The following is a 56,288-nucleotide window of genomic DNA, read 5'->3' on the forward strand; positions in this document are numbered from 1 at the left end:
ATCGGTGATCATCCTGCTCGGCGGGGTGATCGCGATGTTCCTGCTGCCGATCTCCGAATATCCGGAAGTCGTGCCGCCGTCCGTGATCGTGAAGGCGCAGTACCCGGGTGCGAACCCGAAGGTGATCGCCGAGACGGTCGCGTCGCCGCTCGAAGAGCAGATCAACGGTGTCGAGGACATGCTCTACATGCAGTCGCAGGCGAACAGCGACGGCAACATGACGATCACCGTCACGTTCAAGCTCGGCACCGATCCGGACAAGGCCACGCAGCTCGTGCAGAACCGCGTGAACCAGGCGCTGCCGCGCCTGCCGGAAGACGTGCAGCGGCTCGGCATCACGACGGTGAAGAGCTCGCCGACGCTGACGATGGTGGTCCACCTGATCTCGCCGGACAACCGCTACGACATGACCTACCTGCGCAACTACGCGCTGATCAACGTGAAGGATCGCCTGTCGCGGATCCAGGGCGTCGGCCAGGTGCAGCTGTGGGGTTCGGGCGACTACGCGATGCGCGTGTGGCTCGATCCGCAGAAGGTCGCGCAGCGCGGGTTGTCGGCCGAGGACGTCGTGCAGGCGATCCGCGAGCAGAACGTGCAGGTCGCGGCCGGCGTGATCGGCGCGTCGCCGTCGCTGCCGGGCACGCCGCTGCAGTTGTCGGTGAACGCGCGCGGCCGCCTGCAGACGGAAGACGAGTTCGGCGACATCGTCGTGAAGACGACGCCGGACGGCGGCGTCACGCACCTGCGCGACATCGCGCGAATCCAGCTCGACGCATCCGAATACGGGCTGCGCTCGCTGCTCGACAACAAGCCGGCCGTCGCGATGGCGATCAACCAGTCGCCGGGCGCGAACTCGCTGCAGATCTCGGACGAAGTGCGCAAGACGATGGCCGAGCTGAAGCAGGACATGCCGGCGGGCGTCGACTACAAGATCGTCTATGACCCGACGCAGTTCGTGCGTTCGTCGATCAAGGCCGTCGTGCACACGCTGCTCGAAGCGATCGCGCTGGTCGTGATCGTCGTGATCGTGTTCCTGCAGACCTGGCGCGCGTCGCTGATTCCGCTGATCGCGGTGCCGGTGTCGATCATCGGCACGTTCTCGCTGCTGCTCGCGTTCGGGTATTCGATCAACGCGTTGTCATTGTTCGGGATGGTGCTCGCGATCGGGATCGTGGTCGACGATGCGATCGTGGTGGTCGAGAACGTCGAGCGGAACATCGAGAGCGGGATGAACGCACGGGCGGCGACCTACAAGGCGATGCAGGAAGTGAGCGGGCCGATCATCGCGATCGCGCTGACGCTCGTCGCCGTGTTCGTGCCGCTCGCGTTCATGTCGGGCCTGACCGGCCAGTTCTACAAGCAGTTCGCGATGACCATCGCGATCTCGACGGTGATCTCGGCGTTCAACTCGCTGACGCTGTCGCCGGCGCTGTCCGCGATCCTGCTGAAGGGTCACGGCGACAAGGAAGACTGGCTCACGCGCGTGATGAACCGCGTGCTCGGCGGCTTCTTCCGCGGCTTCAACAAGGTGTTCCATCGCGGCGCGGAGAACTACGGCCGCGGCGTGCGCGGCGTGCTGTCGCGCAAGACGCTGATGCTCGGCGTGTACCTCGTGCTGGTGGGGGCGACCGTGCTCGTGTCGAAGGTCGTGCCGGGCGGTTTCGTGCCCGCGCAGGACAAGGAATACCTGATCGCGTTCGCGCAGTTGCCGAACGGTGCGTCGCTCGACCGCACCGAGAAGGTGATCCGCGACATGGGGTCGATCGCGCTGAAGCAGCCGGGCGTCGAGAGCGCGGTCGCGTTCCCGGGGCTGTCGGTGAACGGCTTCACGAACAGCTCGAGCGCGGGCATCGTGTTCGTCACGCTGAAGCCGTTCTCGGAACGGCACGGCAAGGCGCTGTCGGCCGGCGCGATCGCGGGGGCGCTGAACCAGAAGTACGGCGCGATGAAGGACTCGTTCGTCGCGGTGTTCCCGCCGCCGCCGGTGCTCGGCCTCGGTACGCTGGGCGGGTTCAAGATGCAGGTGGAGGATCGCGGCGCGGTCGGCTATGCGCGGCTCGCGGATGCGACCAACGACTTCATCAAGCGCGCGCAGCAGGCGCCGGAACTCGGCCCGTTGTTCACGAGCTACCAGATCAACGTGCCGCAGCTCAACGTCGATCTCGATCGCGTGAAGGCGAAGCAGTTGGGCGTGCCGGTGACCGACGTGTTCAATACGATGCAGGTGTATCTCGGCTCGCTGTACGTGAACGACTTCAACCGCTTCGGTCGTGTGTACCAGGTACGTGTGCAGGCCGATGCACCGTTCCGCCAGCGTGCGGACGACATCCTGCAGTTGAAGACCCGCAACGACCGTGGCGAGATGGTGCCGCTGTCGTCGCTCGTCACGGTGACGCCGACGTTCGGCCCGGAAATGGTCGTGCGCTACAACGGCTACACGGCGGCCGACATCAACGGCGGCCCGGCGCCGGGCTTCTCGTCGGGGCAGGCGCAGGCCGCGATCGAGCGCATCGCGCATGAAACGCTGCCGCGCGGCGTGCGGTTCGAATGGACCGACCTCACGTACCAGCAGATTCTTGCCGGCGATTCGGCGATGTACGTGTTCCCGATCAGCGTGCTGCTCGTGTTCCTCGTGCTCGCCGCGTTGTATGAAAGCCTGACGCTGCCGCTCGCGGTGATCCTGATCGTGCCGATGAGCATTCTGTCGGCGCTGACGGGCGTGTGGCTCACGCAGGGCGACAACAACATCTTCACGCAGATCGGCTTGATGGTGCTGGTGGGGCTGTCGGCGAAGAACGCGATCCTGATCGTCGAGTTCGCGCGTGAACTCGAACACGACGGCAGGACGCCGCTCGAGGCCGCGATCGAGGCGAGCCGGCTGCGGCTGCGCCCGATCCTGATGACGTCGATCGCCTTCATCATGGGGGTGGTGCCGCTCGTCACGTCGACGGGCGCCGGTTCGGAAATGCGCCATGCGATGGGTGTCGCCGTGTTCTTCGGGATGCTCGGCGTGACGCTGTTCGGGCTGATGCTGACGCCGGTGTTCTACGTCGTGCTGCGCACGCTCGCGGGCGGCAAGATCCACGTCGCCGGGAAGGACTCGGCGGGTTACGGTGTGCCGTCCCAGCACGTGCCGGCTTCGGATGCTTGAGGACAGGAAGATGAATAACTTGCACAACACGAATGGCCTGATGCGCTTCGCGAAGGTGGCGGCCGCGAGCACCCTGCTCGCGACGCTGCTCGCCGCGTGCGCGGTGGGGCCCGACTACAAGCGCCCGGATGCGCCGACGCCTGCCGCGTTCAAGGAAGCGCCGACGCTTGCCGCCGGCGAGCAGGCCGGCACGTGGAAGACGGCCGAGCCGGCGGACAGCGCGCATCGCGGCGAATGGTGGAAGGTGTTCGGCGACCCGGTGCTCGATTCGCTCGAGACGCAGGCGCTCGCCGCAAACCAGAACCTGAAGGCCGCAGCCGCGCGGGTCGAGGAAGCGCGCGCGGCGACGCGTTCGGCGCGCTCGCAATGGTTCCCGCAGGTCGGCGCCGGTTTCGGGCCGACGCGCGAGGGGCTGTCGTCGGCGTCGCAGTTCCAGCCGCAGGGCACGGGCCCGACCAACGCGACGCTGTGGCGCGCGCAGGGCACGGTGTCGTATGAAGCCGACCTGTTCGGCCGCGTCGGCCGCAACGTCGAGGCGTCGCGTGCCGACCAGGCGCAGAGCGAAGCGCTGTTCCGTTCGGTGCAGCTCGCGCTGCAGGCGGACGTCGCGCAGAACTACTTCGAACTGCGTCAGCTCGATTCCGACCAGGACCTGTACCGGCGCACGGTGGAGCTGCGCGAGCAGGCACTGAAGCTCGTGCAGCGTCGCTTCAACGAAGGCGACATCAGCGAGCTCGACGTGTCGCGCGCGAAGAACGAGCTGGCCACCGCGCAGGCCGATGCGGTCGGCGTCGCGCGGCGGCGCGCGGCGTCCGAGCATGCGCTCGCGATCCTGCTCGGCAAGGCGCCTGCGGATTTCGCGTTCAAGGAAACGCCGATCGTGCCGGTCGCGGTGAAGGTGCCTCCGGGCCTGCCGTCCGCGCTGCTCGAACGGCGCCCGGACGTGTCGGCGGCCGAGCGCGCGATGGCGGCCGCGAACGCGCGGATCGGCCTCGCGAAGTCGGCGTACTTCCCGAAGCTCGATATCACGGGTGCGTTCGGGTATGAAGCGTCGACGCTCGGCAACCTGTTCCTGTGGTCGAGCCGCACGTTCCTGCTCGGGCCATTCGCCGGCACCGCGCTGACGCTGCCGCTGTTCGACGGCGGGCGGCGTGCGGCCGGCGTGCAGCAGGCACGCGCGCAGTACGACGAGCAGGTCGCTAACTACCGGCAGCAGGTGCTCGTCGCGTTCCGCGAGGTCGAGGACAATCTCGCCGACCTGCGCCTGCTCGACGACCAGATCCGCGCGCAGGATGCGGCCGTCAACGCGTCGCGGCGCGCGGCGACGTTGTCGCGCACGCAGTATCAGGAAGGGGAGGTCGCGTATCTCGACGTGATTGACAGCGAGCGCTCGGTGCTGCAGTCGCAATTGCAGTCGAACCAGTTGACCGGCGCGCAGGCCGTGTCGACCGTGAACCTGATCCGCGCGCTGGGCGGCGGATGGGGGCCGGCTCCGACGGCGGTGGGCGATGCGGCGCCCGTCAAGGCGGAGGTGGCGGCGCGGTGATACACCGGCCCGAGACGGGTCGACTTAACGGGTAGTCGATCGAAGAACCCCGATCCGTGGCGACGTGGATCGGGGTTTTCTATTGGCGGTCAGTCAGGGCGGTCAGGCCGGTTGCTCCGGCTTCACGTCCGTGCGTTCGGCGATCACCACCGCGTAGCGGCCGACCGCATCGGCGATGCGCTGCGCCAGTTCGGGATCGCGCACCGCGCGCGCGAGCGTGACGCCGCCCGACAGCAGCGCAAGCAACGCGATGGCCCGATCGTCATCGGGTGGGTTATCCATCCCGGCCGACACTTCGTCGACGATCTGCCGCAGTGCCTGCTCATACGCGTCGCGCGTCTCGTCACCGGCACGCATCACTTCCGGGGACAGGCTCGGCAGCGCACAGCTTTCACCGAGTTCGCAGGTGCGTCGCGGGCCGAGGTAGAACGACACGAACGGGCGCCGCCAGCGCGCGCCATGCTCGGCCTTGAACGTCGCGACGCCTTGCCGGAGCTGGGCGAGGCCATCGAGGACGACCTGCCGGAACGCTTCGCCCTTCGTTTTGAAATGGCCATAGAACGCGCCGTTGGTGACGCCCGCCGCCTTCGTCAGCGGACCGATGCCGGAGCCGCCATACCCCTCCTCGCGGAACAGCCGGCTCGCGGCATCGAGGATGCGCGTACGGGTTTCGTGCTTGTGCTCGACGGAATAACGCATGACAGGCTCGCTTCAGAGCGATCACTCTTTATCTTGCATAGAGAGCGATCAGTGTCTAATGTATAGAGAGTGACTGATATTTATATCACGTCACCTGACCGATGACCTGACCAGGAGAAAGTGCGATGCCGATTACGCTGACCGTATCCGAAGGGGTTTTCACGCCGGACGACGAGGGGCCGGTGTTTGCCGAGTTGACCGATGCGCTGCTGGACGTCGAGGGGCTGACCGGGAATGCGTTCCTGGCGCCGAACGTGGTGGGCACGCTCAACGTGCTGCCGCGAAACCGGACGTTCGTGCATGGGTGCGCGGAGCCTGCCGCGTTCGTCGAGCTGAAGTTGCCTGCCGTGGCGCTCGCGGCGCCCGAGCGGCAGCGGCAATTCGTCGAACGGGCGACCGCGATCGTGCTGCGCCGGGCAGGTGGGCGGCTGACGGCCGCGCAAGTGTGGGTGAATGTGGTTCATGCGGTCGACGGTGGATGGGGCATTGCCGGACGACGCTACGACAACGTGTCGCTCGTCGATTCGATCCAGAGCGCGGCGGCGGCGGCCACGCTCTGATCGCAACTAACGGTCAAGCCGTCCGGCGTTGATCGACGGCGTGGCGGCGTTCGCCGCCACGCCGGTCATTTTTCGTCACCCGCCACCCGCAGCGCGCGAACCAGTTCGCTCGCCGCCTTGCCGAGCCCCGAATGCTTCGGCCGGCGCAGGTACACCGGTAGCGGCAGCCCGTTGCGGATGTTCGCGAACACGAGCGGCGCGAGCTCGCCGTCGGCGACGTATCGGCCGATCATGGATTCAGGCAGGTTCGCCCAGCCATGCCCGGCCTTCACGAGCGCGATTGCGGTAGCCATGTCGGTCACCTTCCACGTGCGGTTGCCGATCACCGGCCGCACGTCGGTGAGCGGCCGCTCGGGATCGGCGATCACGATCTGCCTGAAGCCCGACAACCGCTCGATTGCTTCCGGTTGCGCGCATTCGGCGATCGCCGGATGGCTCGGCGCGGCGACCGCGACGAGCGTCTCGGTCCACAGCGCGTGGATCTGCTCCTGCGGATGCAGGTCGAGCCCGCCATACGCGACACAGAGATCGACGGCGCCGCGATGCAGCGCATCGATGATCACGTCCTGCGGCGCCGTGACGATGCTGATCGCGAGCGCCGGGTATTTCGCGGCGACGGCCGTCAGCGCGCGGGCGACGGGCGCGCCGTCGAGTTCGGCGGCGAGGCCGAGCCGCAACGTATCCTCGACGCCTTCCGACAGGTGCTGCGCATGCGCGCGCAGCGCGTGCAGCCGCTCGGCGATCGAGCGCGCGTCGGGCAGCAGCGCCGCCATCGCGGCGGTCGGCGTCGGTTCGCGCGTGCCGCGGTCGAACAGCACGAGGTCGAGCTCGGCCTCGAGGTTCGCGATCGCCATGCTGATCGCCGACGGCGTGCGGCCGAGCGCCCGCGCGGCCGCGGAAAACGAGCCTTTGTCGATGACGGTCAGCAGCATGTCGATGTGGTCGCTGGTCAGCATGCACTGGCCTCCTGTCAGAAAAATTGAAAGGACCTGACTTTGGCGGACGCGCTACCCGCTGATAGTCTCGCCACCTTGTTCGATAGAAGGTGGATGGTGATGCAAGGGTGGAAGAGACGCATAGTCTACGTCGTGATGTTCGAGGTGCTCGGCATCCTGATCGCATCGTCGGTGCTCGGCATGCTGAGCGGCGCCAGCGTGGCGGCGAGCGGCCTGCTGGGCGTGATGATTTCGACGACGGGCGTCACCGTCAATTTCCTGTACAACCTCGCGTTCGAGGCGTGGGAGCGCAGGAGCGCGGCGACGACGCGCACGGTCGGGCGCCGTGTGGTGCATGCGATCGGCTTCCAGATCGCGCTCGTGACGTTCCTGATCCCGCTGATCGCGTGGTGGCTCGACGTGTCGCTGCTGCAGGCGTTCCTGTACGACGCGGTGCTGATCGTGTTCTTCCCGATCTTCACGTTCACGTACAACTGGGCGTTCGACAGCGTGTTCGGGCTGCCCGATGCGGTCACGCGCAAGGCGGAGCCGGACCCGGCCGTGTGGTAAGCCATGCTGAAGGAATCGCGCAGGCAGATTGACGGGACGAACGCGCCGGTGACGCACGGCGGTTGATGAAGCGGCGATGCGGCGCGTATCCGCATCGTCGTTGAACAGCGAAGAGAACGGGCGGCGCGGAAACCGCCCGGGCGCACTTACGCGGCGACGAACTCGTGCACGAAGCGGTTGAACACGGCGGGGCTTGCCGCGTTCATCCCGTGCGACGCGCCGGCGACGGTCTGCCGTTGCGCGTTGCCGATCCACTGCGACAGCGTGTCGACGTTGTTGCGGAACATCTTCGGGCTGCGCTGGCCGTCGATCAGCAGCGTGCGGCATGCGATGTCGCCGGCGGTGTGCTGCGAGTACGCGGGCAGGGGGTCGCGCAACTGCTTCGGCAGCGTGCTCGCGTTGTCGATCGCCATCGTGCGGAAGCGCGACGTGCTCTTCTTCCATGCGCCCGGCAGGCTCACGGAATCGACGAACATCTCGAGGCCCGATTCGATGTCGCCTTGCCCGATCAGGTTCACGGCCTGCGTGCGCAGCGCGATCGCGGCGGCCGGCAGCGCGGTTTCGCGCACGCCCGGCTGTTGCAGCGGGCCGCCCGGATCGGCGAGCGTCAGCGATTCGACGAGATGCGGATGCTGGCGCGCGACGTTGAACGCGACACTGCCGCCGCGCGAATGGCCGACCAGGTGCACGGGGCCGAGGTCGAGCGCGTCGATGAATTCGGCGAGCTCGTCGACGTGGTTCTGCCAGCTGAACTCGTCCTGGATGCCCGCTTCGACGGCCGGCCAGTAATGGCTGAGGCTCGGCGCGATGCAGCGGTAGTGGGCCGACAGCGACGCGAGCTGCGGATCCCAGTAGCGGTAGTCGCACAGCGAGCCGTGCACGAACACCATCGGCGCGCCGCTGCCCCGCTCGACATACGGCAGGCTGATGCCTGACGAAAGCGTCGCAAATTGCAGGTCGGGGTTCGCGAGCACGGACGGCTCGATTCGCATGTTCATGACTGAAAGACTCAAAGGTGCGTCAACACGACGCAACTATGCATCACGGCGACCTGCAAGGAAAACGCATAATTTTCATCGTGACGATCAATTTTATTGATGGCTCGGCCGGAAACCCTTGTCGGAATGGGATGGGTGTCGATGCTTTCAATCATCTGACGATTGGTCGCGGCGCCGGAAAGGCCAAAAAGGGGCGTGCGGCGGCCTGCGCAGCAGCGCATTGCACTTTTAGAAAACGGGAAGAACGCGAGCCGCGACAGCGGCCCGCCCCGTCAGCGCACCGCCAGCGCGGGCGCGGTCTGAAGCACGACCGGGAGGTCGTTGTCGGTCGCGAACTGCATCGCGAAATCGAATGCGTCCGCACACACGGTGCGCAATTCGTCCGACACGAACAGGCATTTGACGTTGCCGTCGACGACGGGCATCGCGAGCCGCGACAGCGCGCACGGATAGCCGGGCCGCCGTTCGCCGACGAACAGCGTGATGACGCCCGCGAGGCGTTCGGGCCAGTCGCTCGGGCGAAAGGTTTTCTGCGCGTGCGTGACGCCGCGGATCAGGTGGCCCGTGACGCGGCCGTGTTCGGTGATGTCGATGCGATCCATGCTGGAGTGCGTGTCCTCGTTCTCGTCATTCGCCGCCATCGGCCGCCGCGTCGCCGCGCGCGGGAATCCGCAGGTTGCGCAGCTTGTGATAGAGCGTTTTCTTCGGCATGCCAAGCGCTTCGCTTGCCTCCGCGACGTTGCCGTTGTGACGCTGCAGCATGTCCTCGATCAGCATCCGCTCGAAATACGCGAGCTGTTCCGCGAGCGTGCCGCCCGCGGCCGGCGTGCCGCCGGACGACAGCAGGCTGTCGCCGGTCAGCCCGAGCACGAAGCGGTCGGCCACGTTCTGCAGCTCGCGCACGTTGCCGGGCCACGCATGCGTCATCAGTTCGGACACCTGCGCAGCCGTGACGACCGGCGCCGGCTGCCCGAAGCGGCGTGCGGCCGCGAGCACGAAATGCTCGAACAGCAGCGGGACGTCCTCGCGCCGCTCGCGCAGCGGCGGCAGTTCGATCTGCGCGACGTTGAGGCGATACAGCAAGTCCGCGCGAAAGCGGCCGTCGGCCGCGAGCTCGGCAAGATCGGCCTTCGACGCGGCGACCACGCGGCAGTCGACCGGAATCAGCTCGTTCGCGCCGAGCCGCTCGACCACGCGCTCCTGCAGCACGCGCAGCATCTTGACCTGCAGTGGAATCGGCATCGTCTCGATCTCGTCGAGGAACAGCGTGCCGCCGTCCGCCCATTCGATCTTGCCGATGCGTTTCTTGATCGCGCCGGTGAACGCGCCGGCTTCGTGTCCGAACAGTTCGCTCTCGAAGACCTGTTCCGGCAGGCCGCCGCAGTTCAGCGCGACGAAATGCGCGTCGCGCCGGCCGCCGAAGTCGTGCAGGCTGCGCGCGATCAGCTCCTTGCCGGTGCCGGTTTCGCCGGTGATCAGCACCGACACCGACGTATCGGCGAGGCGCAGGATCTTCTTGCGCACGTCGGCCATCGCGGGCGATTTGCCGAGCACGAACGCCTCGATGCCCTGCCAGTTGTTCAGCGCCGCGCGCAGCCCCTGCACTTCCAGCGTCAGACGGCGCTTCTCGACCGCGCGCGCGACGCGCCCCGCGATCACGTCCGACGAAAACGGCTTCTCGATGAAGTCGTACGCGCCGACCTGCATCGCGCCGACGGCCGTCGAGATGTCGGCATGGCCGCTGATCAGCACGACCGGAATCTGCGCGTCGATGGCCATCACGCGATCGAGCAGCTGCAGCCCGTCGATGCCCGGCATCCGCACGTCCGACACGATCACGACCGGCGCGCCGGGCGCGACGTGATGCAGCGCGTCGGCGGCCGACGCGAATGCGTCCACTGCGAAGCCGGCAAGCGCTACCGCCTGCTCGACGCCGATCCGGACGTTTTCATCGTCCTCGACGACCAGCACCCGAATCTCATCTTCCATGCTCTGTCCTTTGCAGCGTGGCCGCCGCGAATTCGATACTGAACTGCGCGCCGCCTTCGTCGCGGTTCGTCGCGGCGATCTTCGCGCCGAACGCCTCGACGATGCGCGACGTGATCGCGAGGCCGAGCCCGAGGCCCTGACCGCGCGGCTTGGTCGTGACGAACGGCTCGAACAGGTGCGGCAGCACGTCGGGCGCGATGCCCGCGCCGCTGTCGGCGACCGTGAAGCGCACGCGGCCGGCTTCGTCCGGTCTGGCGGCCTCGATGACGATGCGGCGCACGGGTGCGTCGTGCACCGCGTCGAGCGCGTTGCCGAGCAGGTTCACGATCACCTGCTGCAACTGGCTCGATTCGGCCGACACGGCGGTGCCCGGCGCGATGTTCACGTCGAGCTGCACGCCTTCGTCGCGGATCCGCGCATCGTAGATCAGCCGCGCATGCGCGACGGCCTCGTTCAGCGACACCGCGACGCGCTCGACGTCCGGCTTGCGCGCGAAGGTCTTCAGCTCGCCGGTGAGCACCGCCATGCTGTCGACGAGCTTGCCGATCCGTTCGAGATTGGCGAGCGCCGGCGCGGGCTGGCCGCGCTCGAAGAACGTGCGCGCGTTGTCGCACAGCGTGCGGATCGCGACGAGCGGCTGGTTCAGCTCGTGCGTGAGGCCGGCGGCCATCTGCCCGAGCACCGCGAGCTTGCCCGCATGCACGACTTCCTGCTGCGATGCGCGCAGCCGCTGCTCGGTGCGCTCGCGCTCGACGATCTCGCGCTGCATCCGTTCGTTCGCGGCCGTCAGCGCGGCCGTGCGCTGCGCGACGGTCAGCTCGAGCTGGTCGTTCGCGCGCCGCAGCGCGTCCTGCGCGTTCAGCCGCGCGACGATGGCCCGACGGCGCTGGATCGCATAGCCGGCGAGCAGCGCGGCGATCAGGAACGCACCGGTGACGAATACGAAGGCCGTCTGCTGCTGGCGCCGCGCGCCCGCGATGTCGAGCAGCACCATCAGCGAATCGCCGGCCTGCGGCGCGGGGCGCGACATCACGAGATAGCGCGTGGTGCGGCCGCTGTGGCGTGTATCGGGGAAGGTGCCGAACCACGCGGCCGCGCTGCGGTCGCCGATGTGGCGGTACGGCAGCGCGTCGACCGTGCGGCCCGCGTATTGCCGCGACGCCTGGATGTCGCGCTGCTGCTGCGCGGTGATCGGGCGCAGCGCGGTGAATTTCCAGGCGGGTTCGGTCGAGATCACGACCACGCCGTTGCTGTCGACGACCATCGCGGCGACCCCCGGTGCGCGCCACGCCGACTCGAGCGGATCGACGCTGATCTTCACGGCGGCCACGCCGATCGGCACGCCGTTGTCCCGCACCGCGCTGGCGAAGTAGACGCCCGGCACGCCGGTGTTGGTGCCGATGCCGAAGAAGCGGCCGCTGCCGCGCGCGAGTGCGTCCTTGAAATACGGCCGGTACGACACGTTGGTGCCGACGAAGCTGAGCGTCTCGTTCCAGTTGCTGGCGGCGATCACGTCGCCCTGCAGGTCGATCACGTCGACCGCGCCGCTGCCCGCGTCGCGGTTCACGGCTTCGAGGTAGGTATCGACCGTGTGTACGAGTTCGGGAGCCTCATGCGGCGCGGCTTTCAGCATCGTGCGCACGCCGTCCTGCCGCGCGACCAGGCCGGGCAGGATCTCGAAGCGGCCGAGTTCGCTCTTCAGGCTCGACGCATACAGGTCGAGCCGGTGCGCGCCGGTTTCCTCGAGCGCGTCGATCGCGCGTTCCCACGCGAAATCGACGGCCGCGGCCGCCACGCACCCATACAGCACGCCGGCCGATGCCCAGCCCCACCACGGGATTCCCTTGAAGCTTTTCTGCACGTTCGCCCTCATCGAAACCCGCATCCGTCCGCCCGGCGTGACGCCCGAAGCGACGCCCCGAACGACGCGCGCCGCGCGCCGGCTGGGCCGGCGGCGGCGCGTGCAAAGCAGCCTGCGCGACGGTGCGCGCGGCGGCGCGTCATCCGAAGTGGGCGACCAGGATCAGCGTGACCGTGACGACGATCGCGCCGCCGATCCGCGTTGCGATCTGCGCGAACGGCATCAGCTGCATCCGGTTCGCGGCGGTCAGGATCGCGACGTCGCCGGTGCCGCCTTGGCCGCTGTGGCAGGCGTTCACGATTGCGGTGTCGATAGGGTACATCTTCATCAGGCGGCCGACCACGAAACCGGTGCCCATCAGCGTCGCGACGGTCGACACGATGGTGACGACGTTGACGATCGTGAACGCGGCGGTCAGCTTGTCCCACGGGGTCATCGCGACGCCGATCGCGAACAGCAGCGGATACGTGACGGCGGTCGAGAAGAACTTGTAGACGACGAACGCGCCTTCCTGCAGCGGCGGCGACACCGCACGCGCGAGCTTCACGAGCACCGCGAGGAACAGCATCGCGACCGGCGCGGGCAGGCCGAACAGCTTGTGCGCCATCAGGCCGACCAGGTACAGCGTGATGGCCGTGATACCGGCGCCCGCGATGTGCGAGACGTCGACGTGGCCGCGGATTTCCTCGTTTTCGGGCGTCATGTCGCCCGATTCGCCGACCTGCAGGCGGCCGTTGCCGGTCAGGTGCGGGAAGCGCTTGCCGAGCATGTCGAGCGCGCCCGACAGGATGATCGCGGTCAGGCTGCCGAGCATCACCGGCGGCAGCACCATCGCGAACATCTCGCCTTGCGGCAGGTGCATCAGTTCCGAATAGCCGATCGACAGCGGAATCGCGCCTTCGCCGACGCCGCCCGCCATGATCGGCACGACGATGTACAGCAGCGTGTGGCGCGCGCCGAGGCCGAGCGCGGTGCCGACCGCCGTGCCGACGATCGCGGCCGCGACCGAGCCGGCCGCGAGCGGGATGAAGATCTTCACGAAGCCCTGGATCAGCACGCGGCGATCCATGCTCAGGATGCTGCCGACGATGATCGACGCGATGAACAGGTACAGGAAGTTGGTCGACTTCGTGAACTCGACGGTGAGGTTCAGCACCGGCTTCGGCAGCACGTGGTAGTACGTGAGCGCCGACGGCACGAAGGTCGCGAAGATCGCGGCCGCGCCGATGTTGCGCAAGAGCGGCAGGCGCTTGCCCAGTTCCGCGCAGGTGAAGCCGAAGAACGCGAGCACCGCGATCGCCATCGAGATCTCGCCGGGCACCTTGCCGGTCACCGAGAAGCCGACGATCAGCGCGAGCAGGATGAAATAGACGGGCAGCGGAATGATGCCGATGCGGATTTCCATCAGTTTCCACCAGCCTTCCGGCCAGAAGCGCGCGCGCGGGGTGGCGACGGCGTCGGAAACCGGCTCCGGATGGGACGGGGTATGGATAGAGGTCTGCAAGACGTGTCTCCTGATGTTGGTATGCCTGCATGGCTTCGCGGCATCGTGTGCCGTCTATTACGCAACCCCCGTGCCAGAAATCCGGGCCGCCGGAATATTTTTAATGCATTGATTTATAAGGGGTTTGTTTCGTCTGCGGAAAGAGCAGCCCGACCGGCTGGCCGAGATTTCGGAATTCGTCCGGCGCCGAGGCCGAGATTTCGGCCTGACGGCCGGCCGGGTGCCCGGTCGGGCCGCCGATCCCGCATGGCCGCCCGCCATATCGCCGCGCGCGATTTTCTTCGCACAATCGCTTCGTAGACCGCCCCCGCACCGCTCTCTATCATCGGCTGATCTTTTCCGATGCGATTGACCTGTCCGGAGAACGCCCGTGCGTTCGCCGCGGCGTCGCTCATCCATCGATACCGTCTTTGGACAGGAGAGTGGTTTCATGCTGCATGCCGTTTTTTCCGCCCGCTTTTCCGCCGGCCGCGTCGCGCGCCTGCTGGCTGCCGCCGTGCTTGGCGTCGCATTGCTCAATGGCGCGCACGCCGACACCGCGCCGCTGAAGGTCGGCATCTCGACCAGCCCGCAGATCGAAGCGCTGAAAGTTGCCGCGAAGGAAGCGAAGGCGCAGGGGCTCGACGTGAAGATCGTCGAATTCACCGACTGGAATACGCCGAACGCGGCGCTCGCGAACAAGGACATCGACGTCAACTACTTCCAGCACATCCCGTTTCTGGAGAACGCGAACAAGCAGGGCGGCTACAACTTCGTGTCGATCGCGCCCGGCACGATCATGAAGATCGGCCTCTATTCGAAGAAGGTGAAAAGCTTCAGCGAGCTGAAGGACGGCGCGAAAGTCGCGATCGCGAACGATCCGGTGAACGGCGGGCGCGGGCTGTTGCTGCTGCAGCGCGCGGGGCTCATCACGCTGAAGCCGGGCGCCGACTACCGCGCGACGACGCACGACATCGTCGCGAACCCGAAGCACCTGAAGATCATCCCGCTCGAAGCGTCGCAGCTCGCGCGCTCGCTCGACGACGTCGATCTCGCGCAGGGCTACCCGAGCTTCATCAAGCTCGCGGGCACGACCGACCCGAACAGCGCGCTACTGTTCGACGGCACCGAAAACAAGATCTTCGCGATCCAGTGGGTCGTGCGGCCGGACAGCGTGAACGATCCGCGCATCCGCAAGTTCATCTCGATCTACCAGCACTCGCCGGCCGTGCGCAAGGCGCTCGACAACGCGTTCGGCTCGCTGTACGCGATCGCGTGGTGACGGAGGCGGGCATGACGACGGCGAACCGCAAGAAAATCCTGCTCAACGCGTTCAACATGAACTGCGTCGGGCACATCAACCACGGTCTGTGGACGCATCCGCGCGACCGCTCCGCGCACTACACCGATCTCGACTACTGGGCCGACCTCGCGAAGACGCTCGAACGCGGCAAGTTCGACGGGATCTTCCTCGCGGACATCGTCGGCGTGTACGACGTGTTCGGCGGCGGCCCCGATGCCGCGCTGCGCGAATCGGTGCAGGTGCCCGTCAACGATCCGCTGCTGCTGGTGCCCGCGATGGCGCAGGTCACGCGGCACCTCGGCTTCGGCGTGACCGCGAACCTCACCTACGAGCCGCCTTACCTGTTCGCGCGCCGCATGTCGACGCTCGATCACCTGACGAAAGGGCGCGTGGGCTGGAACATCGTTACCGGCTATCTCGACAGCGCCGCGCGCGGCATGGGCCTCGCGCAGCAGATCGGCCACGACGACCGCTACGAGCGCGCGGACGACTACATGGACGTCGTCTACAAGCTGTGGGAACAGAGCTGGGACGACGATGCGGTGATCCGCGACGCGCAGGCGCGCGTGTTCGCGCAGCCGGGCAAGGTGCGGCGCGTGAAGCACGACGGGCCGTTCTATTCGATCGACGCGATTCATCTGAGCGAGCCGTCGTTGCAACGCACGCCGGTGCTGTACCAGGCCGGTTCGTCCGCACGCGGCGTCGAGTTCGCCGGCCGTCACGCGGAATGCGTGTTCGTGAACGGGCAAAGCAAGGCCGCCGCGCGCGCGGCGACACTCGACATTCGCGCGGCCGCTGCACGGCAGGGCCGCGACCCGGCGTCGATCAAGATCTTTGCCGGCGTGAGCGTCGTGACGGCGGAAACCGAAGTTCTGGCGCGCGAGAAATTCGACGAATATCGGCGCTACGCGAGCGCCGAAGCCGGTCTCGCGCATTTCGCGAGCTCGACCGGCATCGACTTCGCGAAGTATGGCCTCGACGAACCGATCTCGTACGTGAAGACCGATTCGATCCAGTCGGCCGTCGACGCGATCTCGCGCAAGAGCACGACCGGCACGTGGACCGTGCGCCGCATGCTCGAACAGATGTCGCTCGGCAGCCGCTATGCGCCGATCGTCGGCTCGCCGTCGCAGGTCGCGGACGAGCTGCAGTCGTGGATCGACGAGACCGGCATCGACGGCTTCAACCTGACGCGCACCGTGATGCCCGAGTCGTTCGAGGATTTCGTCGACTGGGTCGTGCCCGAGCTGCAGAACCGCGGCGTCTACAAGGAAGACTACGATCCCGCGCCGACGCTGCGCGAGAAGCTGTTCGGCGCAGGCCCGCGCCTGCCCGCGTGGCACACGGGCGCACAGCACCGGCCGGGCGCCGCCGTGCGCGCCGAATCCGCGCATCCCGCGCATGTCTGAACGTGACGGAGCGAAGCGATGACGCAATTGTTCGATACGCTGGGTTTCATTGAGACGTCGGCAGTGCGTGCGGGAGCCGAGGCAACGGCACATGACGAAGCGGCCGCGTCGGCCGAATCGACCCGCGCCGGCGCCGCCGTATCGCTGGAGCAGGTCGGCAAGGTGTTCGCGACGCCGCGCGGCCAGGCTGCCGCGTTGCGCGACGTGACGCTCGACGTGCGGCGCGGCGAGGTCTTCGGGATCATCGGCCGCAGCGGCGCCGGCAAGTCGACGCTGCTGCGGCTCGTGAACGGGCTCGAGCGGCCGAGCTCGGGCCGCGTGCGCGTGCAGGGCGTCGATGTCGGCGCGCTCGACGAGGATGGCCTCGTCGCGCTGCGGCGCCGCACCGGCATGGTGTTCCAGCATTTCAACCTGCTGTCCGCGAAGACGGTGTTCGAGAACGTCGCGCTGCCGCTGAAGATCGCCGGCGTGCCGAAGGCCGAGCGCGTGCGCAAGGTCGAGGCGCTGCTCGAACTCGTCGGGCTCGCCGCGAAGCGCGACGCGTATCCGGCCAGCCTGTCGGGCGGGCAGAAGCAGCGCGTCGGCATTGCCCGCGCGCTCGTGCACGATCCGGAGGTGCTGCTGTGCGACGAGGCGACGTCGGCGCTCGATCCCGAGACGACGCAGTCGATCCTCGCGCTGCTCGCCGACATCAATCGTCGCCTCGGGCTGACGATCGTGCTGATCACGCACGAGATGGAAGTGATCCGCGCGGTGTGCGACACGGTCGCGGTGATCGAACAGGGCGAAGTCGTCGAAACGGGCCCCGTGTGGCGCGTGTTCGGCGATCCGCGCCACGGCGCGACGCGCGCGCTGCTCAGCACGCTCGTGCATGACCTGCCGGCCGAACTGGCCGCGCGCGTGCAGCCGTTGCCGGAACAAGCGGCGTTGCCTGAAGGCGCGCAGGTCGTGCTCGACGTCCGCTATACGGGCGAGAGCGGCGGCGAGCCGGATGTCGGTGCGCTTGCGGTGGCGCTCGGCGGCTCGGTGCGGTTCCTGCACGGCGGGATCGAGCGCATCCAGGGGCATGCACAGGGGCGGCTCGTGATCGCGGCGGCACTGCGTGCGGACGACGCCGGCCAGCCGCCGGCCCGCGGCGGCGCGGTGGCCGCGCTGCTCGAACGCGCGCGTCGCCACGCGAACCACGCGGAGGTGCTCGGCTATGTTTGACCTCTGGTGGCCCGAACTGCTCGACGCGATCCGCGACACGTTGTCGATGGTCGCAGCGTCGGCCGTGATTGCCGCGCTGATCGGCATCCCGCTCGCGGTGATCCTCGTGACGACCGCGCCCGGCGGCATCTACGAGCGGCGCGGCGTGAATGCGGTGCTCGGCGCGCTCGTCAACGTGTTCCGCTCGACGCCGTTCATCATCCTGCTCGTCGCGCTGCTGCCGTTCACGCGCGTGCTGATCGGCACGACGATCGGCGTCTGGGCGGCCGTCGTGCCGCTGTCGATCGCCGCGATCCCGTTCTTCGCGCGGATCGCCGAGGTGAGCCTGCGCGAAGTCGACCGCGGGCTGATCGAGGCCGCGCTCGCGATGGGCGCGAAGCGCCGCCACATCGTCTGGCACGTGCTGCTGCCCGAAGCGCTGCCCGGCATGCTCGGCGGCTTCACCATTACCGTCGTCGCGCTGATCGGCTCGACGGCGATGGCGGGCGCCGTCGGCGCGGGCGGCCTCGGCGATCTCGCGATCCGCTATGGCTACCAGCGTTTCGACACCACCGTCATGGCGACCGTGATCGTGATCCTGATCGCGCTCGTCTCGGCCGTGCAAATCACGGGCGACCGCCTGGTCCGACGTGTGACCCGGCGTACCTGAGCGACGCCACAAGCGTCCGCTCGCTTCATTCATGATCCTGAGAGAAAGAACCTATGACCTTGCCCATCGGCGCGCCGCGCGAATGGAACGGACAATTCGAGGAAGCGCTGTTTCTCGACGTGGCGCGACGCCATCGTGCTGACTTCCCGGCGAAGCTCGCCACGCCGCCGCGCGAGCCGCGCAACGACGACGAACTGGCCGCCGTCGCCGACTACTACACGAAGATGGCGTCGCACGACCTGTTCATCGTGCAGGTCGTCGCGAAGGCGATCGACACGCTGTTCCGCGACGATCCGCATTTCCAGCTGATCCTGTCGCGCCAGCTCGGCGACGACGGCGCGCACGCGGTGATCGGCCGCGAACGCGTGACCGAACTGACGGGGCGTGATCCGCTGCCGGAAGTCGACCGGCTCGTCGCCGCGCACTGGGCGCGCATCGGCGACATCGCGGTGCGCGACATCGCCGGCTTTCTCGCGTTCGAATGGCACTACGAGCTGCACATCCTCGCGAAGCTGTGGATCCAGCGCAAGACCGGCCGCATCGGCGATTCCGCGATGCGCGAGCACGGCGAGAACCGGATCCGGCCGGACGAGGAATGGCATCGCGTGCAGATCGTCCAGTGGTGGTTCGACACGTTGAAGGCGCTGCCGGCAGCCGAACGCGATGCGCTGATCGATCGCGTGATCGCGGCCGACGAGGAAACGCAGGCGCGGCTCGACGGTTACCTGCACGACGAGTACGCGCACACCGCGCACGTGTTCGGCGCGGATATCGCCGAATACCGCGCGATCTACGATGACTGGCGGCGCGAGATCCTGTCGCGGCTGACCGGCCGCCAGCTCGACGCGCTCGTCCCGCTGTCGGGTGAAGCGGTTGCGCAGGAAGCCGTCGCATGAACGATCCACGCGGCCCGGCGACCTTCGCGCCCGATACCGATGCCCCGGCCTTCGACCACGCCGCGCTGGCGCGCGCGATCGACGCGTTGCGCACCACGGCCGCCGCGCGCGACCGCGCGGGCGGTCATGCGGCACAGGAGAAGCAGTGGCTCGCCGATGCGGGCTTGCTGACGCTCGCGGTGCCGCGTGCGTTCGGCGGGCAGGAAGCCGCGTGGCCCGGGATCTACGATGCGATCCGGCAGATCGCGCGCGTCGACAGTGCGCTCGCGCATCTCGTCGGGTTCCAGTGCCTGCAGGTGGTGAGCGTCGACGTGTGGGGCAACGCCGCGCAGCGCGAACGCTACCTGCGTGGCACGGTCGAGCAGCAATGGTGGTGGGGCAATGCGGTCAATCCGCTCGACACGCGGCTCGTGGCCACGGCGACGCCTGACGGCGGCTACCGGCTCGATGGCGTGAAGGGCTTCTGTTCGGGCACGCGCGGCTCGCAGCGGATGACGGTGTCCGCGCACGATCCGGACACCGGCCGCACCGTGTTCGGCGTGGTGCCGACCGATCGCGCGGGGATCACGGTCAACGAAGACTGGGACCCGATCGGCCAGCGCCAGACCGACAGCGGCAGCGTGCGCTTCGACGGCGTGACGCTTGCGGCGGACGAGGTGCTGCACCGCTCCGAGACGCCGCCGACCCCGCGCGCGACGCTGCGCACGCTCGTGTCGCAGCTCGTGCTGACCAACCTGTTCGTCGGGCTCGCGGAAGGCGCGCTGGCGGAAGCGCGCGACTACGTGCTGAAGCATGGCCGCCCGTGGATCCAGTCGGAGGTCGCGCAGGCGAGCGACGATCCGTACACGCTACAGCGCTTCGGCGACATGCGTGTGCGGGCGATCGCCGCGGCGGCGCTGGCCGATCGCGCGGCCGCCGCGTTGCAGGACGCGTGGGCGCGGCAGGATGCGCTGACGGCGGACGAGCGCGCCGAGGTGGCGCTCGCGGTATCGGAGGCGAAGATCGTCGCGCAGCGCGCGGCGCTCGAGAACGGCGAGGCGCTGTTCGACGCCTGCGGCGCACGCGCGACGGCCGCGTCGCTCGGCCTCGACCGCTTCTGGCGGAACGCGCGCACGCATACGCTGCACGATCCGCTCGACTACCGGTTGCGGGATGTGGGCCGGTTCGCGTTGACGGGCGAGTTGCCGCAGGCGTCGCTCTATACATGACGGCGTGATGCCGGAGCGGCGCGGTCCGCTTCGGACAAAACCTAACCGGCATGCTGGACGTTTGAAATGATATGTTATATCGTTGCGATACTATATATCACTCGATGATCGTCCACTCTCCTCCCGGAATCGCCCGATGAGCCCCGCACTCTCCCCGTCCACGCGGCTTCCCGTGACCGTCCTGTCCGGCTTCCTCGGCGCCGGCAAGACGACGCTGCTCAACCACATCCTGAACAATCGCGAGGGCCGGCGCGTCGCGGTCATCGTCAATGACATGTCCGAGGTCAACATCGACGCCGCGCTCGTGCGCGACGGCGGCGCGGGGCTGTCGCGCACCGACGAGAAGCTGGTCGAGATGAGCAACGGCTGCATCTGCTGCACGCTGCGCGAGGATCTGCTGATCGAGGTCGACCGGCTCGCGCGCGAAGGGCGGTTCGACCAGCTCGTGATCGAATCGACCGGCATCTCGGAGCCGCTGCCGGTGGCCGAGACGTTCACGTTCGAAGGCGAGGATGGCCGCAGCCTCGGCGAAGTCGCGCGGCTCGACACGATGGTGACGGTGGTCGATGCGTTCAATTTCCTGCGCGACTACGCGTCGCGCGACAGCCTGCAGGCGCGCGGCGAATCGATGGGCGAGGAAGATGCGCGCACGGTCGTCGATCTGCTGATCGACCAGATCGAGTTCTGCGACGTGATCGTGATCAACAAGATCGACCTGATCGACGCCAGCGCGCGCGAGCGGCTCGTCGCGTTGCTGCGCGGCTTGAACCCGCGCGCACGGATCGAGATCGCCGAATTCGGCAAGGTGCCGCTCGAGCGCGTGCTCGACACCGGCCTGTTCGACTTCGAAGCCGCATCGCGCGCGCCGGGCTGGCTGCAGGAGATGCGCGGCACGCACACGCCCGAGACCGACGAGTACGGCATCCGCAGCTTCGTCTATCGCGCGCGTCGGCCGTTCCATCCGCAGCGTTTCTTCGATCTCGTCGAAAACGAATGGCCGGGTGTCGTCCGTTCGAAGGGATTCTTCTGGCTCGCCACCCACCCGACCGTCGCCGGTTCGTGGTCGCAGGCCGGTGCGGTCGCGCGGCACGGGCCGGCCGGCTACTGGTGGGCGGCCATGCCGCCCGAGCGCTGGCCGCAGGACGCGGAAGCCGTCGCGCAGATCCGCGCGCGCTGGGACGAGCACGTCGGCGATGCGCGGCAGGAACTCGTGCTGATCGGCATGGACATGGACGAGCCCGCGCTGCGCGCGCGCTTCGACGCGTGTCTGCTGACCGATGCCGAGATGGCCACCGGCCCCGAACACTGGACCACGTGGGACAACCCGTTCCGCGACTGGCCCTGACCTGAACGCGCTTCCTGCATCGATCCGGATGGAGAAGGCGCTCCACCGGATTCCGAGCATGAACGCACCGCTTCCCGATATTTCCCTGACCGATGCCGCGTCGGGCGGCCGCCCGCTCGAATGGGTCGGCATGCAGGGCATCGACCTGCCCGTTGCAGTGGCCGAACCCGGCTGCCGGCGCGACGTGCATGCGCGCGCCGACGTGCAGGTCGATCTCCCCGCGCCGCACGTGAAGGGCATCCACATGTCGCGGCTGTACCGGCTGCTCGACGGGCTCGATGATGGCGCGGCGCTGTCGCCGGCCGGCCTTCAGCGTGTGCTGCACGCGATGGTCGACAGCCATCGGGACTGCGACACGCGCAGCGCGCGGCTCCGGTTGCGCTTCGACTTGCTGGCGCGCCGCGCCGCGCTGGTGACGGACGGGCTGGCCGGATGGAAGGCCTATCCGGTCCGGCTCGACGCGACGCTGACCGGCTCCCGGTTCGCGCTGCGCGCGCAGGTGACGGTCGTCTATTCGTCGACGTGCCCGTGCTCGGCCGCGCTGTCGCGGCACTGGGTCGAGCAGGCGTTCCTGGCGGCATTCGGTCGCGACGATCGCGTGGAGCCGGCGGCGGTCGCCGCGTGGCTGAAGCGGCACGCGACGGCGGCCACGCCGCACAGCCAGCGCAGCGAAGCCGTCGTCAGCGTGGCGCTGCCCGCCGATGGCGCGACGCTGGGGCTGATCGACCTGATCGATCGCATCGAGCACGCGCTCGGCACGCCGGTGCAGACGGCCGTCAAGCGCGCGGACGAGCAGGCCTTCGCGGTGCTGAACGGCGGCAACCTGATGTTCGTCGAGGACGCCGCGCGCCGGGTCCAGGCCGCGGTGGACGGCCACCATGCGACCCCGCACGTGCACGTGCGCCATCTGGAAAGCCTGCATCCGCACGATGCGGTGGCCTGGGCCGCGCCGGTGCGCGAAGGCGCCGACGCATGCTGATCCGCAAGCTGTTCCGCTTCGAGAACGCGCACGTCGTGCGCGGCTGCAGCACGCGGCGCTGCTCGCATTCGATCCACGGCCATTCGTACCGCGTCGAGCTGCTGCTGGAAGCGCACGCGCTGGATCACGGGCAGATGATCTACGACTTCGGGCTGCTCAAGGGCGACGTGCGCGAGCTGATCGACGCGTTCGATCACGCCGTGACGCTGTGGTCGGATGACGACCCGTGTTATGTCGAGAGCATGCGCCGGCATTCCGAGCGCTGGGTGCTGCTGCCCGTGTCGCCGAGCGCCGAGCAGTTCTCGCGCGTGTTCTTTCGCCTCGTCGATGCGGCGCTGTCCGGCACCCGCATGACGAACGGCGAAGCCGACGTGCGGCTGCATTCGATCATCGTTCACGAGACCGAGACCGGTTACGCGCAGTGCTTTCGCGACGATGCGTTCAACCCGCGCATGGGCCGCATCGACCTGGACGACATCGTGTTCGCGCCGGCCATCGCCGCACAGTGGCGCGATCCGGGCTTGTTCGAGCGGATCAAGCGCGGCCGCCCCCTTTCAACGCAGGAATCCTGATGATCAGAAAGAACCCGCGCGGCGACCTGCCGCAGATTCATCCGAGCGCCTTCGTCGATCCGACCGCCATTCTGTGCGGGCTCGTGATCGTCGAGGAGAACGTGTTCATCGGCCCGTACGCGGTGATCCGCGCCGACGAAACGGATGCCGGCGGCCGGATTGCGCCGATCGTGATCGGTGCGCATTCGAACATCCAGGACGGCGTGGTGATCCATTCGAAGTCGGGCGCGAGCGTCACCATCGGCCAGCACACGTCGATCGCGCATCGCGCGATCGTCCACGGGCCGTGCAAGGTCGGCAACGGCGTGTTCGTCGGCTTCAACAGCGTACTGTTCAACTGCACGATCGACGACGGCTGCGTGGTGCGCTACAACGCGGTCGTCGACGGCTGCCATCTGCCGCTGGGGTTCTACGTGCGTTCGACAGAACGCATCGGGCCGGAAACCGATCTCGCCGCGTTGCCGCAGGTGACGGCCGACGCGAGCGATTTCTCCGAGGACGTCGCACGCACGAACAATGCGCTGGTGCTGGGCTACAAGCACATCCAGAACGAGTTCTGAGTCATGGACGAGCCTATCCGACGTGAAGCGGGCGTGAGCGACGCGCTGAAGCGACGTCACGCCGACCTGCTCGTGCATGGCGGCACCGCGATGACACCCAACGGAGCCGAGCGGATCGACATCGCGTGCGTGGGCGGCCGTGTCGTCGCGCTGGGCGCGTTGCACGGCACGTGGAGCGCCGACGTCCTGCTGGATGCCGGCGGCCTGCACGTGTTGCCGGGCGTCGTCGACAGCCAGGTGCATTTCCGCGAACCGGGCTTGACGCACAAGGAGACCCTCGAGGCCGGCACGCGCGGCGCGGTGCTCGGCGGCGTCACGACGATCTTCGAGATGCCCAATACGCATCCGCTGACGCTGACCGCGCAGGACCTGCAGGCCAAACTGGATCTTGCGCGCGGCCGTGCATGGTGCGACTACGCGTTCTACATCGGCGGCTCGGCCGCGAATGCCGAACGGCTGCCGGCGCTCGAAAACCTGCCGGGCTGCGCGGGCGTGAAGGTCTTCATGGGCAGTTCATTCGGCGACCTGCTGGCCGACGACGAAGCCGTGTTGCGCCGGATCGTGCGTAACGGGCGGCGGCGCATGGCCGTGCACGCGGAAGACGAGGCGCGGCTGCGCGAACGCCGGGCGCTCGTCGAAGCGAGCGGCGATGTGCGTGATCATCCTCGCTGGCGCGACGAGGAAAGCGCGCTGGCGGCGACGCGGCGCATCGTCGGGCTGGCCGCCGAGACGGGCCGCCGGCTGCATGTGCTGCACGTGTCCACCGCCGGCGAAATGGCGTTCCTCGCGCGGCACCGGCAGCGCGTGACCGTCGAGGTCACGCCGCATCACCTGAGCCTGCACGCGCCCGATTGCTACGCGCGGCTCGGCACGTTCGCGCAGATGAATCCGCCGGTGCGCGAGCGGCATCATCAGGATGCGCTTTGGCAGGCCGTGCGAGATGGCGTGGTCGATGTGATCGGCAGCGATCACGCGCCGCATACGCGCGACGAAAAACGCCGGCCCTATCCGCAATCGCCGAGCGGGATGACCGGCGTGCAGACGCTGCTGCCGCTGATGCTCGATCACGTGCAGGCGGGCCGCCTGAGCCTCACGCGGCTGGTCGACCTGACGAGCGCCGGGCCGGCGCGCATCTTCGGCATCGCGGGGAAAGGGCGGATCGCGGCGGGCTACGACGCCGATTTCAGCATCGTCGACTTGCAGGCGCGTCGCATCATCCGGGACGAATGGATTGCCAGCGTGAGTGGCTGGACGCCGTACGACGGGTGCGCGGTGACGGGCTGGCCCGTGCATACGGTCGTGCGCGGGCAGGTCGCGGTGCGCGATGGCGAGCTGAACGGGGAGCCGGCAGGGCAGGCCGTGACGTTTCTGGATGCCTAGATCGGCAGGCGAACCGTCTGCTTGATGCGCTTCAGCGGAATCTCGGTTTCGACGTTGCGGACGCCTTCGATCTGCGTGAGCGTCTCCATCTGGAAGCGCTGGTAGTCGTCGAGATCGCGCGCGATCACGCGCAGCAGATAGTCGTAGCTGCCGGCCATCAGGTGGCATTCGAGTACTTCGGGCGCTTGCTCCATCTCGCGTGCGAAGTGTTCGACCGTCTTCTTGTCCTGGCGCTCCAGCGTGACGCGCACGAACGCGGTGAATCGCAGGTCGACGGCAGCCGGGTTCAAGAGCGCGACATACGCATCGATCACGCCCTGTTCCTCGAGCAGATGAACGCGGCGCAGGCATGGCGTGGGCGACAGCCCGGCCTGTTGCGCGAGTTCGGCATTCGTCTGGTTCGAATTCCGTTGCAATGCACGCAGAATGCGTCGGTCGATCGCGTCCAGTTTGATTGGCATTTTTTGCTACCAGAAGCTTGAAAACTAGAGATTAGCTCCAAATCGCTGATTTCATGTAGCCAAATACGCATCCAATCTCCACGGAAGGGCACCGATAATCTGACGACCGGCCGGGCGATTCCCGTCCGTCGGCTATCCCTTCAGGAGCGCTCCCATGTCACATCTATCCTGGCTGCCATTCATCGCAACGTCGCTTCTGATCATCGTCACGCCCGGTCAGGACATGGTGCTCGTGATGTCGCGCACGCTATCCGGCGGCACGCGCGCGGGCCTCGTGACGGCGGCGGGCGTCAGCGTCGGGCTGCTCGTTCATACGATGCTCGCGACGCTCGGTCTGGGCGCGCTTCTTCAGGCATCCGAATGGCTGTTCACGGCGCTGAAGGTGATCGGTGCGCTGTATCTGCTGTACCTCGGCATCACGTTGCTGCGGTCGTCGGGCGAACTGACGCTCGCGAGCGGCCGCGACGGTGCGCCGGCATCGCGGCTTCGCACATTCGCGCAAGGCGCGCTGTCCAACGTGTCGAATCCGAAGGTCGCGCTCTTCTATCTGGCGTTCCTGCCGCAATTCGTGCCGGCGGGCGCCGCGCATCCGATGCTGTCGCTGTTCCTGCTCGGCGCGACGTTTGCCGGCCTGACGTTTCTCGTCAAGGGGCCGGTCGCGTTGTTCGCGGGCCTGCTGTCTGCATCAATCCGCCGCAATCCGCGCATCCTGACGCGCATGCATCGCGTCAGCGGGATGGTGCTGCTGGGGCTCGGCGTGAAGCTGGCGCTCGAGCGCCGCTGATCGCAGCCGCGGCGCCGGCGCGCCTGCCGGCTTTATTCCGTCGGCAACGCATCCGCCAGCGCCCGCATCGCCTCCACCGTCTCCGGGTTCGCCGGAAAGAACGCCTCGATCGCGAGTTCCGACAGCGTCACGTCGACCGGCGTGCCGAACACCGTCGTCGTGCTGAAGAACGTCAGTTCGCCGGCCGCCGTGCGCAGCCGCAGCGGCACGGCGATCTCCGCGAAGTCGGTGCGCGCCTGCGTGTCGTCGGGCTGGCCGGCCGGCGCCGGATACGCGGCGAGTTCGTCGCGCAGCGTGTGCAGCGTGCGGTCGCCGCTCGCATCGATCTGCCGCTGCAGCCGATGCAGGATGTGCGCGCGCCATTCGTGCCAGTTGACGATCTGCGACGCGAGCCCGTCCGGATGCAGGCTCAGCCGCAGCACGTTGACGGGCGGCTGCAGCAGCGCCGGGTCGGCTTGCGTGACCAGCGCGCCGAGCATCCGGTTCGCGGCGAGCAGCGTCCAGTGGCGGTCCACGGCGAGTGCCGGATAAGGCTCGTGGCCGCGCAGCACGGCTTCGACCGCGTGGCGCGCGGCATCCAGTTGCGGATCCGAAAACGGCCGTTCGCGGAACAGCGGCGCGAAGCCGGCCGCGACGAGCAGCGCATTGCGCTCGCGCAGCGGCACGTCGAGACGCTCGGCGAGATGCAGCACCATCTCGCGGCTCGGCTGCGCGCGGCCCGATTCGACGAAGCTCAGGTGGCGCGCGGAGACGTCCGCGTCCAGCGCGAGCGCCATCTGGCTCAGGCGCCGGCGTTGCCGCCACGTGCGCAGCAGCGGGCCGATGCCTGGCGCGCGGCCGGCGGACGGGGAGGGCGAATGGAGGGCGGCGGTCGGGTTCATGTGGCAGATGATAGGCAATCCCGCGCACCTTGGGCATTACCTCGGACGTAAGCATCGCGCCGCTCCCCGGGCGAGTCACCGCGCTGCGTTACCATAGCCCCCGTGCCAACTGAGAGACGACGCCGGACCCGCGATTGAAAACGCCTGGGCCGGTGGCGTGCATATTTACGACAAGGCATTCCAGGGGAATCCAACAATGAAAAAACTTGCCGTCCGGCTCGCCTGCGTGGCGACGCTTGCATTCGCCGCGACCACCGGCCACGCGCAGACCGAAGCTGCGCAGGTGGAAATGAGGGCCGCCGCCGCGGCCGCCAATGACGCGGTCGTGAAAGGCCCGACCGACATCGACGTAAAACACGAAGCCGTGCTGAAGCTGAAAGCCGGCGAATCGTTCGTGCCGGCTGCCGAAGCCGGCCGCTACCTGCGCTCGATGGGTAACTCGATCGACGAATCCAAGCTGGTCGGCCTCGTGCTGCCCGACGATCCCGATGCCGACTGGATCTCGGTCGTGTCGTTCGAGCCGAGCGGCTATATCCGCGACGACGACGCGAAGGACTGGAAGCCCGACGAGCTGCTGAAGAGCCTGCAGTCCGGCACCGAGGAAGACAACCCGGGGCGCAAGGAGCGCGGCCTGCCGGAGACCGAGGTGGTCGGCTGGGCGAAGGCGCCCGCGTACGACGCGGCCACGCACCGGCTCGTGTGGTCCGCGATCATCCGCGACAAGGGCGCGGCCCCGAACGCGGAGAACGACGGCGTGAACTACCGGACGCTCGTGCTCGGCCGTGACGGCTACCTGTCGCTGACGATGGCGTCGACGCTGGCCGACCTGCCGAAATACAAGGCGTCGGCCGACGAGCTGCTGTCGAACATCCGCTTCAACGACGGCAAGCGCTATGCCGATTTCAACAAGTCGACCGACCACGTCGCCGAGTACGGCCTTGCGGCGCTGATCGTCGGCGTCGGCGCGAAGAAGCTCGGCCTGCTCGCGCTGATCGGCGCGTTCGCGGTGAAGTTCTTCAAGATTGGTGCGGTCGCGCTGCTGGCCGGCGGCGCGGCACTGAAGCGCTTCTTCGGGCGCAAGCCGAAGGCGGCCGCGGTGCCGGCCGTCGCCGAGGCATCCAGCGTATCCGACGTATCCGGCACGGAGCGCAAGGAATGACGAAGCTGTTGCTGCTGATCTTCGGCGGCCTCAAGCTCGGCAAGGTGCTCGTGTCGGCGGGCACCATGCTGGCATCGATCGCGGTCTACGCGCTGTTCTACGGCTGGCGGTTCTCGGCCGGTTTCGTGGCGCTGCTGCTGGTGCACGAGGCCGGCCACTATATCGCCGCGCAGCGGCGCGGGCTCGACGTTGGGCTACCGACTTTCATCCCGTTCGTCGGTGCCTGGATCCAGTTGAAAGAGATGCCGCACGACGCGGAAACCGAAGCGTACGTCGGGCTCGCCGGGCCGTTCGTCGGCACGCTCGGCGCGCTGGCCTGCTACGCGGCCGCACGCCACACCGACAGCAACCTGCTGCTCGCGCTGTCGTACACGGGCTTCTTCCTGAACCTGTTCAACATGATTCCGCTGTCGCCGTTCGACGGCGGGCGGATCACCGCGGTGCTGTCGCCGCGCATCTGGTTCGCGGGCGTGCCGGTGCTGATCGCGCTGTTCGTGTATCGCCCGAGCCCGCTGCTGATCGTGATGGCGATCCTCGCGCTGCCGCAGCTGAAGCGTGCGTGGCGCTACGACCCCGACGCGCCGGAGAACCGCGTGTACTACGCGACGTCGATCGAGACGAAGACGACGTACGCGCTCTGCTACGTGGGCCTGCTCGCGTTCCTCGCGCTGATGACGTCCGGTGTACACGACATGCTGCGCGTCGCGCATTCGTCGATCTGACAGCGGATACCCGAGCTCGAATGCAACAACGGCGGCCGTTTTCATGCGGCCGCCGTCGTTTGTCTTGAAGCCGAACCTCAGGCGTCGCGATGACGCAGTTCGACGCGTTTGATGTCCTTCACGATCACGAGATAGCTGAACACCGTGACGAGCGCGTTCAGCCCGACGAACACGAGCGCGCCGTTGAACGAGCCGCTCGCGCCGACGAGGTAGCCGATCGCGATCGGCGCGACGATGCCGGCCGTGTTGCCGAACATGTTGAACAGGCTGCCCGACAGGCCGATCGCTTCCTTCGGCGCGGTATCCGCGACGACGGCCCAGCCCAGCGAGCCGATCCCCTTGCCGAAGAACGACACGGCCATCAGCACGATCACCAGCACTTCGCTGTCGACGTAGTTGCAGCCGATGATGACCATCGACAGCGCCATCCCGCCGACGATCGGGATCTTGCGCGCGAGCGTGAGCGACACGCTGCGGCGGATCAGCCCGTCCGACAGCATCCCGCCGAGCACGCCGCCGAGGAACCCGCAGATCGCGGGCAGCGACGTCATGAAGCCGGCCTTCAGCAGCGACATGCCGCGCGCCTGCACGAGGTAGATCGGGAACCACGTGAGGAAGAAGTACGTGAGCACGTTCACGCAGTACTGGCCGAGGTACACGCCGATCAGCATCCGGTTCGACAGCAGCTGGCGCACGTAGTACCAGCCGGCCACGCGGCTGCTTTCGGAGCGCGCGCCGTTGCTGCTGCGTGCAGCGGTGCGCACGAGGCCGCCGCCTTGCTCGATATGGTCGAGTTCCGCGCGGTTCACGGCCGGATGGTCGGCCGGATCCTTCATGACCCGCAGCCACAGGAACGCGAGCGCGATGCCCGCGAGGCCGAGCCACAGATACACCTGGTGCCAGCCGTACGCATGCGTGAGCCACGCCATCAGCGGCGAGAACACCACGGCCGCGAAGTACTGCGCGGCGTTGAAGATCGCCGACGCGGTGCCGCGTTCGGCGGTCGGGAACCAGCTCGCGACCACTTTCGCGTTCGCCGGAAAGGCGGGGGCTTCGGCGATGCCGACCGCGAAGCGCATCGCGAACAGCGCGGCGACCGCGAACGCGGCGCTGCCGCCGAGGCCGATCGTGCTCTGCAGCAGCGTGAACGCCGACCAAAGGAAGATGCTGGCCGCATACACGCGTCGCGCGCCGAAGCGGTCGAGCAGCCAGCCGCTCGGCAGTTGCGCGAGCACGTACGCCCAGCTGAACGCCGAGAAGATGTAGCCCATCGTCACCGGATCGATGCCGAACGCCTTGCGGATCGGTGTGCCGGTGATCGACAGCGTCGCGCGGTCCGCATAGTTGAGCGTCGTGACGACGAACAGCATCGCCAGGATCCCGTAGCGCACGGCGGTCCGGCGCGCGGTGCGCGCGAGGTCGAGCGGAAGCTCGCGAGAAGGGATTTGATTAGGCACTTTAATGTATGTCGTCGTATGACTTGGCGACAGTTTATTGGTAATAATCAGGCGCAGAAACCTCGGGTTTTCCCTCTGAATGGTGGCGTGAAAGAGTGAAAATCCCAGATATTGGCGCGTGAAATAAGGGTTTTGCTCGCGTCGGCGCCAACCCGACAATCGACGCGAATATTGATGCTAGGTGGGCGGACATCATATCTGTTGAGCTACAATGAGCGATCTATTCCCGAACCACGGAGCACACCCCATGCAACTGACTGGAGAGATGCTGATCGGCGCCGAAGCGGTCGCCGGCTCGGCCGGTACCTTGCGCGCGTTCGACCCGTCGAAGGGCGAGCCGATCGACGTGCCGGCATTCGGCGTTGCGGCGCAGGCCGACGTCGAGCGCGCATGCGAACTCGCACGCGATGCGTTCGACGCGTACCGCGCGCAGCCGCTCGCGGCCCGCGCGGCGTTTCTCGACGCGATCGCGGATGAAATCGTCGCGCTCGGCGACGCGCTGATCGAGCGCGCGCACGCCGAAACGGGCCTGCCCGTCGCGCGGCTGCAGGGCGAGCGCGGCCGTACCGTCGGCCAGCTCCGGCTGTTCGCGCGCGTCGTGCGCGACGGGCGCTTTCTTGCCGCGTCGATCGATCCCGCGCAGCCGGCGCGCACGCCGCTGCCGCGGTCGGACCTGCGGCTGCAGAAAGTCGGGCTCGGGCCCGTCGTCGTGTTCGGCGCGAGCAATTTCCCGCTCGCGTTCTCGGTGGCCGGCGGCGATACGGCGTCGGCGCTCGCGGCCGGCTGCCCGGTGATCGTGAAGGCGCACGAGGCGCACCTCGGCACGTCCGAGCTGGTCGGCCGCGCGATCCGCGCCGCCGTCGCGAAAACCGGGATGCCGGCGGGCGTGTTCTCGCTGCTGGTCGGCCCCGGCCGCGTGATCGGCGCGGCGCTCGTCAGCCATCCGGCGGTCCAGGCGGTCGGCTTCACGGGGTCGCGGCAGGGCGGCATGGCGCTCGTGGAGCTCGCGAACGCGCGCCCGCAGCCGATTCCCGTCTACGCGGAAATGAGCAGCATCAACCCCGTCGTGCTGTTTCCGGCGGCGCTCGCCGCGCGCGGCGACGCGATCGCGACGGGCTTCGTCGATTCGCTGACGCTGGGCGTCGGCCAGTTCTGCACCAACCCGGGCCTCGTGCTCGCGATCGACGGCCCCGATCTCGACCGCTTCGAAACCGTCGCCGCGCAGGCGCTCGCGAAGAAGCCGGCCGGCGTGATGCTCACGCGCGGCATCGCCGATGCGTATCGCAACGGCCGCGGCAAGCTGGCCGAACTGCCGGGCGTGCGCGAGATCGGCGCGGGGGAGGCGGCGCAGACCGACTGCCAGGCCGGCGGCGCGCTGTACGAAGTCGGCGCGCAGGCGTTCCTCGCCGAGCCGGCGTTCAGCCACGAGGTGTTCGGGCCGGCGTCGCTGATCGTGCGTTGCCGCGATCTCGACGAAGTCGCGCGCGTGCTCGAAGCGCTCGAAGGCCAGCTGACGGCCACGCTGCAGATGGACGCCGACGACAAGCCGCTCGCGCGCCGGCTGCTGCCGGTTCTCGAACGCAAGGCGGGCCGCCTGCTGGTCAACGGCTACCCGACCGGCGTCGAGGTGTGCGACGCGATGGTGCACGGCGGGCCGTTCCCGGCCACGTCGAACCCGGCCGTCACGTCGGTCGGCGCGACGGCGATCGAACGTTTCCTGCGGCCGGTGTGCTACCAGGATTTCCCGGACGATCTGCTGCCGGAAGGGTTGCAGGAAAGCAATCCGCTCGCGATTCCGCGGCTGCGGGACGGGAAGGCGGAGTAATCGTCACGCACGGCTGATGGCGTCATGACGGCGGTCAATGCGCCGATTGCGTGCCTGAAATCGGAAAGGCGGAGGTAGCCGGTCGGCTGCTTCCGCCTTTTTTGCGTGCTTCGGAAACTGTCGGAGAACGGATGCATGCCACCCCGGCAGACTTTCGCCGCCCGCGCTTTTCTCCTACAGTACCGAAGCCCCGGGTCGACCGACCCGCGGGCGAAGCCTGAGAGATCCAGAAAAAGTCTAAAAGGGTACCGAATCCATGAATATCAACAAACGTGGCGACCACCTGTTCGCGGCCGGATTGTGGAAAGCGATCGGCGACGTCGCGAAATCCGTGCGCACCCAGATCGGCCAGTACAGCGAAGGACGCGTGCTCGCGAATGCACTGCTGGAATTCCAGCGCGACCTGGGCGGCAGCGAATTCGACATCACGATCAACCAGGGGCGGCTCGTTACGGGTTCCGACGCGCACTCGCTCGTGTTCGGTCAAGCCGTTCGCCGTTTCCGGCAGGACATGGAAGCGCTGGTGTTCGCGCTCCAGTACCGGCGCGGCATCGATGAACGCGATCCGGGCCTGCGCACCGAAGCGTTGATGCAGGCGAACAGCCAGCTCGCGACCGCGAAGCAGTCGGCGACGATCACGGTCGGCCGGTTCTTCGACGCGGTCGTTGACCGCGACGTACTCGGGCAGATCCTTGGCAGCGAATCGAATTCGCGCGCGCGATCGGGTGCGCAGGACCAGATCGAGGCGACACGCGTCAAGCTGGGGAACGTGCGTTACCGGATCGTCGGGGTCATCGCGCAGATGTGACGGTGGCGACACGCATTGCGGCGGATGCGTGCGTCATCGCGGAAAGCGCGCAAAAGGTGGCGGCCGGCGAATGCCGGCCGCGATGTAGCACTGCCGGCGCGGCGCCAATGAAGACGTGCGCTGCCGACGAACACCGCTTATTGCGGCCCCATCTTCTTGATCAGCACGTCGAGCTCTGCTGCTTCTGCATCGGTGAGATCGACGAGCGGCGCGCGCACCGGGCCTGCGTCATGGCCGACGAGCTTCGCGCCCGCCTTCACGATGCTGACCGCATAGCCCGCGCGGCGATTGCGGATCTTCAGGTACGGCAGGAAGAATTCGTCGATCAGGCGGCCGACCGTGGCGTGGTCGTCCTTCGCGATCGCTTCGTAGAATGCCATCGCCGTCTTCGGGATGAAGTTGAACACGGCCGACGAATACACCGGCACGCCGAGCGCCTTGTATGCGGCCGCATAGACTTCGGCCGTCGGCAGGCCGCCGAGGTACGCGAAACGGTCGCCGAGGCGGCGGCGGATCGTCACCATGCTTTCGATTTCGCCCACGCCGTCCTTGAAGCCGATCAGGTTCGGGCAACGATCGGCGAGGCGCTCGAGCATGTCGGCGTTCAGCTTCGAATTCGCGCGGTTGTACACCACGACACCGATCTTCAGCGCACGGCACACCTGCTCGACGTGGTCGGCGATCCCTTCCTGGCTGGCTTCGGTCAGGTAATGCGGCATCAGCAGCACGCCGCTCGCGCCGAGGCGCTCGGCCTCCTGCGCATATTCGATCGCGACGCGCGTCGCGCCGCCCGCGCCGGCGAGGATCGGCACCTTGCCCTTGCAGGTTTCCGTCGCGACACGGATCACGTCCGAATACTCGCGCTGCGTGAGCGAGAAGAATTCACCGGTGCCGCCGGCCGCGAACAGCGCGCTCGCACCGTAGGGCGCGAGCCATTCCAGGCGCTCGGCATAGGTGGACGGGCGGAAGCTGCCGTCGGCGTCGAAATCCGTCAGCGGAAACGACAGCAGGCCGTGGGAAATGATCTGTTTGAGTTCTTGCGGTGAGGTCATGGTTGGGTCGTCCGTCTAGCGCGAGTGCTGGGTTCGTTGGGAACGGCATACGAGCCACATTGGCGATGTCGTTGTATGTCATCGTACAACGAGGGGAGGGGCGACGCAAGCGGTTTGCTGGTCGATAAATAGTAGGGTCTTTCCGGATAAGGGTTTACGCAGCATCGCCGAGCAAGGTCGAATGTCGTATGATGACTAACGATATGGCCGATAGCCTCCAGGAATTCCGATGACTGCTTCCCCGCTCTATATCCGTGTGCATCCGGACGACAACGTCGCGATCGTCGTCAACGACGGCGGCCTGCCCGAGGGCGCGACGTTCGCCGACGGGCTGACGCTGCGCGAAAGCGTGCCGCAGGGGCACAAGGTTGCGCTGGTCGATCTCGCGGCCGGCGACCCGATCGTCCGCTACAACGTGGTGATCGGCTATGCGCTGGTCGAGCTGCGCCGCGGCAGCTGGGTCAACGAGCGCTCGATGCGCATGCCCGAGCCGCCGGGGCTCGACGACCTGCCGCTCGCGACGCGCGCCGCGCCGCCGCTGCCGCCGCTCGAAGGCTATACGTTCGAGGGCTTCCGCAATGCCGACGGCTCGGTCGGCACCCGCAACATCCTCGCGATCACGACGACCGTGCAGTGCGTGTCGGGCGTCGTCGAGCACGCGGTGAAGCGGATCAAGGCCGAGCTGCTGCCGCGCTACCCGAACGTCGACGACGTGGTCGGGCTCGAGCACACGTACGGGTGCGGCGTGGCGATCGACGCGCCCGACGCCGACATCCCGATCCGCACGCTGCGCAACATCAGCCTGAATCCGAACTTCGGCGGCGAGGTGATGACCGTGAGCCTCGGCTGCGAGAAGCTGCAGCCCGAGCGCCTGCTGCCGCCCGGCACGATTCCGGTCGCGGCCGACGGTGCGGCCGACAACGGCGGCGTGGTGTGCCTGCAGGACACCGCGCACGTCGGCTTCAACTCGATGATCGACTCGATCATGAAGATGGCCGAATCGCATCTCGAGCGGCTCAACCGCCGCCGCCGCGAGACGTGCCCGGCATCGGATCTCGTCGTCGGTGTGCAGTGCGGCGGCAGCGATGCGTTCTCGGGGCTCACCGCGAATCCGGCCGTCGGCTTCGCGGCCGACCTGCTGGTGCGCGCGGGCGCGACGATCATGTTCTCCGAGGTGACGGAAGTGCGCGATGGCGTCGCGCAGCTCACGTCGCGCGCGGCGAACGAGGACGTGGCGCGCGAGATCATCCGCGAGATGGACTGGTACGACCGCTACCTGCAGCGCGGCCGCGTCGACCGCAGCGCGAACACGACGCCCGGCAACAAGAAGGGTGGCCTGTCGAACATCGTCGAGAAGGCGATGGGATCGATCGTGAAATCGGGCAGCGCGCCGATCGCCGGCGTCGTGCGTCCCGGCGATCGCGCGAAGCAGAAGGGGCTGCTGTACGCGGCGACGCCCGCGAGCGATTTCATCTGCGGCACGCTGCAGCTCGCGGCCGGGATGAACCTGCACATCTTCACGACCGGCCGCGGCACGCCGTACGGGCTCGCGCAGGTGCCGGTGATCAAGGTCGCGACGCGCAGCGACCTCGCGCGCCGCTGGCACGACCTCATGGACCTCGACGCGGGGCAGATCGCGACCGGCGCGGCCACGATCGAGGACACCGGCTGGGCACTGTTCCGGCTGATGCTCGACGTCGCGAGCGGCCAGCGCCGCACGTGGGCCGAGCAATGGAAGCTCGCGAACGCGCTGACGCTGTTCAATCCGGCGCCGGTGACCTGACGCGCGCGGCTGTTGCCGCCGGACGAAGCGGGCGCCCGAGGGCGCCCGTTTTCATCGCGGCGGCTCGTGCACGTGCACGTGCCCGCGTCCGGGCGGTCGTCACTCGATGCCGATCGGCAGCGACAGCCCCACCTTCACGCGTGACATCACGACCATCGTCTCGAAGTGACGGATGTTGTGGTGTTGCCGAAACACGCGCGTGGAAAACTCCTCGTAGTGGTCGATGTCGCGCATCGCGATCATCAGCACGAAATCCGCACGGCCCGTCACCACATAACACTGCATGACTTCCGGCAGCGATTTCAGGAACCGCTTGAATTCGTCGAGCAGGTCGACCCGTTCGCGCTCGACCTGCACGAGCACCAGCATCGTCAACGGGAGGCCGACCTTGGTCGGATCGACGACGGACACGTCCTGCTGGATGTAGTGCTCGTCGCGCAGCCGCTTCACGCGTCGCAGGCACGCGGGCGGGCTGAGGCCGATCTCGGCGGCGAGCGCCTGGTTGGTGATCTGGTTGTCGTGCTGGAGGCGGGCGAGGATCCGCAGGTCGAAGTCGTCGAGCGGCGCGGCGGCAGGATTCATCGGATTTCCTTCGGAGAGAAAAAACGAAACAAACTCACGAACGAAGCCGCTCGATGTTTATCGGATTTCGTGACGGCTGCCGATAATCGTAGCATCCGTCAACGACGAAGCTGCGAGGAAAACATCATGCGTTCCCGACGTCTGCTGCTGGCGCCGCTCGTGCCACTTGTGTCGCTTGTACTGGCCGTTCCCGCGTTCGGTGCGGATACGGTCGTCGTAGGTTTTGCCGGCGCGCTCACGGGCGCGCAGGCGCATTTCGGCGAGGACAGCGCACGCGGCATCCGGCTGGCCATCGATGAAATCAACGCGGCGCATCCGAGCGTCGCCGGGCATCCGGTCACGTTCGCGCTCGATGCGCAGGACGACCAGGCCGACCCGAAGGTCGCGACGACGGTCGCGCAGCGCTTCGTCGATACGCACGTCAGCGCGGTGATCGGCCACCAGAATTCGGGGACGTCGATCGCCGTCGCGCGGCTCTATGCGACGGCGAGCATCGCGGAGCTGACGCCGTCGGCCACCAATCCGGCGTTCACGCGTCTCGGCTATCACACGACGTTCCGGATGCTTGCGAACGACGACTTCCTCGGGCAGGCCGTCGCCCGCTATGCGGTCGAGCAACTGCACGCGCGCCGCATCGGCGTCGTCGACGATCGCACGGCTTACGGCCAGGGCATCGCGGATGTGTTCGTCGACGGGCTCGGGAAGACGGGCACGGCCATGGTCGGCCGCGAATACACGACCGACAAGGCGTTCGACTTCGGCGCGCCGCTGACGCTGCTCAAGGGCAAGGCGCCCGACGCGATCTTCTTCGGCGGAATGGACACGCAGGGCGGCCCGATGCTTAAGCAGATGAAGAAGCTGCGAATTGTCGCGCCGCTGCTGGGTGGCGACGGTCTGTGCACGCAAGAGATCCTGAAACTGGCCGGCGATGCGCTCGACGGCAACCTCGTGTGCGCGGACGGCGGCCGGAGCCTCGCGAAGATGCCGGGCGGCCCCGCGTTCGCGGCGCGCTTCGCGCAGAAGTACGGCGCCCCCGTGCAGCTCTACGCGCCGTATGCCTACGACGCGATGATGGCCGTCTATCACGCGGTGATGCTCGCGCAGTCCACCGATCCGGCGAAGATCGTCGGCGCGCTGCATCGCGTCGACTTCCAGGGCGTGACCGGCCGGATCGCGTTCGACGCGAACGGCGAGCTGCGCAATCCGGCGGCAACGATGTCGACGTTCAAAGGAGGCAACAAGGTGACTTTGTCGGAGGTAGTGAAATGAATACGCGGATTCTTCCCGTGGGCACCGCATCGTTGCGTGACGTCGCGCGGCCGGTCGGCGACGTTGCCGATCCCGCCGTGCGCGAAGCGGCCAGCGCACTGCGCGCCGCGCTACGCGCGTTTCGCGACGAACACGGTTTCGGCCGCGCGGTCGCCGCGCCGCAGATCGGCGTCGGGCAACGGATGATCGCGCTCGCGCTGGACGGCTGGCCCGACGTGATCGTGAACCCCGAGATCGTGTGGCGCAGCGATGCGCGCATGACGCTGTGGGATGACTGCATGTGCTTTCCCGACCTGTTCGTGCGCGTCGAGCGCCACGCGTCGGTGAGCGTGCGGTACACGACGCTCGACGGCGAACTGCATCGGCGCGATGCGCTGTCGCCCGATGTGTCGGAGATGATGCAGCACGAGATCGATCATCTCGACGGCAAGCTGTCGTTCGATCGTGCGGCGGGACCGAATGCGGTCGTGCATCGCAGCGTGTTCGACGCCGATCGCGCGTCGTTTGCCGCGCAGGTCGACTACGCGCCACCGTACGTTCCCGCCGCGACGCGCACGACGCAGGAAGGTAGTCAGTCAACCGAAGCACCCGCGTATCCGCCGGGTGCCGCGTACATGAACGGCCGCTTCATTCCGATCGCCGACGCGCGCGTGTCGGTGCTCGACTGGGGCTTTCTACATTCCGACGTCACGTACGACACCGTGCACGTGTGGAACGGCCGCTTCTTCCGCCTCGACCGGCACATCGCGCGGTTCAGGCGTTCGCTGGCAAGGCTGCGGCTGAATGTGCCGCTGAGCGACGACGCGCTGCGCGACATCCTCGTCGAATGCGTGCGCCGCTCGGGCCTGCGCAACGCGTACGTTGAAATGCTGTGCACGCGCGGCGTGTCGCCCACCTTCAGCCGCGACCCGCGCGACGCGGTGAACCAGTTCATCGCGTTCGCGGTGCCGTACGGCTCGGTCGCGAACGAGCGGCAGTTGCGCGAGGGCCTGCACCTGCACCTGATCGACGACGTGCGGCGGATTCCGCCCGAATCGGTCGATCCGCAGATCAAGAACTACCACTGGCTCGACCTCGTCGCGGGGCTGTTGAAGGGCTATGACGCAGGGGCGGAGTCGGTCGTGCTGAAGTGCACGGACGGCAGCATCGCCGAAGGGCCCGGATTCAACATCTTCGTCGTGCGCGACGGCCGGCTTCGGACGCCCGAGCGCGGTGTGCTGCACGGCATCACGCGGCAGACCGTGTTCGAGCTGGCGGCGTCGATGGGCATCGACGCGCAAGCCGATCGCATCGACGACGTGCAACTGCGCGATGCGGACGAGGCGTTCATCACGTCGACGGCCGGCGGGATCATGCCCGTCACGCGGCTGAACGGCGCGCCGATCGGCGACGGCCGGCCGGGCCCGGTGACGCGCCGGTTGTTCGACGCGTACTGGGCGAAGCACGAGGATCCGGCGTGGAGCCTGGCGGTCGACTACGCGGCCAATTGATGGCTGATGGTTGATGGTTGATCGCGGTGGCGCGGGTGCGATTTCCTTACCTCGTACGTAATCGACCGCCCGCGCGAGGCCGGCGACGATGTCTGCACGCGAACAAGCAACACGCAACACGCGACGTTCGCGACATCGTCCTCTCATCGACCCAAGGAGCCTCGCCATGAACACCGCCCCATCCGCCTCGTCCGTTCACGCCGACCTGATCGACCGCTACATCGACGCCTGGAACGAACCCGATGTCGCGCGCCGCCGCGCGCTGATCGATGCGACCTACGCGAGCGACGCGGCGTATCGCGATCCGCTGATGGCCGGCGACGGCCACGCGGGCATCGACGCGATGATCGCGGCCGTACAGGCGCGCTTCCCCGCGTTCCGCTTCCGCCGCACGACCGACGTCGACGGGTTCGGCCAGCACCTGCGGTTCTCGTGGGCGCTCGTGTCGCCCGACGGCGCGGCGATCGTGAAGGGTTCGGACTTCGGCACCGTCGACGCATCGGGCCGCCTCGCGTCGGTCACGGGTTTCATCGACGAAATGCCGGCCGCGGCGTCGTGATACGAGCGATGCATGCGCAGCGGCCACCGGGATCGGGTAACGTTATGCGTTCGTTCCTGATCCCGGAGACTAGCCGACATGCTGAAGAATCTCGACCCGCTGCTGCACGCCGACATCCTGCACACGCTGCGCGCGATGGGCCACGGTGACGAAATCGCGATCTGCGATGCGAATTTCCCGGCGGAATCCGTCGCGGAGCACACGGTGGTCGGCCGCGCGTTGCGGATCGACGGTGCCGATTCGGCACGCGTCGTGCGCGCGGTGCTGTCCGTGCTGCCGCTCGACACGTACGTCGACACCCCCGCGTGGCGGATGGAAGTCGTCGGCGATGCAGCCGCGGTGCCGCCCGTACAGCGCGAAGTGCAGGCCGAGATCGATCGCGCCGAAGGGCGCCCGGTGCCGCTCACGGGGATCGAGCGGTTCGCGTTCTACGAGCGCGCGCAGCAGACGTACGCGGTGATCGTCACCGGCGAGCTGCGCGGCTACGGCTGCTTCATCTTCAAGAAGGGCGTGTTGTTGAGCGACGCGGGCTAAACGCCTTGGCGATACCGCTGCCTTCGGGCCGCGCGGCGGCCGCCGTGTAAAGATTTGCTACAACCTTTTTCTTGGACACGGCCGAAACTCTGTCTATGCTGGCCCATTTGCCGCGGGCCCCGCAGGGTCGCGCGGCGCCGAGTTGTCCGGGTATGCTCCGGGCGGCCGGCCGAATTGCATACGAGGAGAGAGGCATGACGCGTTCCGTCGATTCCGGCGTCATTTTTTTCGCGCGCCTGGCGCTGGCGGCGTTGTTCCTGTGGGGCGGCGTGATGAAGCTGCTCGGCTACGGCGATTTCATCGGCTACCTGCATGGGCTGAACGTGCCGTATCCGCAGGTGATCGGACCGATCGTCGTCGCGATCGAGGGGCTCGGCGGGCTGCTGCTGATCGTCGGCTACAAGGTGAAACCGCTCGCGCTGCTGATGGCGTTCTACACGGTCGCGACCGCGATGGTCGGGCACAATTTCTGGGACGCGACGGACGCCGCGGTCCAGCACGACATGGTGATCCATTTCTGGAAGAACATCGCGATCGCCGGCGGATTCCTGCTGTTGTACGTCACCGGCGCCGGCGGCGCGAGCATCGACGGCCTGCGCCGGCCGAGCACGACGTACGGCAGCCTGCGCTGATCGCACGTCGTCGCGCCGTCGCCGTTGCGCTGAAGCAAAACAAAAGGGCCGAATCCCGCGGGATTCGGCCCTTTTGTTCATGGAGCGCGTGCATTCGGTCATTCAATGCGGCGCTGGACGCCACCGCACGCGCGCCGTCGCCGCTCAGTGCGGCGAATCCTCCTTCGCATCCTTCGAGAACTGCACGGCGATCGCGCCGAGCACGCAGATCGCCGCGACGTATACCACCGGTGCGAGCGGATTCGACTTCATCATCAGCGACACGATCACCGGCGTGAGGCCGCCGAAGATCGCATACGCGACGTTGTACGAGAACGAGATGCCCGAGAAGCGCACGACGGCCGGGAAGCTCTTGACCATCACGAACGGCACCGCGCCGATCGTGCCGACCATGAAGCCCGCGATCCCGTAGTAGAGCGGCAGCGTCGACGCGTCGGCCGCGACCTGCGCGAACAGCAGGTAGTAGCACGCGGCCAGCCCGATGCCGCCGATGGCGAGCACACGCTTCGCGCCGATCCAGCCCGCGAGCGAACCCGCGGTGATGCAGCCGGCCGTCAGGCACAGCGTCGCGACGCTGTTCGCGAACAGCGTCGTCGCGGGTGTCAGGTGGAACTGCTTCTGCAGCAACGCGGGCGTCATCAGGATCACGACGACGATCGCGGCCGACAGCATCCACGTGAGCAGCATCGACACGATCACCGCGCGGCCGTGGTCGCGCAGCACGGCCTTCAGCGGAATCTCGGCCGCGAGCGCCTTTTTCGCCTTCATCTCGGCGAACACCGGCGTCTCGTGCAGCCAGCGGCGCAGGTACACCGAGAACAGGCCGAACACGCCGCCGAGCAGGAACGGGATGCGCCACGCGAACGCGCCGACTTCGGCGCTCGAGTAACGGCTGTTGATGCCGGCGGCCACCAGCGAGCCGAGCAGGATGCCGGCCGTCAGGCCCGCGGTCAGCGTGCCGCACGCATAGCCGATGTGGCGCGACGGCACGTGCTCGGACACGAACACCCACGCGCCCGGCACTTCGCCGCCGACGGCCGCGCCCTGCAGCACGCGGAACAGCAGCAGCAATACCGGCGCGAGGATGCCGATCGTGTCGTAGGTCGGCAGCAGGCCCATCAGCAGCGTCGGCACGGACATCATCAGCACGCTCAGCGTGAACATCCGCTTGCGGCCGAACAGGTCGCCGAAGTGCGCCATGATCACGCCGCCGAGCGGGCGCGCGAGGTAGCCGGCCGCGAAGATGCCGAACGTCTGCAGCTGGCGCAGCCAGTCGGGAATGTCGTGCGGGAAGAACAGTTGCCCAATCGCCGGCGCGAAGAACACGAAGATGATGAAGTCGTAGAACTCGAGGGCGCCGCCGAGTGCGGCGAGGCCAAGGGTCTTGTAGTCGCTGCGCGTGAGCGCGCGTTCGGCGGCGCGAGGCACGCCGCTCAATTCGGAAGCTTGCATGGTCAGGACGATTGGTTTTTCGAATGGTGTTGTCGGTGCTGCGTCTCCAGGGCCCGCTTTTCGGCATGGACTGACAAGGCGCGGCTTGCATCGTCGAAGCGTGCCGCGTGCCGGGTGCGGCACGAAACACGCGCCGCCGCACCGGGATGGGGCGCGGCGGAGACGAAGCGTCAAAGCGGGTGGGGGGATTCTACAGGAGCGCGAAATGCACGCGCGTGGGGGCGCGCCGAGGAACGGTTCGGATCGCGAAGCCGGAGCAGACGCAGACGCAGACGCAAAAGCGCACGCGGCGCGGGCGGCCGGTGAGCCGCTGACGCGCCGCGTGGGGCGGGGTTTTACGTATCAGTTGCCGGCGATCGTATCGACCGGCTTGAACGCGCCGTGCTCGACCTTGTAGATCGTCACCGGCGCATCCCTCAGGTCGCCCTTCGTGTCGTACGCGATGCTGGGGGCCGACACGCCCTTGACCGACACCTTGCCGAGATACGGCGTGTACACCTTCGGGTCGGTCGAGTTCGCGTCCTTCATCGCGGTGAGCAGCGCGATCGTGCCGTCATACGCGTACGGCGAGTAGGTGATCACGTCTTCGTTGAAGCGCGCCTTGTAGCGTGCCGCGTAGCCGGCGAAGCCGGGCATCTTTTCCTTCGGCAGCCCGCCCATGTAGACGATCGCGCCTTCGGCCGCGTCGCCGCCGACCTTCAGGAACGTCGGCGAGCGCGACATCTCGCCCGTCACGAACGCCGACTTCATCCCGAGCTGGCGCATCTTGCGGATCATCGGCGACGATTGCGCGTCGCCGCCCCCGTAGAAGATCGCGTCCGGGTTCATCCCCTTGAGGTTGGTCAGGATCGCGGAGAAATCGAGCGCCTTGTCGTTCGTGAAGTCGCGCTTGATGATCGTGCCGCCCGCCGCTTCGACGGCCTTCGCGAATTCGTCGGCGATGCCCTGGCCGTAGGCCGTGCGGTCGTCGATGATCGCGATGCGCTTGAAGCGCAGCGTCTTCACCGCGTACGTGCCGACGATGCGGCCCGCCTGCGCGTCGCTCGTCAGCAGCCGGTAGGTCGTCTTGTAGCCGCGCGCCGTGTATTGCGGCGACGTGGCCATCGAGATCTGCGGCAGCCCCGCGCGATCGTACAGGTCGGATGCGGGAATGCTCGTGCCCGAGTTGAAGTGCCCGATGATCCCGCGGACGTTGTCGTCGATCAGCCGCTGCGCGACGGTCGTGCCGGTGCGCGGGTCGGCCTGGTCGTCCTGCGAGTCGAGCTGGAACGTGACGGGCTTGCCGCCGATGGTCGGACGCGTCGCGTTGAAATCGGCGATCGCGAGTTGCACGCCCTTCTGCATGTCCGTGCCGTAGTTCGACTGCGGGCCGGTCAGCGGTGCGGCGAAACCGATCTTGACGACGTCGGCGGCGATGGCGTGCGTGCCCGACAGTGCGCAGGCAGCGGCCAGCGCGACGTGCGATACCTTCAGCTTCACTTTCACTTCCCCTTGATGGCGTGGTTGGGCCGCCGCCGGCTGGCGGGCCGGCGCCGGTAAACCGGGCGAGACGGTTCGGTCGGCAGGCCGATGCGAGGGCCGTGCGTGCTTGCCGCGTGCTGTCCGGGCTGTGCCGGAATCGGCGCGCCCGATGGCCGATGCCGCAGGCCATGCATGCCGATTGCTGCCGCGGCGTGAGGTCGTCTCGTGACCGTGAAGCGAAGTCTAGATAGCGAAAATGCGTGCGTCTTGCGCGTTCGATGCGTGGGCGGCGACGATATCGGCATATCGTCGATAACCCTGATATATGCCGAAATCGTCACGCCGAATGCGCAAACGCGCCAAGACGCTGCACGTCCGCATTTCTATGCTGGCAAGTTCGGGCGTACGGTGCCGGCGTGCGAGTGCGCCAGTCCGCGCGCGGCGTGTCGGCACCGGCGCACGCGTGGTGGCTGCGTCGACACAAGCGGATTCGCCGCCGGCCGCCGCACGCTCGACGCAGTGGTTGCGCACGCAACGTATGTCGCGTGACGATGCCGGCCGGCCGATCGGCGGCGCGCCGCGACGCGACGGCCGCCGCCAACTTGCCCGCCTTTGCGATCGGCGCGACGCGATCGAAGGGGCGCTTCTATAATCGACGCCATCTGCCACTCGCATTGCGGTTGCCGGGATGACGCCCTTGCTTGCCGTACCGCCCATGAGCCTGTCCGAACCGTTGCGCTACCAGCCCGACAACGCCGATTTCGGCGCGATGCTTGCGCACTTCCGCCTGCTCGAACCGGTGTTCGATGCACTGCCGGACGTCGCGTTCTTCGTGAAGGATGCGAGCGGCCGCTACGCGATCGTCAATCGCACGCTGGCGATGCGCTGCGGCTACAAGGACAAGCGCGACCTGCTCGGCAAGACGGCCGACGAAGTGTTTCCGCGCCGCTTCGGCCGCAGCTATTTCGAGCAGGACATGGCGACGATCAACGCCGGCCAGCAACTGATGGACCAGCTCGAGCTGCACCTGTATCCGGGCCGTCAGCCGGGCTGGTGCCTGACCTGCAAGGAGCCGCTGCGCGACGCCGCGGGCAGGGTCGTCGGCCTCGCGGGCATCTCGCGCGACCTGAAGGCACACGAGGGATCGCACCCGGCGTACAGCCGGCTCGCCGACGTCGTCCAGCACATCCAGGATCACTACGTGCAGCCGCTGAACCTGAAGCATCTCGCGCAGATGGCGGGGATGTCGGTCGCGCAGCTCGAGCGCTACTTCCACAAGGTGTTCCACCTGACGCCGCGCCAGGTGCTGCTGAAGACGCGGCTCGATGCGGCCACCGCGCTGCTCGTCACGCACGACAAGGTGACCGACGTCGCGGCGCTATGCGGCTATACGGACCACAGCGCGTTCACGCGCCAGTTCAAGGCGACGGTCGGCGTCACGCCGACGGAATACCGGTTGATGCTGCAGGAGCGGGCGGGGTGACGCGACACGCCGACAGGGCCGGCGGGTCGCTGGGAATCGGGGTGATGCGGGAAAGCGGGAAAGGGATGAAAACGGCGGCTCAGCGGTAGCCGAGCCCTTTCAGGACGGCGGTGCCGTCTTCGGTCAGCCGGAAGCTGGGTGCCGTTTCGGTGTCGAGCTTGACCATCTCGACGAGACCGGCTTCCTGCAGCGCAGGCAGTTCGGGTTTGGCATTGGCGCCGATCGGTGCGTGCAGCAGCACGAGCAGCGTCGCGATTTCATGATGACTGAGCAGGCGGCGCAGCATCGTCTTCTTTGCAGGGGGCGCGGCCGGGCGGCCCGCGGGTGCTTCTACGGCGCTCATCGCTTTCCTCCTTTTCGAGATAACCATCGGGTACTGGTTGCGGATGGTGCCGTCGAAGACTTAAGCGATTCTTAAAACCGCGGTGGGCGACGGAATGCTGCGCTGCGGTACGGGTTACCGGATGTAACGCCATATGGAATGCGGTTTCCCGCCCGATCGTGGCGAGCCGCGCGGATGGAGGCGCGGCCGAGCGATTCCCCACGATGGTGCACCCAGGATGCGGCCCTTTGAAGCAGCCACAGGCCGCGAATGTGATGCGCCCCTTGAATCCCTGCCCGCTTCCTTCCCTTATTTCCTGCGCTGCGCCTGGGCGGCGAGCCGCACGGCCGCATTCGTCGCGCCGTAGCCGTCGTATCCGCCGCGCCGCTCGACGATCTCGAGCGAGAAGCGGTTGTCGACCAGTTCTGTATACGCGTGCAGGAATTCGCCGCCGTGCTCGTCACGGTCGTACAGCAGGTGATGCGTGCTCAGCGTGTCGATCAGGTCGTCCGGCAGCGCGTAGCGTGCGGCGAGATCGTCGTAGTAGTTCGGCGGAATGCGCAGGAACGGAATGCCGTCGGCTGCGAACGCGGCGATCGTCTTCACGATGTCGTCCGTGCGGAACGCGACGTGGTTCAGCCCCGTGCCGTGGTAGCGGTCGAGCGATTCGGCGACCGCCGTGTGCCGGTCGACGGACGCGTTCAGCGCGATCCGCACCGAGCCGTCGGCGCTGCGCACCGCGCGGCTGCGCATCAGCCCGTACGGGTCGGGCACGAGCCAGCTGCGTTCCGCCTCGAAGCCGAATGCCGTCTTGAAGAACAGGATCCACGTATCGAGCGCGTCGGCCGGCAGTGCGAGGCACACGTGGTCGATACCCGTGAGCGGGCCGACTTCGCTCGGGCCGTCGATGTCGGTCAGCACGAAATCCGATTCGTACAGCGTCGGCGCGTTCGGCGCTTCGTCGACGAAGTATTCGAGGCTGCCGTCCGGCGCCTGCACGCTCGGCAGCACGCGCTCGTTCGGCCCGACGCGGCCGGAGAACGGCGCATAGCCGAAGCCGGCTGCGCGCTCGAACGCCACTTTCGCGTCGTCGACACGGAATGCCGATGCGCACAGCGACAGCCCGTGCTGCTGGAAGAACGCGTCGGCGAACGAGTCGCGCTCGGCGTTCAGCACGATCGATGCGGCGCCGTGCTGGAACAGCGTCACGTCCTTCGAGCGATGGCGGCCCGCGAGCCGGAAGCGCATCCGGCCGAGCCACTCGCCGACGGTCGCCGCCGCCTGCGCGTCGACCGCGAATTCGATGAACTGGAACCCGACGTGCGCGGGCGGCGCCGGCGGCGCGAACAGCGGCTGGCCGGCGGCCGGCGCGCGGCCGTCCTGCGCGAGCCGCTCGCGCGTCAGTTCTTCCAGATAGAGCAGCGAACGATGACCGTCGGCAGCCGTGATCGCGGTCGGCGCGGCGCGGAAGCCGTCGTTGAAGATCTCGAGCGACAGCGGCCCCGTATAGCCCGACTCGATCACGCGCGCGGTGAAGCGTGCAAGGTCGAAGTCGCCCTGGCCCGGGAACGAGCGGAAATGGCGGCTCCATTCGAGCACGTCCATCGCGAGCTTCGGCGCATCGGCGATCTGCACGAACGCGATCCGGTCGCCGGGGATGTCCGCGATCGCGTCCGGCGAATCGTCGAGCGACAGTGTGTGGAAGCTGTCGAGCGCCAGGCCGAGATGCGGGCTGTTCACGGCATTCACGAGTTTCCACGCATGGCCGTAGCGCTTCACGACGCGGCCCCACGCGAGCGCTTCGTACGCGGCGACCACGCCGGCCTGCCGCGCGGCTTCGGCGAGCGCGCCGAGCTGGTCGACGAGCAGCCCGTCGTCCGCGATCGTGTCGGCCGACACGTTGCTGCATACCAGGATGCGGTCGGTGCCGAGTGCATGCATCACGTCGAACTTGCGCTTGATCCGGTCGAGGTTGCGGGCGAGCTGGGCCGCGCTCACCCCCTCGAAGTCGCGAAAGGGCTGGAACAGCACGATGTCGAGGCCGAGATCGGCGGCCATGCGCCGGACGTCGGCCGGCGATCCATCGAAGTAGACGAGGTCGTTTTCGAAGATTTCGACGCCGTCGAAGCCTGCGGCCTGGATGGCGGCGAGTTTCTCGGCGAGCGTGCCGGACAGTGACACGGTGGCGATCGAGCGCTGCATGGGCGATTCCTGCGGATGAGCGGGGCATGGCGCCGGTCGAATCGACCCTGAATGAACCAGTCATTGAATTCGTCGCGAACGCCATATCCCGAATTTACTGGGCTAGTGATGCGTATTGTACAAACTAACTAGGTGGTACAAATTAGCGAAAACCCGAAAAGACAGCCCGCTTGCACGGGCGCACACTAGCGCCACATTCCGATGTCTTCGGGGCGGCGCCGATCGTGGTCTGCCCCTGTTTCAGGAGCAGAAACACGATGAGCAAGCACAAGGTGCTCGTGCTGAACGGCCCGAACCTGAATTTGTTGGGCACCCGCGAGCCCCATATCTACGGCGCGGAAACGCTGGCCGACGTCGAGCAGCGCTGCCGTACGGCGGGCGAGGCGCTCGGGCTGGAAATCGACTTTCGCCAGTCGAACGCCGAGCACCAGTTGATCGACTGGCTGCACGCCGCCCGTCACGACACGCACGGCATCGTGATCAACCCGGCCGCCTATACGCATACGTCGGTGGCGCTGGCCGATGCGCTTTCCGCGATCGCGAAGCCGGTGATCGAAGTGCATATCTCGAACGTGCATCGCCGCGAGGCGTTCCGGCACCATTCCTATGTGTCGGCGCTCGCCGAAGCCGTGATCTGCGGCTGCGGCACCGAGGGCTACGTGTTCGCGCTGCAGCGTCTGGCGACGCTGTTCGCGCAGGGAGCCGCACGATGAGCCGCCCGTCGTTTCTGATCGGCCTGATCGGCCAGGGCATCGGCGGCTCGCTGTCGCCCGCGATGCACGAGGAAGAAGGGTTCCGCCAGGGGTTCGGCTATGTCTACCGGCGCATCGATCTCGACGTGCTGGGCGTGACCGTCGACGCCCTGCCGCAACTGCTCGACGCCGCGCAGCGGATGGGCTTCAACGGGCTGAACATCACGCATCCGTGCAAGCAGCGCGTGATCGAGCACCTCGATGAACTGTCGGACGATGCGCGCGCGCTCGGCGCGGTGAACACCGTGCTGTTCAAGGACGGCAAGCGGATCGGCCACAACACCGACTGGTCGGGTTTCGCGAAATCGTTCCGCCGCGGGTTGCCCGACGCGTCGCTCGAACGCGTCGTCCAGCTCGGCGCGGGCGGCGCGGGCGCGGCCGTGGCGCATGCGGCGCTGCAAATGGGCGCGGCCGAGCTGACGATTTTCGATGTCGACGGCACGCGCGCCGCCGCGCTCGCGGCCGAGTTGCAGCAGCGCTTCCCGGCGGCACGCGTCGTGCAGGGCGACGATCTCGCGGCCTCGATGCGCGCCGCGACGGGCCTGATCCACTGCACGCCCACCGGCATGGCCAAGCATCCGGGCCTGCCGCTGCCGGCCGACCTGCTCCACGCGGGCATGTGGGTGGCCGACATCGTGTACTTCCCGCTCGAAACCGAACTGATCCACGCGGCGCGCGCGGCCGGTTGCGCCACGCTGCCGGGCGGCGGGATGGCCGTCTACCAGGCGGTCGACGCGTTCGAGATCTTCACCGGACGCACGCCCGACGCCGAGCGGATGTTCGAACACTTTCAGTCGCTCGTCGCGCGCTGACCCCTTCCATAAAGAGAGACCAGGAGACGACCATGCAGCACACCACCCACACGAGCGCCGCGCCGGCGCAGGCGGCCGGCACCGTCCGGCGCACTTCGGCGCGCTACAAGATTCTCGCGCTGCTCGCGATCGGCACGATGATCAACTATCTCGACCGCACCGTGCTGGGGGTGGCTGCGCCTCAGCTCACCAAGGAGCTCGGCATCAACGCGGCCGTGATGGGCATCATGTTTTCCGCGTTTTCGTGGACGTATGTCGCGATGCAGGTTCCCGGCGGCCTGTTCCTCGACCGCTTCGGCAGCAAGATCACCTATTACTGGTCGATGACGCTGTGGTCGCTGTGCACGTTCCTGCAAGGCTTCGTGCCGGGCGTCGCGACGCTGCTCGCTTGCCGGCTCGGCCTCGGCGTGACGGAAGCGCCGTGCTTCCCGACCAACAGCCGCGTCGTCGCGACGTGGTTCCCGCAGAACGAGCGTGCGATGGCGACGGGTACCTACACCGTCGGCGAGTACATCGGCCTGGCGTTCTTCAGCCCGGTGCTGTTCGCGCTGATGGGTGCGTTCGGCTGGCGCTCGCTGTTCTGGGTCGTCGGCGCGGTGGGTATCGTGTTCGGCCTGGTCTGGTGGAAGTTCTATCACGAGCCGCGCAACCATCCGGGTGCGAACTCGGAGGAGCTGGCCTATATCGAGGCGGGCGGCGGTCTCGTACACGGTGCGCGCAAGAGCGGCGACAAGGGCGACAAGCCGGCGCAGGCCAAGTTCAGCTGGTCGATGGTCGGCCAACTGGTGAAGAAGCGCCAGCTTGCGGGCATCTGCCTCGGCCAGTTCGCCGGCAACTCGACGCTCGTGTTCTTCCTGACCTGGTTCCCGACCTACCTCGCCACCGAACGCCACATGGGCTGGCTGAAGATCGGCTTCTTCGCGGTGATGCCGTTCATCGCCGCGTCGGTCGGCGTGATGTTCGGCGGGATCTTCTCCGACTGGCTGCTGCGTCGCGGCAAGTCCGCGAACCTCGCGCGCAAGCTGCCGATCATCGCGGGCCTGCTGCTCGCATCGACGATCATTCTCGCGAACTACGTGCAGAGCAACGAGGCCGTGATCGCGATCATGTCGGTCGCGTTCTTCGCGCAGGGGATGGCTGCCCTCGGCTGGACGCTCGTGTCGGACATCGCGCCGGACGGCCTGCTCGGCGTCACGGGCGGCATCTTCAACTTCGCGGCGAACCTGGCGGGCATCGTCACGCCGCTCGTGGTCGGCTTCATCGTCGCGTCGACCGGGTCGTTCGTCGGCGCGCTCGTGTTCATCGGCGTGATCGCGCTGGTCGGTGCGGCGTCGTACATCTTCGTGGTCGGCGACATCAAGCGGATCGAGCTGTAAGCACCGGCTCCACGCAGATCCTGTGCGTCAGCCCGGCAGCCGCAAGGCCGCCGGGCTTTTTTGCGTGGTACGGCGCTTACGCGCGCTGAACTGCGATGCCGAGCGATTCGACCGCCTGCGCAATGGCCGCGACCGCGCGGCGGATATCGTTCGAGTCGATCGCGCCGATGCAGCCGACACGGAACGTCTCGAGCTGCGTGAGCTTGCCCGGATACAGGATGAAGCCCGCGTCGCGCACCGCGTCGTAGAAGCGGCGGAAATCGTAGGCCGGGTGGTCGGGCGCGTGGAACGTGACGATCACCGGCGCCTGTACGCTCGCATCGAGGAACGGCGTGAAGCCGAGCGCGCGCATCGAATCGACCAGCGTCCGGCAGTTATCCACATAGCGCGCGCCGCGCGCCGGCTGGCCGCCTTCGGCGAGGTACTGATCGAGTGCGGCGCGCAGCGCGGCGATCACGTGCGTCGGCGGCGTGAAGCGCCACTGGCCCGTCTTGCGCAGGTACGCGTATTGATCGTGGAGATCGAGCGCGAGCGACGGCGAGTTGCCTTCGCTCGCGTCGAGCGCGTCGCGCCGCACGATCGCGAACCCCATCCCCGGCACGCCTTCCAGGCATTTGCCGCTCGCCGAGATCAGCGCATCGATGCCGCTACCGGCCAGCGTGATCGGCAGCGCGCCGAACGAGCTCATCGCGTCGACGATCAGCCGCTTGCCGCGGCGCCGGCACACGGCGGCGATGTCGTCGAGCGGGTTCAGGATCCCGGCGCTCGTCTCCAGATGCACCTGCGCGACGTGCGTGATGCGCGGCTCGCGCACGAACGCGGCTTCGAGCGCGGCCGGATCGACGGCCGCGTCCTCGCCGAACGGCAACGCGATGGCTTCGATACCCAGCCGGCCGAGGATCTTCAGGATGCGCGCGCAGTACGCGCCGTTGTCGGGCACCAGCACGACGCCGTCACGCGGCACCAGCGTGCCGAGCGCGGCTTCGACGGAGAACGTGCCGCTACCCTGCATCGGCACGCACACGTATTCATCGCCGCCGTGCGCGATCGCGACGAGATCCGCGCAGACGCTGGCCGTCAGTTGATTGAACGCGGCATCCCACGAGCCCCAGTCGTGTTGCATTGCGTGGCGCGTTGTGGCGGACGTGGTGAGCGGGCCAGGCGTAAGAAGAATCGGATCGGACATGGTTTTCCTCTGCAAAGGTCGGAAGAAACGCCGGGAAGCATTTCTGAATGACTTGCATGATATTGGCAAAATGTGTCATTTTTTGGAAATTGCCGCATTCGTCACGGGTTTGTCATCGAACGCTGTGATCCTTCGCTTGCCGCGCGAAACCTCACCTCGGCGCGGTAGCGAGGCGGGCCGTCGATCGGCCTTGCCCGGAGATAACAGGAGAGCCGGATCGTGCCCCGGCCATTTGGTGTTCCGCCTACGGAGAAGTCAGATGACACTGCAGAAACCCTCGCGCGCCGCTGCCGGCGCGTTCCGCAAGCTTGCGCTGGCCGCCAGCGTCGCCGGCCTGATGGGCGCCGCGCTGCCCGCACATGCGGCGAACGCGGTCGTGCTGTATACGGCAGACGGCCTCGAGAACCTCTATCGCGATGTGCTGCCGGCTTTCGAGAAGAAGGAAGGCGTCAAGGTCAACATCGTGACGGCGGGCAGCGGTGAAGTCGTCAACCGCGCGAACATCGAGAAGAACTCCCCGAAGGCCGACGTGATCGTCACGCTGCCGCCGTTCATTCAGCAAGCTGGCCAGATGGGCCTGCTGCAGCCGTACCAGAGCGTGAACTACAAGAACGTGCCGGCCATCGCGAAGGCCGAAGACGGCACGTGGGCGACGTTCGTGAACAATTACTTCTCGTTCGCGATCAACCCGGACGTCGTGAAGAACCAGCCGAAGACGTTCGCCGACCTGCTCGCGCCGGCCTACGCCGGCAAGGTCGCGTACTCGAACCCGGCCACCGCCGGCGACGGGATGGCCGTGCTGATCCTGACGACGTCGCTGATGGGCGAGGACAAGGCGTTCGACTACCTCGCGAAGCTGTCGCAGAGCGTGAAGTTCCACACGAAGGGCACGGGCTACCTGAACGTGCTGCTGTCGCGTAACGAAATCAGCGTCGCGAACGGCGACCTGCAGATGGACCTCGACGACGCCGAACACGGCGCGCTGTCCGTCAAGCCGATCTTCCTGGCCGCGAAGGAAGGCGACCAGCCGACCACGTTCCAGCTCCCGTACGGCATCGGCCTGATCAAGAGCGGCCCGAACCAGGACGCCGGCAAGAAGCTGATCGACTACCTGATGTCGACGGACGTGCAGTCGAAGGTGCCGGACATGTACGGCATCCCGGGCCGCACGGACGTGCCGCTGGCCGGCAAGAACGGCGAAGCGGTCAAGAAGGCGATCGCGGGCGTGAAGCTGATCCCGGTCGACTGGGCCCAGGTGATGGCGAAGAAGCCGGTGTGGATCGAGCGCTGGAAGAAGGACGTGATCGGCAGTTCGGGCAAGCAGCTCGACGTCGTCAAGCCGAAGTGATCGGCGCACGCCGCCTGTATTTGTGAGCAAGAGGATGAACCCGGTGGACACCACCCTGACCCATCCCGGCGCATTCGGCGCCGCCGAACCGCGGGCAACGCTGCGGTCCGGCGCGCCGGACGGCGTGCAGATCGAACACCTGAGCGTGCGCTACGGCGCACGCACGGTGCTGGAAGATCTGTCGCTGTCGATCGGTGCCGGTGAATTTCTGACCGTGCTCGGCAAGAGCGGCTGCGGCAAGACCACGCTGCTGCGCTTCATCGCCGGGTTCGTGAAGGCCGACGGCCTGACCGGCACGCTGACCGTGGCCGGGCGCGACCTGACCTATGCGCCGCCGCACAAGCGCAATCTCGGTCTGCTGTTCCAGAATTACGCGCTGTTCCCGCACCTGACGGTGTTCGAGAATGTCGCATTCGGGCTGCGCGCACGCGGCATGGCGTCGTCGGAAGTGACGCGCCGCGTCGCCGATGCGCTGAAGCTCGTGCAGCTCGGCGATGCGGGCCATCACCTGCCCGCGCAACTGTCGGGCGGGATGCAGCAGCGCGTCGCGCTGGCGCGCGCGCTCGTGATCGAGCCGGACGTGCTGCTGCTCGACGAACCGCTATCGGCGCTCGACGCCAACCTGCGCGCGTCGGTGCGCAGCGAACTGAAGGCGCTGCACGAGCGCCTGCCGAACCTGACCGTCGTCTGCGTGACGCACGACCGCGACGACGCCCTCGTGCTGTCCGATCGCGCGCTGCTGATGCGCGACGGCCACATCGCGCAGCTCGGTACGCCGCAGCAGCTGTACGACGCGCCGCAGGACGGCTACGTCGCACGCTATCTCGGCCCGGCGAACCTGCTGCCGCCGCACGTGATCTTCCCGCTCGGCGATCCGCGCCACGAAGTGCGCGGCAAGGTGGCCTGCGTGCGCCCCGAGCGCCTGACCCTGATGCCGCCCGCCGCGGGCGGGCTGCACGGCACGGTGTCGTCCGTCGAATGGCAGGGCGCGGACCTGTCGATCGCGGTCACGATCGATGCGGCCCCCGACGAGCCGGTGCGCGTCACGATGCAACGCGGCCGCGGTGCGGCTCCCGAGCGCGGTGCGCGCGTTTCCCTGCATTGCGAGGCAGACGATGTCGTCCTTATCGAGCCCTGAAGCCGGCCTGCCGCCGCACGTGCTCGCGTCGGCCGCCGCGCACGCCGCCGCCGCGCGGCGCCGCAAGCGCATGGGTGATCTGCACCTGGCCGCGCTCGCGATCGTCCTGCTCGGCCCGCTCGTCGTCTATCCGCTGGTGCGGCTCGTGCTGCTGAGCGTGTCGGGCGACCACGGGCTGAGTTTCGCCGCGTACCGCACGTTCTTCGGCAACCCCGACACGCGCAGCGTGATGCTGACCACACTCGGCGTGCTGTTCGCGAGTGCCGGCACCGCGTCGGTGCTCGGCGTGCTGCTGGCCGCGCTGCTGTTCTTCAAGCCCTTTCCGGGCGCGTCGCTCGTCACGCGTTTCCTGGAGCTGTACGTCGCGTTCCCGTCGTTCCTCGTCGCGTTCACGCTGATCTTCCTGTACGGCTCGCAAGGGTCGATCAGCATCGCGCTGCAGCACCTGTTCCATCTGGAGGAGCCGCCGCTGAACTTCCTGTTCGGCATCGGCGGCGTGATCCTCGCGCAGACCGTGTTCTATACGCCGTTCGTCGTGCGGCCGACGCTCGCGTCGTTCGCGACGCTCGATCTGCGGCTGATCGAAGCCGCGCGCAGCCTCGGCGCGTCCGGCTGGATGCTGGCACGTCGCGTCGTGCTGCCGATCGCGTGGCCGGGCATCGCTGCCGGCACCGTGCTGTGTTTCCTGCTGACGCTGAACGAATTCGGGATTCTGCTCGTGCTCGGCAGCGCGCGGCTCGTGACGCTGCCGGTTGCGATCTACAGCAGCGCGACGGTCGACCTCGACCTGCCGACCGCGTCGGCCGGCGCGGTCGTGATGCTCGCGCTGTCGTTGGCGCTGTATGCGGTTTATCGCCGGGTGAACCGGCGTGCGACGGGAGGAAACGATGTCCGCTGAATTTCGTATCGGGCAAGCCGTGCCGCGCCACCAGATCGGCTGGGGCGACACGCTGCTCAAGCATGCGTCGCGCGCGGCGCTCGCGCTGGCTGCGTTCGCGTGCTTCTGGCTGTTCGTGTTGCCGGTCATCGTCGTCGCGCTGTCGAGCGTGTCGACGCAGTGGTCGGGCACGATCCTGCCGGCCGGCTACAGCCTGCGCTGGTTCGAGCGGCTCGGGTCGCCGGAATACGATGCGCTGCTGACGAGCCTGGAAATCGGCTTCGGCGTGTCCGCGGTCGGCACGATCCTCGGGCTGTGGCTTGCGCTGGCGCTCGAAGGGCGCGACCGGCGCGGCCTTGGCGCGGTGGTCGACGCGCTCGTGATGGTGCCGAACGGTGTGCCGAGCGTCGTGCTCGGGCTCGCGGTGCTGATCGCGTATCACCAGAAGCCGGTCGACCTGTCGAGCTCGGCGGCGATCGTCGTGCTCGTGCAGCTCGCGCTGATCTTGCCGTTCTGCTATCGCTGCGCGGCCGCCGCGCTGCGTCCGGAACTGACCGTGCTGCGCGAGGCCGCGGCAAG

51 protein-coding genes (2 of these 51 cut by a window edge) are annotated in these 56,288 nt (G+C 67.5%); 34 read left to right on the forward strand and 17 right to left on the reverse strand.

Annotated elements, in window-relative coordinates:
- Positions 1-3,151: the 3' portion of a multidrug efflux RND transporter permease subunit CeoB gene (gene ceoB / locus CFB43_RS19085; RefSeq protein ID WP_089433382.1), read on the forward strand. It extends 50 nt beyond the left edge of the window; only the last 3,151 of its 3,201 coding nucleotides appear in the window; the start codon falls outside the window, past its left edge; it ends in the stop codon at positions 3,149-3,151.
- Positions 3,152-3,161: 10 nt separating this feature from the next.
- Complete coding sequence (gene opcM, locus CFB43_RS19090; protein ID WP_089496128.1) at positions 3,162-4,697, forward strand: multidrug efflux transporter outer membrane subunit OpcM; 1,536 nt, start codon at positions 3,162-3,164, stop codon at positions 4,695-4,697.
- Positions 4,698-4,799: 102 nt separating this feature from the next.
- On the opposite strand, the gene CFB43_RS19095 is transcribed toward opcM, so the two are convergent.
- The gene (locus CFB43_RS19095) at positions 4,800-5,396 is read right to left on the reverse strand and encodes a TetR/AcrR family transcriptional regulator (protein ID WP_089496129.1); all 597 of its coding nucleotides are present in this window, start codon (positions 5,394-5,396) and stop codon (positions 4,800-4,802) included.
- A 125-nt stretch (positions 5,397-5,521) separates the two neighbouring features.
- Here CFB43_RS19095 and CFB43_RS19100 point away from each other — a divergent pair, with 125 nt between their 5' ends.
- Complete coding sequence (locus tag CFB43_RS19100; protein WP_089496130.1) at positions 5,522-5,956, forward strand: Tautomerase enzyme; 435 nt, start codon at positions 5,522-5,524, stop codon at positions 5,954-5,956.
- 65 nt (positions 5,957-6,021) lie between these two features.
- On the opposite strand, the gene CFB43_RS19105 is transcribed toward CFB43_RS19100, so the two are convergent.
- Positions 6,022-6,912 carry a LysR family transcriptional regulator gene (locus tag CFB43_RS19105; RefSeq protein ID WP_089496131.1) on the reverse strand — a complete coding sequence of 297 codons (891 nt, stop codon included), beginning with the start codon at positions 6,910-6,912 and terminating at the stop codon, positions 6,022-6,024.
- 99 nt (positions 6,913-7,011) lie between these two features.
- Between CFB43_RS19105 and CFB43_RS19110 the strand changes: the two genes are divergently transcribed.
- Positions 7,012-7,461, forward strand: a complete 450-nt coding sequence (locus CFB43_RS19110; RefSeq protein ID WP_089496178.1) for a PACE efflux transporter — start codon at positions 7,012-7,014, stop codon at positions 7,459-7,461.
- Between the two features lie 146 nt (positions 7,462-7,607).
- On the opposite strand, the gene CFB43_RS19115 is transcribed toward CFB43_RS19110, so the two are convergent.
- From CFB43_RS19115 to CFB43_RS19135, 5 genes are all read right to left on the reverse strand, one after another.
- Positions 7,608-8,459 carry an alpha/beta fold hydrolase gene (locus CFB43_RS19115; protein ID WP_089496132.1) on the reverse strand — a complete coding sequence of 284 codons (852 nt, stop codon included), beginning with the start codon at positions 8,457-8,459 and terminating at the stop codon, positions 7,608-7,610.
- Between the two features lie 272 nt (positions 8,460-8,731).
- Complete coding sequence (locus CFB43_RS19120) at positions 8,732-9,061, reverse strand: DUF3579 domain-containing protein (RefSeq protein ID WP_089459283.1); 330 nt, start codon at positions 9,059-9,061, stop codon at positions 8,732-8,734.
- Between the two features lie 25 nt (positions 9,062-9,086).
- Positions 9,087-10,448, reverse strand: coding sequence for a sigma-54-dependent transcriptional regulator (locus CFB43_RS19125; protein WP_089428993.1), 1,362 nt, complete (start codon positions 10,446-10,448; stop codon positions 9,087-9,089).
- On the reverse strand, positions 10,438-12,321 hold the full coding sequence (locus tag CFB43_RS19130) for a sensor histidine kinase (protein WP_089496133.1): 1,884 nt from the start codon (positions 12,319-12,321) through the stop codon (positions 10,438-10,440). The genes CFB43_RS19125 and CFB43_RS19130 overlap by 11 nt, the downstream gene beginning before the upstream one ends.
- A gap of 127 nt (positions 12,322-12,448) precedes the next feature.
- Positions 12,449-13,813: a 2-hydroxycarboxylate transporter family protein gene (locus tag CFB43_RS19135; protein ID WP_089428995.1), complete on the reverse strand. Its 1,365-nt coding sequence runs from the start codon at positions 13,811-13,813 to the stop codon at positions 12,449-12,451.
- A gap of 430 nt (positions 13,814-14,243) precedes the next feature.
- Here CFB43_RS19135 and CFB43_RS19140 point away from each other — a divergent pair, with 430 nt between their 5' ends.
- The 11 genes from CFB43_RS19140 to CFB43_RS19190 all read left to right on the forward strand — a co-directional run bounded on the left by CFB43_RS19140 (position 14,244) and on the right by CFB43_RS19190 (position 25,302).
- The gene (locus CFB43_RS19140) at positions 14,244-15,074 is read left to right on the forward strand and encodes a MetQ/NlpA family ABC transporter substrate-binding protein (RefSeq protein WP_089428996.1); all 831 of its coding nucleotides are present in this window, start codon (positions 14,244-14,246) and stop codon (positions 15,072-15,074) included.
- An 11-nt stretch (positions 15,075-15,085) separates the two neighbouring features.
- Positions 15,086-16,504, forward strand: a complete 1,419-nt coding sequence (locus CFB43_RS19145) for an LLM class flavin-dependent oxidoreductase (RefSeq protein ID WP_089496134.1) — start codon at positions 15,086-15,088, stop codon at positions 16,502-16,504.
- Between the two features lie 18 nt (positions 16,505-16,522).
- Positions 16,523-17,713, forward strand: a complete 1,191-nt coding sequence (locus tag CFB43_RS19150) for a methionine ABC transporter ATP-binding protein (protein ID WP_089496135.1) — start codon at positions 16,523-16,525, stop codon at positions 17,711-17,713.
- Entirely contained in the window at positions 17,706-18,362 is a 657-nt protein-coding gene (locus CFB43_RS19155) for a methionine ABC transporter permease (RefSeq protein WP_046546161.1), read from the forward strand. Before CFB43_RS19150 ends, CFB43_RS19155 begins: the two co-directional genes overlap by 8 nt.
- Positions 18,363-18,415: 53 nt before the next feature.
- Complete coding sequence (locus tag CFB43_RS19160) at positions 18,416-19,258, forward strand: hypothetical protein (protein WP_089496136.1); 843 nt, start codon at positions 18,416-18,418, stop codon at positions 19,256-19,258.
- Entirely contained in the window at positions 19,255-20,466 is a 1,212-nt protein-coding gene (locus CFB43_RS19165; RefSeq protein ID WP_089496137.1) for an acyl-CoA dehydrogenase family protein, read from the forward strand. Before CFB43_RS19160 ends, CFB43_RS19165 begins: the two co-directional genes overlap by 4 nt.
- Before the next feature lie 136 nt (positions 20,467-20,602).
- Positions 20,603-21,811: a zinc metallochaperone GTPase ZigA gene (gene zigA, locus CFB43_RS19170; RefSeq protein ID WP_089496138.1), complete on the forward strand. Its 1,209-nt coding sequence runs from the start codon at positions 20,603-20,605 to the stop codon at positions 21,809-21,811.
- Between the two features lie 58 nt (positions 21,812-21,869).
- Entirely contained in the window at positions 21,870-22,790 is a 921-nt protein-coding gene (gene folE2 / locus CFB43_RS19175; protein ID WP_089496179.1) for a GTP cyclohydrolase FolE2, read from the forward strand.
- The gene (locus CFB43_RS19180; RefSeq protein ID WP_089496139.1) at positions 22,784-23,362 is read left to right on the forward strand and encodes a 6-pyruvoyl trahydropterin synthase family protein; all 579 of its coding nucleotides are present in this window, start codon (positions 22,784-22,786) and stop codon (positions 23,360-23,362) included. The genes folE2 and CFB43_RS19180 overlap by 7 nt, the downstream gene beginning before the upstream one ends.
- Complete coding sequence (locus CFB43_RS19185; RefSeq protein ID WP_089496140.1) at positions 23,362-23,922, forward strand: gamma carbonic anhydrase family protein; 561 nt, start codon at positions 23,362-23,364, stop codon at positions 23,920-23,922. Before CFB43_RS19180 ends, CFB43_RS19185 begins: the two co-directional genes overlap by 1 nt.
- 3 nt (positions 23,923-23,925) lie before the next feature.
- Positions 23,926-25,302, forward strand: a complete 1,377-nt coding sequence (locus CFB43_RS19190; RefSeq protein ID WP_089496141.1) for a dihydroorotase — start codon at positions 23,926-23,928, stop codon at positions 25,300-25,302.
- Here CFB43_RS19190 and CFB43_RS19195 read toward each other — a convergent pair.
- A complete protein-coding gene (locus CFB43_RS19195) occupies positions 25,299-25,763 on the reverse strand; it encodes an Lrp/AsnC family transcriptional regulator (protein WP_089433368.1) in 465 nt (154 codons plus the stop codon). The two genes, CFB43_RS19190 and CFB43_RS19195, sit on opposite strands and share 4 nt — an antisense overlap.
- A gap of 154 nt (positions 25,764-25,917) precedes the next feature.
- On the opposite strand from CFB43_RS19195, the gene CFB43_RS19200 reads away from it, so the two are divergent.
- Entirely contained in the window at positions 25,918-26,547 is a 630-nt protein-coding gene (locus tag CFB43_RS19200) for a LysE family translocator (RefSeq protein ID WP_089496142.1), read from the forward strand.
- Positions 26,548-26,579: 32 nt separating this feature from the next.
- Here the strand turns inward: CFB43_RS19200 and CFB43_RS19205 are convergent, their stop codons facing one another.
- Positions 26,580-27,428 carry a helix-turn-helix domain-containing protein gene (locus CFB43_RS19205; RefSeq protein ID WP_089496143.1) on the reverse strand — a complete coding sequence of 283 codons (849 nt, stop codon included), beginning with the start codon at positions 27,426-27,428 and terminating at the stop codon, positions 26,580-26,582.
- A 196-nt stretch (positions 27,429-27,624) separates the two neighbouring features.
- Between CFB43_RS19205 and CFB43_RS19210 the strand changes: the two genes are divergently transcribed.
- Both CFB43_RS19210 and CFB43_RS19215 read left to right on the forward strand, forming a co-directional pair.
- On the forward strand, positions 27,625-28,587 hold the full coding sequence (locus CFB43_RS19210) for a DUF2167 domain-containing protein (RefSeq protein ID WP_089496144.1): 963 nt from the start codon (positions 27,625-27,627) through the stop codon (positions 28,585-28,587).
- Positions 28,584-29,309: a site-2 protease family protein gene (locus CFB43_RS19215; RefSeq protein WP_089496145.1), complete on the forward strand. Its 726-nt coding sequence runs from the start codon at positions 28,584-28,586 to the stop codon at positions 29,307-29,309. The genes CFB43_RS19210 and CFB43_RS19215 overlap by 4 nt, the downstream gene beginning before the upstream one ends.
- Before the next feature lie 77 nt (positions 29,310-29,386).
- Here CFB43_RS19215 and CFB43_RS19220 read toward each other — a convergent pair whose 3' ends face one another.
- Positions 29,387-30,766, reverse strand: coding sequence for an MFS transporter (locus CFB43_RS19220; protein ID WP_089496146.1), 1,380 nt, complete (start codon positions 30,764-30,766; stop codon positions 29,387-29,389).
- Positions 30,767-31,013: 247 nt separating this feature from the next.
- Between CFB43_RS19220 and CFB43_RS19225 the strand changes: the two genes are divergently transcribed.
- Positions 31,014-32,591, forward strand: a complete 1,578-nt coding sequence (locus tag CFB43_RS19225) for an aldehyde dehydrogenase (NADP(+)) (protein ID WP_089496147.1) — start codon at positions 31,014-31,016, stop codon at positions 32,589-32,591.
- A gap of 256 nt (positions 32,592-32,847) precedes the next feature.
- Positions 32,848-33,399: a hypothetical protein gene (locus tag CFB43_RS19230; protein WP_089429010.1), complete on the forward strand. Its 552-nt coding sequence runs from the start codon at positions 32,848-32,850 to the stop codon at positions 33,397-33,399.
- Between the two features lie 137 nt (positions 33,400-33,536).
- Here the strand turns inward: CFB43_RS19230 and kdgD are convergent, their stop codons facing one another.
- On the reverse strand, positions 33,537-34,451 hold the full coding sequence (gene kdgD, locus CFB43_RS19235; RefSeq protein ID WP_089429011.1) for a 5-dehydro-4-deoxyglucarate dehydratase: 915 nt from the start codon (positions 34,449-34,451) through the stop codon (positions 33,537-33,539).
- 229 nt (positions 34,452-34,680) lie between these two features.
- On the opposite strand from kdgD, the gene garD reads away from it, so the two are divergent.
- Positions 34,681-36,234 (forward strand): galactarate dehydratase, encoded by a 1,554-nt coding sequence (gene garD, locus CFB43_RS19240; RefSeq protein WP_089496148.1) that lies wholly within the window; start codon positions 34,681-34,683, stop codon positions 36,232-36,234.
- A gap of 99 nt (positions 36,235-36,333) precedes the next feature.
- On the opposite strand, the gene CFB43_RS19245 is transcribed toward garD, so the two are convergent.
- Positions 36,334-36,816 carry an Lrp/AsnC family transcriptional regulator gene (locus CFB43_RS19245; protein WP_089496149.1) on the reverse strand — a complete coding sequence of 161 codons (483 nt, stop codon included), beginning with the start codon at positions 36,814-36,816 and terminating at the stop codon, positions 36,334-36,336.
- Positions 36,817-36,942: 126 nt separating this feature from the next.
- On the opposite strand from CFB43_RS19245, the gene CFB43_RS19250 reads away from it, so the two are divergent.
- The 5 genes from CFB43_RS19250 to CFB43_RS19270 all read left to right on the forward strand — a co-directional run bounded on the left by CFB43_RS19250 (position 36,943) and on the right by CFB43_RS19270 (position 41,300).
- Positions 36,943-38,085: a branched-chain amino acid ABC transporter substrate-binding protein gene (locus CFB43_RS19250; RefSeq protein ID WP_089496150.1), complete on the forward strand. Its 1,143-nt coding sequence runs from the start codon at positions 36,943-36,945 to the stop codon at positions 38,083-38,085.
- Positions 38,082-39,575 (forward strand): aminotransferase class IV, encoded by a 1,494-nt coding sequence (locus CFB43_RS19255; protein WP_089496151.1) that lies wholly within the window; start codon positions 38,082-38,084, stop codon positions 39,573-39,575. The genes CFB43_RS19250 and CFB43_RS19255 overlap by 4 nt, the downstream gene beginning before the upstream one ends.
- A 166-nt stretch (positions 39,576-39,741) precedes the next feature.
- On the forward strand, positions 39,742-40,134 hold the full coding sequence (locus CFB43_RS19260; protein ID WP_089496152.1) for a nuclear transport factor 2 family protein: 393 nt from the start codon (positions 39,742-39,744) through the stop codon (positions 40,132-40,134).
- Positions 40,135-40,212: 78 nt separating this feature from the next.
- Positions 40,213-40,668 (forward strand): RbsD/FucU family protein, encoded by a 456-nt coding sequence (locus tag CFB43_RS19265; RefSeq protein WP_089496153.1) that lies wholly within the window; start codon positions 40,213-40,215, stop codon positions 40,666-40,668.
- Positions 40,669-40,862: 194 nt separating this feature from the next.
- Positions 40,863-41,300 (forward strand): DoxX family protein, encoded by a 438-nt coding sequence (locus CFB43_RS19270; RefSeq protein ID WP_089496154.1) that lies wholly within the window; start codon positions 40,863-40,865, stop codon positions 41,298-41,300.
- Between the two features lie 144 nt (positions 41,301-41,444).
- Here the strand turns inward: CFB43_RS19270 and CFB43_RS19275 are convergent, their stop codons facing one another.
- Positions 41,445-42,752, reverse strand: coding sequence for an MFS transporter (locus tag CFB43_RS19275; protein ID WP_089462018.1), 1,308 nt, complete (start codon positions 42,750-42,752; stop codon positions 41,445-41,447).
- Between the two features lie 342 nt (positions 42,753-43,094).
- Complete coding sequence (locus CFB43_RS19280) at positions 43,095-44,231, reverse strand: branched-chain amino acid ABC transporter substrate-binding protein (RefSeq protein WP_089496155.1); 1,137 nt, start codon at positions 44,229-44,231, stop codon at positions 43,095-43,097.
- Between the two features lie 670 nt (positions 44,232-44,901).
- On the opposite strand from CFB43_RS19280, the gene CFB43_RS19290 reads away from it, so the two are divergent.
- A complete protein-coding gene (locus tag CFB43_RS19290) occupies positions 44,902-45,696 on the forward strand; it encodes an AraC family transcriptional regulator (RefSeq protein ID WP_089459046.1) in 795 nt (264 codons plus the stop codon).
- Positions 45,697-45,775: 79 nt separating this feature from the next.
- Here the strand turns inward: CFB43_RS19290 and CFB43_RS19295 are convergent, their stop codons facing one another.
- The gene (locus CFB43_RS19295) at positions 45,776-46,039 is read right to left on the reverse strand and encodes a hypothetical protein (protein WP_039367795.1); all 264 of its coding nucleotides are present in this window, start codon (positions 46,037-46,039) and stop codon (positions 45,776-45,778) included.
- Between the two features lie 288 nt (positions 46,040-46,327).
- A complete protein-coding gene (locus CFB43_RS19300; RefSeq protein ID WP_089496157.1) occupies positions 46,328-48,220 on the reverse strand; it encodes a bifunctional sugar phosphate isomerase/epimerase/4-hydroxyphenylpyruvate dioxygenase family protein in 1,893 nt (630 codons plus the stop codon).
- A 257-nt stretch (positions 48,221-48,477) separates the two neighbouring features.
- Between CFB43_RS19300 and aroQ the strand changes: the two genes are divergently transcribed.
- The 3 genes from aroQ to CFB43_RS19315 are packed head-to-tail and all read left to right on the forward strand — an operon-like array spanning position 48,478 to position 51,160.
- Positions 48,478-48,933, forward strand: a complete 456-nt coding sequence (gene aroQ / locus CFB43_RS19305; protein WP_089429019.1) for a type II 3-dehydroquinate dehydratase — start codon at positions 48,478-48,480, stop codon at positions 48,931-48,933.
- The gene (locus CFB43_RS19310; protein WP_089496158.1) at positions 48,930-49,784 is read left to right on the forward strand and encodes a shikimate dehydrogenase; all 855 of its coding nucleotides are present in this window, start codon (positions 48,930-48,932) and stop codon (positions 49,782-49,784) included. Before aroQ ends, CFB43_RS19310 begins: the two co-directional genes overlap by 4 nt.
- Before the next feature lie 32 nt (positions 49,785-49,816).
- Positions 49,817-51,160, forward strand: a complete 1,344-nt coding sequence (locus CFB43_RS19315; protein ID WP_089496159.1) for an MFS transporter — start codon at positions 49,817-49,819, stop codon at positions 51,158-51,160.
- 76 nt (positions 51,161-51,236) lie between these two features.
- Here CFB43_RS19315 and CFB43_RS19320 read toward each other — a convergent pair whose 3' ends face one another.
- Complete coding sequence (locus CFB43_RS19320; protein ID WP_089496160.1) at positions 51,237-52,346, reverse strand: 2-aminoethylphosphonate--pyruvate transaminase; 1,110 nt, start codon at positions 52,344-52,346, stop codon at positions 51,237-51,239.
- A 259-nt stretch (positions 52,347-52,605) separates the two neighbouring features.
- Between CFB43_RS19320 and phnS the strand changes: the two genes are divergently transcribed.
- The 4 genes in view from phnS to phnV are tightly spaced (at most 34 nt apart) and all read left to right on the forward strand, a layout consistent with a single transcriptional unit that may run on beyond the window.
- The gene (gene phnS / locus CFB43_RS19325; protein WP_089496161.1) at positions 52,606-53,694 is read left to right on the forward strand and encodes a 2-aminoethylphosphonate ABC transporter substrate-binding protein; all 1,089 of its coding nucleotides are present in this window, start codon (positions 52,606-52,608) and stop codon (positions 53,692-53,694) included.
- A gap of 34 nt (positions 53,695-53,728) precedes the next feature.
- Positions 53,729-54,832 (forward strand): 2-aminoethylphosphonate ABC transport system ATP-binding subunit PhnT, encoded by a 1,104-nt coding sequence (gene phnT, locus CFB43_RS19330; protein WP_089496162.1) that lies wholly within the window; start codon positions 53,729-53,731, stop codon positions 54,830-54,832.
- A complete protein-coding gene (locus tag CFB43_RS19335) occupies positions 54,810-55,730 on the forward strand; it encodes a 2-aminoethylphosphonate ABC transporter permease subunit (protein WP_089441586.1) in 921 nt (306 codons plus the stop codon). Before phnT ends, CFB43_RS19335 begins: the two co-directional genes overlap by 23 nt.
- Positions 55,720-56,288, forward strand: the 5' portion of a protein-coding gene (gene phnV / locus CFB43_RS19340) for a 2-aminoethylphosphonate ABC transport system, membrane component PhnV (RefSeq protein WP_089496163.1). It continues 292 nt past the right edge of the window; 569 of the gene's 861 nt are visible here — the first part of the coding sequence; its start codon is at positions 55,720-55,722; its stop codon lies off the right edge, out of view. Before CFB43_RS19335 ends, phnV begins: the two co-directional genes overlap by 11 nt.

It is taken from the genome of Burkholderia sp. AU15512 (genome assembly GCF_002223325.1).
In the GTDB taxonomy this organism is placed as follows: domain Bacteria; phylum Pseudomonadota; class Gammaproteobacteria; order Burkholderiales; family Burkholderiaceae; genus Burkholderia.

Bases quoted from the DNA above. Each gene is read 5' to 3' on its own strand.
- opcM (WP_089496128.1), top strand. From the start codon at position 3,162: ATGAATAACTTGCACAACACGAATGGCCTGATGCGCTTCGCGAAGGTG.
- CFB43_RS19095 (WP_089496129.1), bottom strand. From the start codon at position 5,396: ATGCGTTATTCCGTCGAGCACAAGCACGAAACCCGTACGCGCATCCTC.
- CFB43_RS19100 (WP_089496130.1), top strand. From the start codon at position 5,522: ATGCCGATTACGCTGACCGTATCCGAAGGGGTTTTCACGCCGGACGAC.
- CFB43_RS19105 (WP_089496131.1), bottom strand. From the start codon at position 6,912: ATGCTGACCAGCGACCACATCGACATGCTGCTGACCGTCATCGACAAA.
- CFB43_RS19110 (WP_089496178.1), top strand. From the start codon at position 7,012: ATGCAAGGGTGGAAGAGACGCATAGTCTACGTCGTGATGTTCGAGGTG.
- CFB43_RS19115 (WP_089496132.1), bottom strand. From the start codon at position 8,459: ATGAACATGCGAATCGAGCCGTCCGTGCTCGCGAACCCCGACCTGCAA.
- CFB43_RS19120 (WP_089459283.1), bottom strand. From the start codon at position 9,061: ATGGATCGCATCGACATCACCGAACACGGCCGCGTCACGGGCCACCTG.
- CFB43_RS19125 (WP_089428993.1), bottom strand. From the start codon at position 10,448: ATGGAAGATGAGATTCGGGTGCTGGTCGTCGAGGACGATGAAAACGTC.
- CFB43_RS19130 (WP_089496133.1), bottom strand. From the start codon at position 12,321: ATGAGGGCGAACGTGCAGAAAAGCTTCAAGGGAATCCCGTGGTGGGGC.
- CFB43_RS19140 (WP_089428996.1), top strand. From the start codon at position 14,244: ATGCTGCATGCCGTTTTTTCCGCCCGCTTTTCCGCCGGCCGCGTCGCG.
- CFB43_RS19145 (WP_089496134.1), top strand. From the start codon at position 15,086: ATGACGACGGCGAACCGCAAGAAAATCCTGCTCAACGCGTTCAACATG.
- CFB43_RS19150 (WP_089496135.1), top strand. From the start codon at position 16,523: ATGACGCAATTGTTCGATACGCTGGGTTTCATTGAGACGTCGGCAGTG.
- CFB43_RS19155 (WP_046546161.1), top strand. From the start codon at position 17,706: ATGTTTGACCTCTGGTGGCCCGAACTGCTCGACGCGATCCGCGACACG.
- CFB43_RS19160 (WP_089496136.1), top strand. From the start codon at position 18,416: ATGACCTTGCCCATCGGCGCGCCGCGCGAATGGAACGGACAATTCGAG.
- CFB43_RS19165 (WP_089496137.1), top strand. From the start codon at position 19,255: ATGAACGATCCACGCGGCCCGGCGACCTTCGCGCCCGATACCGATGCC.
- zigA (WP_089496138.1), top strand. From the start codon at position 20,603: ATGAGCCCCGCACTCTCCCCGTCCACGCGGCTTCCCGTGACCGTCCTG.
- folE2 (WP_089496179.1), top strand. From the start codon at position 21,870: ATGAACGCACCGCTTCCCGATATTTCCCTGACCGATGCCGCGTCGGGC.
- CFB43_RS19180 (WP_089496139.1), top strand. From the start codon at position 22,784: ATGCTGATCCGCAAGCTGTTCCGCTTCGAGAACGCGCACGTCGTGCGC.
- CFB43_RS19185 (WP_089496140.1), top strand. From the start codon at position 23,362: ATGATCAGAAAGAACCCGCGCGGCGACCTGCCGCAGATTCATCCGAGC.
- CFB43_RS19190 (WP_089496141.1), top strand. From the start codon at position 23,926: ATGGACGAGCCTATCCGACGTGAAGCGGGCGTGAGCGACGCGCTGAAG.
- CFB43_RS19195 (WP_089433368.1), bottom strand. From the start codon at position 25,763: ATGCCAATCAAACTGGACGCGATCGACCGACGCATTCTGCGTGCATTG.
- CFB43_RS19200 (WP_089496142.1), top strand. From the start codon at position 25,918: ATGTCACATCTATCCTGGCTGCCATTCATCGCAACGTCGCTTCTGATC.
- CFB43_RS19205 (WP_089496143.1), bottom strand. From the start codon at position 27,428: ATGAACCCGACCGCCGCCCTCCATTCGCCCTCCCCGTCCGCCGGCCGC.
- CFB43_RS19210 (WP_089496144.1), top strand. From the start codon at position 27,625: ATGAAAAAACTTGCCGTCCGGCTCGCCTGCGTGGCGACGCTTGCATTC.
- CFB43_RS19215 (WP_089496145.1), top strand. From the start codon at position 28,584: ATGACGAAGCTGTTGCTGCTGATCTTCGGCGGCCTCAAGCTCGGCAAG.
- CFB43_RS19225 (WP_089496147.1), top strand. From the start codon at position 31,014: ATGCAACTGACTGGAGAGATGCTGATCGGCGCCGAAGCGGTCGCCGGC.
- CFB43_RS19230 (WP_089429010.1), top strand. From the start codon at position 32,848: ATGAATATCAACAAACGTGGCGACCACCTGTTCGCGGCCGGATTGTGG.
- kdgD (WP_089429011.1), bottom strand. From the start codon at position 34,451: ATGACCTCACCGCAAGAACTCAAACAGATCATTTCCCACGGCCTGCTG.
- garD (WP_089496148.1), top strand. From the start codon at position 34,681: ATGACTGCTTCCCCGCTCTATATCCGTGTGCATCCGGACGACAACGTC.
- CFB43_RS19245 (WP_089496149.1), bottom strand. From the start codon at position 36,816: ATGAATCCTGCCGCCGCGCCGCTCGACGACTTCGACCTGCGGATCCTC.
- CFB43_RS19250 (WP_089496150.1), top strand. From the start codon at position 36,943: ATGCGTTCCCGACGTCTGCTGCTGGCGCCGCTCGTGCCACTTGTGTCG.
- CFB43_RS19255 (WP_089496151.1), top strand. From the start codon at position 38,082: ATGAATACGCGGATTCTTCCCGTGGGCACCGCATCGTTGCGTGACGTC.
- CFB43_RS19260 (WP_089496152.1), top strand. From the start codon at position 39,742: ATGAACACCGCCCCATCCGCCTCGTCCGTTCACGCCGACCTGATCGAC.
- CFB43_RS19265 (WP_089496153.1), top strand. From the start codon at position 40,213: ATGCTGAAGAATCTCGACCCGCTGCTGCACGCCGACATCCTGCACACG.
- CFB43_RS19270 (WP_089496154.1), top strand. From the start codon at position 40,863: ATGACGCGTTCCGTCGATTCCGGCGTCATTTTTTTCGCGCGCCTGGCG.
- CFB43_RS19275 (WP_089462018.1), bottom strand. From the start codon at position 42,752: ATGCAAGCTTCCGAATTGAGCGGCGTGCCTCGCGCCGCCGAACGCGCG.
- CFB43_RS19290 (WP_089459046.1), top strand. From the start codon at position 44,902: ATGACGCCCTTGCTTGCCGTACCGCCCATGAGCCTGTCCGAACCGTTG.
- CFB43_RS19295 (WP_039367795.1), bottom strand. From the start codon at position 46,039: ATGAGCGCCGTAGAAGCACCCGCGGGCCGCCCGGCCGCGCCCCCTGCA.
- CFB43_RS19300 (WP_089496157.1), bottom strand. From the start codon at position 48,220: ATGCAGCGCTCGATCGCCACCGTGTCACTGTCCGGCACGCTCGCCGAG.
- aroQ (WP_089429019.1), top strand. From the start codon at position 48,478: ATGAGCAAGCACAAGGTGCTCGTGCTGAACGGCCCGAACCTGAATTTG.
- CFB43_RS19310 (WP_089496158.1), top strand. From the start codon at position 48,930: ATGAGCCGCCCGTCGTTTCTGATCGGCCTGATCGGCCAGGGCATCGGC.
- CFB43_RS19315 (WP_089496159.1), top strand. From the start codon at position 49,817: ATGCAGCACACCACCCACACGAGCGCCGCGCCGGCGCAGGCGGCCGGC.
- CFB43_RS19320 (WP_089496160.1), bottom strand. From the start codon at position 52,346: ATGTCCGATCCGATTCTTCTTACGCCTGGCCCGCTCACCACGTCCGCC.
- phnS (WP_089496161.1), top strand. From the start codon at position 52,606: ATGACACTGCAGAAACCCTCGCGCGCCGCTGCCGGCGCGTTCCGCAAG.
- phnT (WP_089496162.1), top strand. From the start codon at position 53,729: ATGAACCCGGTGGACACCACCCTGACCCATCCCGGCGCATTCGGCGCC.
- CFB43_RS19335 (WP_089441586.1), top strand. From the start codon at position 54,810: ATGTCGTCCTTATCGAGCCCTGAAGCCGGCCTGCCGCCGCACGTGCTC.